General features: G+C 53.7%; 20 protein-coding genes and 1 riboswitch. Of the genes, 14 read left to right on the top strand and 6 right to left on the bottom strand.

Annotated features, from left to right (window positions below; all coding sequences use genetic code 11):
• Positions 1 to 960: 960 nt before the first annotated feature.
• From hflX to pnuC, 6 genes are all read left to right on the top strand, one after another.
• On the top strand, positions 961 to 2208 hold the full coding sequence (hflX, locus tag WKK33_RS08580; protein WP_215760143.1) for a GTPase HflX: 1248 nt from the start codon (positions 961 to 963) through the stop codon (positions 2206 to 2208).
• Between the two features lie 30 nt (positions 2209 to 2238).
• Complete coding sequence (locus WKK33_RS08575; RefSeq protein WP_309438838.1) at positions 2239 to 4092, top strand: DUF4954 family protein; 1854 nt, start codon at positions 2239 to 2241, stop codon at positions 4090 to 4092.
• Between the two features lie 63 nt (positions 4093 to 4155).
• Positions 4156 to 7059, top strand: coding sequence for an insulinase family protein (locus WKK33_RS08570; protein ID WP_337933382.1), 2904 nt, complete (start codon positions 4156 to 4158; stop codon positions 7057 to 7059).
• A 109-nt stretch (positions 7060 to 7168) separates the two neighbouring features.
• A complete protein-coding gene (locus tag WKK33_RS08565) occupies positions 7169 to 8821 on the top strand; it encodes a fumarate hydratase (protein ID WP_215760140.1) in 1653 nt (550 codons plus the stop codon).
• Positions 8822 to 9618: 797 nt separating this feature from the next.
• A riboswitch (TPP riboswitch) is annotated at positions 9619 to 9718 on the top strand.
• Positions 9719 to 9748: 30 nt separating this feature from the next.
• On the top strand, positions 9749 to 12130 hold the full coding sequence (locus WKK33_RS08560; RefSeq protein WP_337933380.1) for a TonB-dependent receptor: 2382 nt from the start codon (positions 9749 to 9751) through the stop codon (positions 12128 to 12130).
• Positions 12130 to 12723 (top strand): nicotinamide riboside transporter PnuC, encoded by a 594-nt coding sequence (gene pnuC, locus WKK33_RS08555; protein ID WP_337933378.1) that lies wholly within the window; start codon positions 12130 to 12132, stop codon positions 12721 to 12723. Before WKK33_RS08560 ends, pnuC begins: the two co-directional genes overlap by 1 nt.
• Before the next feature lie 93 nt (positions 12724 to 12816).
• Here pnuC and WKK33_RS08550 read toward each other — a convergent pair whose 3' ends face one another.
• From WKK33_RS08550 to WKK33_RS08535, 4 genes are all read right to left on the bottom strand, one after another.
• Positions 12817 to 15234, bottom strand: a complete 2418-nt coding sequence (locus WKK33_RS08550) for an alpha-L-arabinofuranosidase C-terminal domain-containing protein (protein ID WP_337933376.1) — start codon at positions 15232 to 15234, stop codon at positions 12817 to 12819.
• 654 nt (positions 15235 to 15888) lie between these two features.
• Positions 15889 to 17298 carry a chromosomal replication initiator protein DnaA gene (dnaA, locus tag WKK33_RS08545; protein ID WP_337933375.1) on the bottom strand — a complete coding sequence of 470 codons (1410 nt, stop codon included), beginning with the start codon at positions 17296 to 17298 and terminating at the stop codon, positions 15889 to 15891.
• 384 nt (positions 17299 to 17682) lie between these two features.
• Entirely contained in the window at positions 17683 to 18606 is a 924-nt protein-coding gene (locus tag WKK33_RS08540; protein ID WP_287768162.1) for an MlaD family protein, read from the bottom strand.
• A gap of 32 nt (positions 18607 to 18638) precedes the next feature.
• Positions 18639 to 19883 carry an N-acetylmuramoyl-L-alanine amidase gene (locus tag WKK33_RS08535; RefSeq protein WP_337933373.1) on the bottom strand — a complete coding sequence of 415 codons (1245 nt, stop codon included), beginning with the start codon at positions 19881 to 19883 and terminating at the stop codon, positions 18639 to 18641.
• Between the two features lie 663 nt (positions 19884 to 20546).
• On the opposite strand from WKK33_RS08535, the gene nagB reads away from it, so the two are divergent.
• The 6 genes from nagB (at position 20547) to WKK33_RS08505 (ending at position 33944) form a co-directional block, all read left to right on the top strand.
• Positions 20547 to 21338 carry a glucosamine-6-phosphate deaminase gene (gene nagB, locus WKK33_RS08530; protein ID WP_215760358.1) on the top strand — a complete coding sequence of 264 codons (792 nt, stop codon included), beginning with the start codon at positions 20547 to 20549 and terminating at the stop codon, positions 21336 to 21338.
• A gap of 40 nt (positions 21339 to 21378) precedes the next feature.
• Positions 21379 to 23379, top strand: coding sequence for a glycoside hydrolase family 97 catalytic domain-containing protein (locus tag WKK33_RS08525; protein WP_337933370.1), 2001 nt, complete (start codon positions 21379 to 21381; stop codon positions 23377 to 23379).
• Between the two features lie 116 nt (positions 23380 to 23495).
• Positions 23496 to 26219 carry a 3'-5' exonuclease gene (locus tag WKK33_RS08520; protein WP_337933368.1) on the top strand — a complete coding sequence of 908 codons (2724 nt, stop codon included), beginning with the start codon at positions 23496 to 23498 and terminating at the stop codon, positions 26217 to 26219.
• Between the two features lie 157 nt (positions 26220 to 26376).
• Positions 26377 to 31923, top strand: coding sequence for an alpha-2-macroglobulin family protein (locus WKK33_RS08515; protein ID WP_337933366.1), 5547 nt, complete (start codon positions 26377 to 26379; stop codon positions 31921 to 31923).
• A gap of 11 nt (positions 31924 to 31934) precedes the next feature.
• Positions 31935 to 33002 (top strand): DUF1573 domain-containing protein, encoded by a 1068-nt coding sequence (locus tag WKK33_RS08510; RefSeq protein WP_337933364.1) that lies wholly within the window; start codon positions 31935 to 31937, stop codon positions 33000 to 33002.
• A gap of 24 nt (positions 33003 to 33026) precedes the next feature.
• Positions 33027 to 33944 carry a 4-hydroxy-3-methylbut-2-enyl diphosphate reductase gene (locus WKK33_RS08505; protein ID WP_337636550.1) on the top strand — a complete coding sequence of 306 codons (918 nt, stop codon included), beginning with the start codon at positions 33027 to 33029 and terminating at the stop codon, positions 33942 to 33944.
• Positions 33945 to 34016: 72 nt separating this feature from the next.
• Here WKK33_RS08505 and WKK33_RS08500 read toward each other — a convergent pair whose 3' ends face one another.
• The gene (locus WKK33_RS08500; protein WP_337569137.1) at positions 34017 to 34310 is read right to left on the bottom strand and encodes a hypothetical protein; all 294 of its coding nucleotides are present in this window, start codon (positions 34308 to 34310) and stop codon (positions 34017 to 34019) included.
• 232 nt (positions 34311 to 34542) lie between these two features.
• Between WKK33_RS08500 and clpB the strand changes: the two genes are divergently transcribed.
• Together clpB and WKK33_RS08490 are read left to right on the top strand one after the other, a co-directional pair.
• Complete coding sequence (gene clpB / locus WKK33_RS08495; protein WP_337933361.1) at positions 34543 to 37131, top strand: ATP-dependent chaperone ClpB; 2589 nt, start codon at positions 34543 to 34545, stop codon at positions 37129 to 37131.
• Between the two features lie 184 nt (positions 37132 to 37315).
• Entirely contained in the window at positions 37316 to 39295 is a 1980-nt protein-coding gene (locus WKK33_RS08490) for an oligopeptide transporter, OPT family (protein WP_337933359.1), read from the top strand.
• Between the two features lie 747 nt (positions 39296 to 40042).
• Here WKK33_RS08490 and cmk read toward each other — a convergent pair.
• Entirely contained in the window at positions 40043 to 40732 is a 690-nt protein-coding gene (gene cmk / locus WKK33_RS08485) for a (d)CMP kinase (RefSeq protein WP_337933357.1), read from the bottom strand.
• Between the last annotated feature and the right edge of the window lie 35 nt (positions 40733 to 40767).

Below are 40767 nucleotides of genomic sequence, written 5' to 3'. Positions count from 1 at the left end.
TAAACACTTGCGAGTTTTTTTGCAATTAACAAGTCGGCATATTTCGGATGGTTACAATTTGGTTAAAAAGTTGTGTCGGGATTTTGCGTGCTCTAAGAGCAGCAAACGCCGTTTGTGAGAGATTGCGGCGCCTGATCTAAGAGCAGCGCTCGCCGTTAGGCATCTTTCGGGTTGCGAAAGACCATGTTTCGTAATAAGAAAGAGCATCTTTCGAAGCAAGGTTAGGCATGTTTCGAGGTGCGAAAGATGCCTAACCGCAAGACGTAATGTGGAATTTGAAAGACGGAAAGTTGAAATATGAATGTAATGGATTGAATATCAGACGATTGTGTAAATGTGCTGAGAATCGCGTATTTGCGGCCAACGATGCGTCAGTTTCAAATAAATGTGTAGATTTGGGTGTAGTTTGTTGGTTAAATTCCGTTCCCTTTTGTGGCTCGCAATGCTATCGGCGGTTTGGCTATTAGTGTTTGCCAAACTTGGGGAGATTGGAAGGTCATGCTCCAAGAACAATCATGGCGTATCGAATGGGCTCTTGTGGAAAACAGTTGTTGATGATTTTCCCAACCGACTTTCGTCTTGTATGAAACCCTGTAATAACACGAAACGCCCAGACTCCCGTCTGAGCGTTACGTATTTTCAATTGCCTAAATAGTTAGTTGTGTGTAGTTGTCATTTTTGAAATCGGCTCCCTAAAAACAATTTTTACGGTTACAAAGATAGCGAATATATATTTCACGGCAATAATAAGTGTCTAAAATTCACGTAAAAATCTACGCAAACGTTTACGGAGTGATTTCGTGTGGGCGGGATCGTGGTTTCCTGCGAAGCCCCAAATGGGTCCCTGATGGCGGGGAGGACAAATGGCTTTTTAGCTTGCCAAACACAAAAAAGCGACGGCCAAAATAGTCATTACCAATCTTTTTCTGTATCTTTGCACTTATAAATAATGTATCAAGCATGAAGGAATTCGTAATATCTGAAGTCAAGGCTGAGACCGCCATTCTTGTGGGACTGATAACTCCCCAGCAAGACGAAGCCAAGACCAAGGAATACCTCGACGAGCTGGAGTTTCTGGCCGACACGGCAGGAGCTGTCACCGTGAAGCGCTACACCCAGCGGGTGGGCGGTCCCAGCAGCATCACGTATGTGGGAAAAGGCAAGCTCGAGGAAATAAGAGCCTATATCAAGGCAGAGGAAGAGGAAGACCGAGAGATCGGTATGGTCATCTTCGACGATGAGCTCACGGCCAAGCAGATGCGCAATATTGAGCAGGCCTTGCAGGTGAAAATTCTCGACCGCACGTCGCTTATCCTCGACATCTTCGCCATGCGCGCCCAGACGGCCAACGCCAAGACGCAGGTGGAACTGGCCCAATATCGCTATATGTTGCCCCGGCTGCAACGCCTTTGGACCCACTTGGAGCGCCAGGGCGGTGGCTCAGGATCGGGCGGCGGTAAGGGATCGGTGGGACTGCGCGGACCGGGTGAGACGCAGCTCGAGATGGACCGACGCATCATCCTCAATCGCATGAGCCTGCTGAAGAAGCGACTGGAGGAAATCGACAAGCAGAAAGTGACGCAACGCAAGAATCGAGGCCGCCTCATTCGTGTGGCTCTCGTGGGATATACCAACGTGGGAAAATCCACCATCATGAACCTGCTGGCCAAGAGCGAGGTGTTTGCCGAGAACAAATTGTTCGCAACGCTCGACACCACCGTGCGCAAGGTGGTGGTCGAAAACCTGCCTTTCCTATTGGCCGACACCGTGGGATTCATTCGCAAACTGCCCACCGACCTGGTCGATTCGTTCAAGTCGACCCTCGATGAGGTGCGTGAGGCCGACCTGTTGCTTCATGTGGTCGACATCTCCCATCCCGATTTTGAGGAACAGGTGGAGGTGGTCAACCAAACGCTCAAGGACCTTGGATGCGCCGAAACGCCCACGATGATCGTGTTCAACAAGATCGACAATTACCATTGGACCGACAAGGACCCCGACGACTTGACGCCTCCCACACGCGAGAACATCACCCTCGATGAGCTGAAACGCACGTGGATGGCGCGCCTCAACGACAACTGCATCTTCATATCGGCACGAGAGAAGGAGAACGTGGACGAGTTTCGCGACACCCTTTACCGAAAGGTGCGTGAGCTCCACGTGCAGAAATACCCCTACAACGATTTCCTCTACCCTGTGGAGGACTGACGATTGGATAACTAACAAATCATCAACAACATGGACTACAGAAAACTCACCGACGAGGAGATCAATGTGCTCGAAGATCACAACTGCTGGGCAGAAGACTGGAGCAGGGTTAGTGTGGCCGACGACTTCAGGCCAAACTACATGCATCGCGTGATGCTTTATGGCGACGTGCGCATCGGAGCGTTCGAAAAGAACGTGGAGGTCTCCAAGGGATTTTGCAAACACTCGGGCATCAGCAACGCTACGTTGCGCAATGTCACAGTAGGCGACAACTGCCTCATTGAGAACGTGGGCAACTACATCAACAATTACAACATTGGCGACGACTGCTACATCTCCAACGTGTCGACCATCGAAACGACGGAGGGAGCAACCTATGGTGAGGGAAATCTGATATCTGTGTTGAACGAGGTGGGCGATGGAAACCTCATCCTCTTTAAGCATCTCAACAGTCAGTTTGCCGCTTTCATGGTGAAACATTTCCAAGACAAGGAGTTGAAAGACTGCATTCGCCGGCTCATCCGCGAGGAAATCGAAGCCACAAGCACTGACTGTGGCACCCTCGGAACGGGCGTGAAGATCGTCAATACGAAGGAAATAACCAACACGAACATCTGCGACGATTGTGAGGTGAACGGTGCGGCGCGCCTCAGCGACTGCACCATCCTGAGCTCGCCCGAGGCCAATGTGTATATCGGAACGGGTGTGATCTGCGAGAATTCCATCATCAGCCATGGATCGAGCATCATCAATTCGGTGAAGATGCAAGACTGCTTTGTGGGCGAGGCCTGCAAAATCAGCAACGGGTTCACCGCTTCGGCCAGTGTGTTCTTTGCCAATAGTTACATGAGCAACGGTGAGGCCTGCGCGGCGTTCTGCGGTCCGTTCTCGGCCAGTCACCACAAGAGCTCGCTGCTCATCGGTGGAATGTTCAGCTTTTACAACGCTGGCTCAGCCACCAACTTCTCCAACCACGCTTACAAGATGGGCCCCATGCACTGGGGAGTGCTTGAGCGCGGAACGAAGACGGCGAGTGGCGCGTACCTCCTGATGCCTGCCACGATCGGCACGTTCAGCGTTTGCTTCGGCAAGCTGATGCACCATCCCGACACGCGCAACCTGCCTTTCTCGTACCTCATCGCCTATGGCGACATCATGTACCTGTCGCCAGGACGCAACATCACCACCGTGGGCCTCTATCGCGACATACGCAAGTGGCCCAAGCGCGACATGAGACCGAAGGGGTCGCAAAAGAGTATCGTCAACTTCGATTGGCTTTCGCCCTTCAGCGTGGGTGAGATTGTCAAGGGTAAGAAGATCCTCGAGAACCTGCGTGAGTCCTCGGGCTACGATGTGTCGAGCTACAACTTCCACGACTATGTCATCAATGGCTCGTCGCTCCATAAGGGCATCAAATACTACGATATTGCCCTGCGCATCTACATGGGAGCCGTGCTCAAGCGCGTGTTGAAGGTCGATCCGGAGCTCAACCCTCCCACAACCACCATCGGGCAGGGCGATTGGACGGATCTTTCCGGCCTGCTGCTTCCCGTGTCGGAGGAGCAACGTCTCATTGACGACATCAAGAACGGAACGCTCGACACCATCGACCAAGTGACCGCTCGATTTGAGGAGATCAACGACAACTACCGCCGCTACCAGTGGGCGTGGACCTATCGGTTGATCCTCGACTACTATCAGTTGGATGCGCTCACGCTCGACGATGCGGCGCGCATCAAGCAAGACTACATCACCGCGCGCAGAGCGTGGATCGCCGAGATACGAAAGGATGCCGAGAAGGAGTATCGCATGGGCGACGTGGAGAAGGAAGTGCTCGACAATTTCATCAACAACCTCGACCATGAGGTGGACTTTGAGAATTAGGAACATCGCGAGACGTTCACGTATCTCAAACTATTCGTCGATTATTTAAACAATATTGATTATATGAAACTAAGAAGTTTTCTTGCCGCAGTGGCATTACTGTTCACCACGTCAGCCGTGGCCCAGCAGTACAAGTATGCCACAGTGCCGGGCGATCCGATGCAAACCCGCATCTATACGCTCGACAATGGGCTCAAGGTGTATCTCTCTGTGAACAAGGAGAAACCCCGTTTGCAAACTTACATCGCCGTGCGAACCGGTTCGCGCAACGATCCAGCGGAGACCACGGGCTTGGCCCACTACCTGGAGCACCTGATGTTTAAGGGCTCCACCCACTTCGGAAGCAGCGACGTGGTGGCCGAGGCGCCATTGCTCGACTCCATCCAAAACCGATTCGAGGCTTATCGTCGCCTCACCGACAAGGCTGCTCGCAAGAAGGCTTACCACGAGATCGACTCCATCTCACAACTCGCAGCCAAGTACAACATCCCCAATGAGTATGATAAGCTCATGGCTTCCATTGGTGCGGAAGGTACCAACGCCTACACTTCAAACGATGTTACTTGCTACGTGGAGGACATTCCTTCCAACGAGATCGACACCTGGGCGAAGATCGAAAGCGACCGTTTCAAGAACATGGTTATCCGTGGATTCCACACCGAGCTGGAAGCTGTGTATGAGGAATTCAACATAGGTCTGGCTAAGGATAACAACAAGGAGTGGAACGCTTTGGCAGCAAAGCTCTTCCCAGGTCACCCATACGGCACACAGACCACTATCGGTACGCAGGAGCATCTCAAGAATCCTTCTATCCTGAACATCAAGAATTACTACAACCGTTACTATGTTCCCAACAACGTGGCCATCTGTATGGCGGGCGATTTCGACCCCGATAAGGTAGTGGCCATTATCGACAAGTACTTTGGCGATTGGAAGAAGAACGACCAACTTAGCCGTCCCGAGTATGCGCCGGTGCGTGATCTGACAGCTCCTGTCGACACCACCGTTGTGGGATTGGAGGCCGAAAACCTCATGATGGGTTGGAAAGCGCAGGGAGCAGCCAGCTACCAAGCCGACACGCTCGACGTCATTACTAACATGCTCTCTAACGGCAAGGCCGGTATTTTCGACCTCAACCTCAACGCTCCGATGAAGGTTCAGGCCGCCCAGGCTGGCTACATGGGCATGGCCGACTATGGACAGTTCATCCTCATAGGCATGCCTAAGCAGGGCCAAAGCCTGGAGGAGGTCCGTAAGTTGATGCTTGCCGAAATCGACAAGCTCAAGAAGGGCCAGTTTGCCGATAACCTGTTGCCCGCTGTGGTCAACAACATGAAGCTCGATTATTACCGTTCTCTGCAAGACAATAGTTCGCGCGCCGACAAGTTTGTGGATGCTTTCATCAACGGAAAGAAGTGGAGCGATGAGGTGAACCGCCTCGACCGCATTTCCAAGATGACACGCCAGCAGATCGTCGACTTTGCCAATCGCTTCTTCCTCGACAACTACGTGACGGTGTTTAAGCGTCAGGGCAACGACACTACCATCCACAAGATAGAGAAGCCGAGCATCACGCCGATTCCCACCAACAACGACAAGCGCAGCCAGTTCCTGCAGGAGGTGGTCAACCTCAAGGCCGATCCCATTCAGCCGAGTTTCGTAGACTACAAGAAAGACCTCACGAAAGCCGTTACGAAGAAGGGCGTAGAGGTGCTCTATAAGCAAAACACCGAGGATGAGCTCTTCACCTTGGCGTTCCACTATCCGTTCGGAACGAAGAGCGACAACCGCTATGAGATTGCCGCTGGCTACCTCGATTATGTGGGCACCGCTAAGTTGTCGAACCAGAAACTCAACCAGCTGTTCTACGATCTGGCTTGCAGTTACAAAGTAAATGTCGGCGGCGACGCCATCGATATTGTCCTCACGGGTCTCAATAGCTCTATGCCCAAGGCTCTGCGACTGTTGGAGACTGTGCTCAATGAGGCCAAGGCCAACAAGGCCACATGGAACCAGTTTGTGGAACTGCTCCTGAAGTCGCGTGCCGATGCCAAGAGCAACCAGGGCGCCAACTTCTCAGCGCTGCGTTATTATGGCATGTATGGAAAGTACAATGCCTACACCAACCAGATGAGCGAGAAGGAATTGCGTGCCGCCAACCCACAGACGCTGCTCAATTTGCTGCGCGACCTGAAGACGAAGAAGCACACCTTATTATATTATGGCCCCACCAAGGAGGCCGACCTCGACGCTCTGGTGAGCAAGGTTCACCTCACACCGAAGACCCTTGCGCCTGCTCCCGCAGCCAAGGAGTACACAGCGCTTCGCACAACCGACAACGAAGTGTGGATTGCTCCCTATGACGCCAAGAACATTTACCTCATGATGCTCCATAACGAAGGCGCCAAATGGAATGCCGACAAGGCTGCCATCGAGGCTCTCTTCAACGAGTATTTTGGTGGCGGTATGAATGCTATCGTCTTCCAGGAGCTGCGCGAGGCTCGCGGCTTGGCTTACTCGGCTTCGGCCAGCTACAGCCGTCCCGCACGTCCGCAGGACGACGAGATGTTCTTCACTTACATCATTACCCAGAACGATAAGATGATGGACTGCGTGAACGAGTTCCTCAACCTGCTCAACAAAACACCTGAGCGTGAGGCCAATTTCAAACTCGCCCAGCAGGCATTGATTAAGAGCTTGGCTACAGCGCGCACCACGAAGTTTGGCGTTCTCGCCAGTTATCTTCGTGCCCAAAAGATGGGTCTCGACTACGATCTGAACCAAAAGATCTACGAGACGTTGCCCAAGCTGCAGCTGAAGGACGTGATGAACTTCGCGAAGGAGAACATTGCCAATAAGAATTACCGTTACCTCATTCTTGGTGATGAGAAGAACCTCGACATGAAGGCGCTCGAGAAGATTGCCACTGTGAAGCGTTTCACCACCAATGAGATTTTTGGAGAATAACTAATCCGCGTGGGTTTCGCAGACGCATCCGGCCCGTTTGGGTGGTTGGGAACGGTTTGTGAACCCCACGCAAACAAAACATTACACACAAAAACTATTTAAATCGACTATGGCTAAACCAGTAGATTTTAAGTATGCTCCTATGTTCCAGAAGGGCAAGGACGACACTGAGTATCGTTTGCTGACCAAAGAGGGTGTCAGCACGGCTGAGTTTGAGGGCAAGACCATTGTCAAGGTATCTCGCGAGGCCTTGACTTTGCTGGCCCAACAGGCATTCCACGACTGCGAGTTTATGCTTCGCCGCAAGCACAATGAGCAGGTGGCTAAGATTCTCACCGACCCTGAGGCTTCTGAGAACGACAAGTATGTGGCTCTGCAGTTCCTTCGTAACGCCGACTCGGCAGCCAAGGGCGTGTTGCCTTTCTGCCAGGACACCGGCACCGCCATCATCCATGGTGAGAAGGGCCAGCAGATCTGGACGGGCTTCGACGACGCAGAGGCTCTCTCGCTCGGAGTGTACAACACCTATACGCAGGACAACTTGCGCTATTCGCAGAACGCACCGCTCACCATGTATGAAGAGGTGAACACCAAGTGCAACCTGCCCGCACAGATCGACATTGAGGCTGAGGAGGGCGATGAGTATCGCTTCATCATGGTGGCCAAGGGTGGCGGTTCTGCCAACAAGACCTATTTCTACCCCATGACCAAGGCCACCATCCAGAACGAGGGCACGCTGCTTCCCTTCCTGGTGGAGAAGATCAAGAGCCTGGGAACGGCTGCTTGTCCTCCTTATCACATCTGCTTCGTCATTGGTGGTACATCGGCCGAGAAGAACCTGCTCACCGTGAAGTTGGGTTCCATCAAGTATTACGACAACCTGCCTACCACGGGCGACGAGACGGGTCGCGCCTTCCGCGACATCGACCTTGAGGCGAAACTGCTTGAGGAGGCTCACAAGATTGGCCTCGGCGCACAGTTTGGCGGCAAGTATCTGGCCCACGACATCCGCGTCATCCGCTTGCCTCGCCACGGCGCAAGCTGCCCCATCGGCCTCGGCGTGAGTTGCTCGGCCGATCGTAACATCAAGGGTATCATCAACAAGGATGGTGTTTGGTTGGAGAAGATGGATGCCAACCCCAGCGAACTTATCCCTGAGGAGTATCGCAAGGCAGGCGAAGGTAGCGAGGGCATTGTTATCGACCTTGACAAGGGCATCGACGCTGTGCGCGCTGAGCTGACTAAGTATCCCGTTTCTACTCGCGTGAGCCTCAATGGCACCATCATTGTGGCCCGCGACATTGCACACGCCAAGCTGAAGGCTCGTCTCGACGCTGGCGAGGATCTGCCTCAGTATTTCAAGGATCATCCCATCCTCTACGCTGGTCCGGCAAAGACTCCGGAGGGCTATCCTTGCGGTTCTATGGGCCCAACAACGGCCAACCGTATGGATCCCTATGTGGATGAGTTCCAGGATCATGGTGGCTCGTTGGTGATGATTGCCAAGGGCAACCGCACCCAGGTGGTTACCGACGCTTGCCAGAAGCACGGCGGTTTCTACCTTGGAACCATTGGTGGCATTGCTGCCGTTCTTTCGCAGGAGTGCATCACAAGCATCGATTGCGTGGAGTATCCTGAGCTCGGCATGGAGGCCATTTGGAAGATTACGGTGAAGAACTTCCCCGCTTTCATCCTGGTGGACGACAAGGGTCACGACTTCTTCAAGGAGTTGAAGCCGTGGGCTCCCTGCAAGTCTTGCTAACAGATTGATTGGTAAGTTTCTTGCGTTAGCAGGAAACTAATGATAGGCCGCGCCTCGCTTGTCGTCCGACAAGAGTGGCGCGGCCGTTTCGTTTCAGTTTATTGCGGCAACAATGGCCTATGCTTGTTGTTTGCGGACGGTTGTTCCCTGATGGTGGTGGCATGCGATGGGTTTGTGGAAGGACCGTTGGGCCACGAGTAGGGTGGGGCGTTTACCCATGATTATTGTCAGGTTGTTTGGTTAGAAAGTTGTGTCGGGATTTTGCTTGAAATAGAGAACGAAATATGCGTTTTTGTGGAATCGAAAGGCAAAAAACGAGCCATGTGGTTGCGGTTAGGCATGTATCGAGTTGCGATCGACCATGTTTCGAGAGTCGATCGGGGGTCTTTCGCAGTACGATTGGGCATGTTCCGCACCTCGATTAGGCATGTTTTGTGGCATTTGATGTGGATAGAGAATTGTTGATTGAATGGTTTTGGTGATAAGGTGTTGACTTTCAATGGATTGCATAAAATGCTGAGAATCGCGTATATGCGACCAAGGGCAAGTGTGCTTGGGAAAAATAGTGTAGATGGGTGTATAGGTTGTTGCGGTTTTTCTTTCCCTGATATGCTTGTCGTTCGATGATGGAAGTTTCTTCTGTTGAGTCGCAAGATCTATCGCTATCTCCCGTCAGCCACTTGCGGATGTTTTGTTTTGCCGTCGTTTTGGTCCAGTTGGGTGTTGGTAGCGTTAAACCTTTGTTTTCGTTTGGTTGTCTGCCGAAATCATCGTAATTTTGCATGTGGATGGTAAACAGCCATCTAAAGGGGTGCCCAGTCGATTGGCTGGTGCTGAGAACATACCCATGAACCTGATCCGGATAATGCCGGCGTAGGTAAAAGGATTTCCCTTTCATATTATTATTTTTTTTAATTCATTGTATCAATGAAACATTTGATTAGTGGAACACCGCTGGTTTTGGCCTTGGCAGGAGCGATTCCCGCGCAGGCTCAAGCACAGTCGGTTGGCGACTCGCTGAAGCAGGCCACCCTGCAAGAGGTGGTTGTCAAAGGAGTGCGTGCACAGCACGATGCACCGTTTGCAGTGGCAAACATTGGAAAAAAGGAACTTAACACATTTAGCAAGACAGGTCGCGAGTTGCCATTCCTCTTTGCCAACACCCCTGGTGTGCTGGCGTGGGGCGAGAATGGCCTCGGAACGGGTACAGTCTACATGCGCGTTCGTGGCGCTGCGGGTAGCCGCATTAACGTAACGCTCGATGGTGTGGCGCTCAATTCGCCTGAGGATCAAACGGTATTCTGGGCCAACATGAACTCTTACGGTTCGCTTCTTGGCTCGGCTCAGATACAGCGCGGTATTGGAACATCTACCAATGGCGACGGTGCCTTTGGCGGAACCATCTCATTGGCTACGGCCGCTCCAAGTCTCAAGCCGACGTTGGAGTTGACTGGTTCGTATGGAACCTACAACACTTATAACACAGGTCTCAACTTCTCTACAGGCCTGCTCTTCAACCACCTCATCTTCGATGGTGCCTTCCATCACACTGGAACCGACGGATTCGTGCATGGCACGGATGGCAACAGCGGTTCGTTCTACGGCGGCTTGACATGGTTGGGCGACAATTTCCAGATTCGTTATAAGAACATTGGCAACTACGAGCACACGGGCCAGGCGTGGAGCGGCGTAACAGCTGGCAACGACGATGCCTCGCTCATGGACCAGGGCATTGGCACTTATAAGGATATGTACGAGCATGGCTTGGGCCGTTTCAACTCGTTGTATGAGGGAATGGTGTTTGATGAGGACAACTGGATGTTCCCGCAGGACGAAGCCGGCAACTTCCAGACCTTCCGCTATAAGCTGGCCGACGGTTCCTATTGGAACAAGACCACCGATAACTTTACCCAGGACCATAACATCCTGAGCTTCACTTGGCAGCCCTCGGCCCATTGGACCCACAATGCCGCCTTGCATTACACCTACGGCTATGGCTATTACAAGGAGTTCCGTTACAACAACAAGTTCGCCAAGTTTGGCATGTACGCCAAAGACGCCAATGGCAACTTTGTGGAGCGCCACGACTTCATCCGTCGCAAAGGCCTCACGCAGCATACTTATGGTGTGGTGTACAACGTCAACTACAAGGACGAGCTTTGGGACATTGTGGGAGGCGTGAACCTGCAACAGTTCCGCGGCAACCACTTTGGTTACGTGGATGTTGTGCCTACAGGAGTGGCAATCGCCAACATCGTGAAGCCCTATGCCTCCAACCAATACTACGATTCCGACGCTCATAAGTTCGACTACTCGGCTTTCGTGAAGGCCACCGAGCACCTCACCTCTTGGTGGGATGCGTTCCTCGACTTGCAGTATCGCCATGTTCACTATAAGACAACGGGTGTTAACGACAAGTTCTACAAGAATGCCGATGGCACTTACTATAACCACGCCCTCGACATTCACGAGGACTACAACTTCTTCAACCCCAAGGCCGGATTCGTTTTCCACTTGGGCGGTCATCGCGCCTATATCTCTGTGGCCTATGCCGGTCGTGAGCCCGAGCGCAACAACTTCACCGACAACGGCTCCTATCCCGCTCCCAAGACCGAGCATCTCACCGATACCGAGCTGGGCTATGAGTACAATGGTGGCAACTGGCATGCCGGCGTGAACCTCTACTACATGGACTATAAGGATCAGCTGGTGCAGACCGGTCAGCAGAGCGATATTGGCGAGAACCTCACAACCAATATCGACAAGAGCTATCGCATGGGTGCCGAGATTACGGCCGACTGGAGCCCGCTTTCTTGGTTGACCGTGGCCGGTAATGCAGCCGTTTCGCAGAACCGTATCAAGGACTTCACCGAGTATGTGGATGATTGGGGCGCAGCTTCGCACTATCGCACCATCCATTACGACAAGTCGACCCTGGCCTTCTCACCGTCGGTGATCCTCAATGGCTTCGCCAACTTCCACTATCGTGGGTTCGAGGCTGTTTGGCACACCAATTTCGTAAGCCGCCAGTATCTTGACAACAGTGAGAACAAGCAGCGCTCGCTTCCCTGCTTCTCGCAGAGCGACCTCAACCTGAGCTATACCTTGCCTATGAAGAAGGTGATGAAGGAGGTGGTGTTCGGCCTCAGCATGAACAATCTCTTCGATCGCCATTATGCCGCAAGCGGTTGGGTATATTCTGCATATAAGAAGGCCACCGACAAGGACGACGATCCCCGTTATTACCAGATCGGTTTTGTGCCTATGGCAGGCTTTACCATGATGGGTAACATTACGTTGCGATTCTAATGCAAGACTATTTCGTTGCCCATTGGCTCGACATCACCACCACCATCCTCGGATTGGCCTACATTCTTTTGGAGTATAAGGCCAGCCTGTGGCTTTGGCTCGTAGGCTTTGTGATGCAGGTTATGGACATTGTGCTCTATTACCAAAAGGGACTCTATGCCGATTGTGGCATGGAGTTCTATTACATTGCCATGACCGTTTATGGTGTGTGGGTGTGGAAGTTTGGCAAGAAACGCAACCAAGCGCCTAAGGAAGCGCTTCCGGTTACCCACTTCAAGAAGAGTTTGGTGTTGCCGTGGGCGGTGGCCACGTTGGCCATTTGGGCCATCTTGTGGTATTGGCTCACGTTGGTGGGCTCCACGGTTCCCGTGGCCGACGCCTTCACCACAGCCCTCAGCTTTGTGGGTGTGTGGGCTCTGGCGCGCAAATACCTCGAGCAATGGCTCATTTGGATTGTGGTGGATGTGGTTACTTGCGTGCTTTATTTCTACAAGGATATTCCTTTCAAGGCTTCGCTTTATGGCCTATACGTTATCATTGCGGTATTGGGTTACCTCAAATGGAAGCGTAGCATGAAAGCGGTTTCTTCCTAACGCCAATGGGCCGACGCCACAAAAGGAATGAAAATAATAAGGGGCGTGTCACAATTCGTGGCACGCCCCTTTGCGGTTATTTAACCATGATGCTTATTTGATGCGAACAATGTTGAGCGAGTTGGCGGGGATGTCGAGTGTCACACCGTCGGCGTCGGGACTCACTTGCTCCTCGGTCGGAACGACGTTGGTGAGCTGCTCGATGGTGTTCTCGGATGTGCCCTTCTCGCCAGTGAGGCGTATCACGCGACCCTTCGAACTCTTATGGTTCTTCAGGTTGATGCGTGCGGTGGTGGCTTCGGTGCTGGTGTTCACCAGTTTCACGATATACTCGCCTGAGGCTTCGTCGTATGTGGCGCTTGAGAAGAAGTTGGCAAAGGTGCTGGGCTTCAACTTTGCGGCGAAGATCTGCTTGCCGTCGATGCTTGTGTAGACGCTATCGCCTTTTACGTGGAGCTCCACGTCATACCAGCGACCTTCCTCTACACGGCCGGGAGTCATGGCAATCTGTGCCTTGCTGCCGTCGATGACCTGCTCGATGGCGTGCTGCCCGTTACCCCATCCGCCAAGATTCAACCAGCAATAGTTGTCCTCATCCACATAGTTGAATACAACGAGGAAGCCTTCGTGGCCCTTGTCCTTGCGGGCACGAACCTTGTATGTGTACTCGTCGGAGGTGAACAGCTTGTTGTTGAGCAGTACCGTTCCTTCCTCCCAAGAGGTCTGTTTCACGACGTTGCCTTCCTTCTTCCATGTGCCTTTCACCTCGGCCTTGGCCACCGGTTGGCTTGTGGCGCCTTCCTCCAGGGTGAGTGCCTTCTCCTCGAAGCTGGCGTTGGTTCCCCATGTGCCTACACCTACGGCGCAGGTTGCTGGTTTTACCTTGATGTCGTCGGGGTTCACCTTGTAGGGGTTGCTCTGCGTAACAGCCATGATACGTGTTCCCACGTTGTTGGCCATCATGCGCTGCACGTAGTAGGAAGGTGTGCCCAATGCGCGCGTTGCGTTGAACTGAATCATGTCGGGACGCCATCTCGTCTCATTGACGTTGGCGAAGATAGGTGCGTAACTTGCCATCTTCACGATGTCGGAGTTGTTCTCCATACCCATCATATATACGGCTTCGCCCAAGGCGGCGTTGAGGTTTCCAACGTTTCCGAAGCCTTGAGTCACGGCGTACTCACCCACATAGATGTCTGGACCCTGACGGTTGTAGGTGTCGTATTTGCGGAAATTGTCGGCAAACCAGTTCGGGGTGCGGTAATAGTGCTCGTCGAGGAGCTCCACCTTCTCGTCAGAATCCCATGTGGGATCGTCGGTTCCCCATGAGGCCACGTTGCCTATGATGTGCATGTTGGGGTATTTGGCCAGCACGGCGTCGCGGAAGAGCTGGAAGCGCTTGTAGTAGTTGTCGCTTTGCTCGCGGGGGTTAGGCTGGTTGTTCTCGTTGCCAATCTCCAGATATTCGATGTTGAACGGAGTGGGATGTCCGTTCTTTGCGCGCAGCGCACCATACTTTGAGGTCACAGGACCGTTGGCATACTCCAATGCGTTGAGCGTCTCGTCGATCCAAGGCTGGATGGAATCGACGGGTGTGAAGCCACCATGCCAGATGCCTACGTTCACCACATAGAGCGGCTTAGATCCGAGATCCTCGGCCAGTTGCAGGTATTCGTGGAAACCGATGCCATCGGTTGTGCGATAGCCCCAGTTCACGTTCCAGTGGCCTGGGCGCTCTTCGATGGGACCTATGGTGCGCTCCCAACGGAAGGCGTTGTCGGGACTTTGCTGTCCTTCCACAAAGCAACCACCAGGGAAGCGGAAGAATTTGGGGTGGAGGTCGTACAGCATCGACGCCAATTCGGGGCGCATGCCGTTCTCGCGGTTATTGAATGTAGGTGGCATAAGGCTCACCACGTCGAACGCGAGCTTGCCTTTGCCAGTGGCAGCAAACCACAACAAAGCCTTAGGATGGTTGGTTTTGCTGGTCAGAGTGGCCTCGTATTTGGTCCATTTGTTGCTAAATTGCTTGCCTTCAAACTCGGTTGAGGCGAACACCTTGGTTCCACAACCGCAGCTCAGGTAAGCCTTCAGTTTGCCTTTGAGCTTTCCCTTGGCCCAGAACGACAACTTATAGGTGCGTCCTTGCACAGCTGGAATGCCCCAATAGCCTTCGTTGTTGAAACCGTCGCCGTCGCCGTTGAATGTCACTTCGAGCGCTTTTCCTTGCACCTTGTTGAGCAATCCTTTGCTGATAAGCTGCAAAGAGGCATTTCCTTTGGCCTTCCAATGCTCGGGGGCCTTGTTGTTGTCTTCAAAGCTGCGGTTGCGAACGAGCTCGGCGTAGAGACCTCCGTCGGCGGCATGGTTGATGTCTTCATAGAAGATACCATACAGCATGGGAGAGACCGCCTTGCCTTTCTGCGCGGCATCCACGTCGACCGTTACCTGCGCTGATGCGCCCAGGCTGCTCAGAAGCAGCGTGGACAGAGCAATAGTTCTTACTTTCATGTCTTCGATTTTTGATAGATAGAGTTGTTTCTAAACAGTTATTTAGTTGTCGTTGGCAAAAGTACACTTTATAATTCATATTTTTACGTTAATTACAAAGATTAACAAAAATAAGCCGTTCCTTTGCTATTGGAGGATGATGAATAGCCTGTTCATCCTTCATTTGTGATTTTTTTCAGGACAACAACTTGCTTATTGGAGCCGCATCGTTCCGTTGTTGATGGATGAGGACTCGATGACCTCCCTTCGTTGCTTTACCCATCCTTGCCCCATAAATCTGTCGTTAGACCGAAATAGGAATGCTTCAAGGGTGTTATGGCATCTTTTCAACGCTTGTAAGCGTTTCTTTCTGCATTTTTGTTCCGTTCGTGTTTCGCCTTGGTTCGCTATGCCCCCAAAGCCCCTAACGCATCCATCTCGAAACAAACACGAACAAAAAATATAATCTAATGACTGTTATGGTTAAATAGTTGCATACGAAGAATCCAGCGTTTCACGATGGTGGAACGCTAGATTCTTTGCTTTTGCATGATTGTTCTCTTTGCGCTCGTGTGCTGGAACGTGCGTGTTTTTATGCGGATAACGCTTTTGCGTTGGTTCGGCGTTAGTCTTCTTCCCTTGGAATTGCCGGCTTGCAATTGTTTGTTGAAAGCCTTATCCTTTCAGTTTGAAGGAGTTTTCGATGCTTGACACCTCAGCCGAGAACATCTTGTCGGTTACCAGGCGTTTCTCCACTTGTGTGCAACTGTGTATCACGGTGGAGTGGTCGCGGTTGCCAACGAGCTTTCCGATGCGGCTGGCAGGCATCTTTGTGTATTTCTGAGCCAGGTACATCGACACCTGACGAGCCAGCACATAGTCGCGCTTTCGGCTCTTGGAGTTGACCTGTTCGGGCGTTACGTTGTAATGGGTGCACACCTTATCGAGTATGTCGTCGATGGTAAGCGGATGGTCGTCGATCTTAACCGCTCTCTTGATGACGCGTTCGGCCAGTCGCATGTCGATCTCGCTGTTGTAAACAATGGAGTAGGCCATGAGCGAGTTGATGACCCCTTGCAGGTCGCGCACGCTGCCATTGGCTGTCTCAGAGATGAGTTGGATGACGTCGCGCGGTATGCGCAGTCCGTCGCGTCGTATCTTATTTTCCAGGATATCGATGCAAAGCTGCGTGTTAGGTTTCTCCAATTCGGCGATGAGACCACACGAGAAGCGCGTGAGCAAACGGTCGGGCATGCCCTTGAGGTCCACAGGAGGTCGGTCGCTTGCGAGGATGATACGCTTTCCGTTTCTGAAAAGGTGGTTGAAAATGTGGAAGAACGTCTCCTGGGTCTTTGTTGCGCTCACCCATTCCTGTATGTCATCTACGATGAGCATGTCGATGGTTTGGTAGAAAGCGATGAAGTCGTTTACCGCGTTTTGCAGCACCGCGTTGGTGTATTGCACCTGGAAGAGACGCGCGCTAACGTATAGCACGCGCTTCTGCGGATAGATTTGTGTGGTCTTTACGCCAATGGCGTTGATGAGATGCGTCTTTCCGCAACCCGACGGTCCATAGATGAACATGGGGTTGAACTGCATGGTGTTGGGGTGTTCGGCAATGGACATGCCTACGGAGCGCGGCAGTTTGTTGCTGTCTCCCTCAATATAATTGTTGAAAGTGAGGTGCGGATTCAGTTGCGAATCGATCTGCTGAGGCTGTGCCGCATCGAGTATTGATGGGCTTTGGTTACCTTTTGTCCGTGGCTTCTGCTGCTGTTCGACGTCGGTCGGGTCAGCCTCAATGTCTTGTGAGAGGTTGTGCTCCTTGTCGGTCACCACACGATACTTCAGTCCGATACCCTGTCCGAAGCATCGGTGCAGCACCTTGCTCAGCAAGTCGACAAAGTTCTCCTCCAGGTACTCGTACACAAAGGGGCTGGGTACCTGTACGAGTATCATCTTCTGAGCTTCATCAAACTGCTCGAAGACGATAGGCTTGAACCATGTATTGTATATTTGCTCGGTGACGTTCTTGCGTATGAGCGCAAGCGATTGGTCCCAACGAGCATCAGAACTTGGCTTCATGTGGACAGATTATTGTGAATTGTTACCTCAGTAGACGTTTCCGCTCTTTTAAGGGAATGCAAATTTAATAAAGATTTTCCGAATTTCCAAATGTCTTGTTTTTTGATTTTTGGCTATTCGTCGCGTAACTCCCTATTTATCCGATAGTTAAGCGTTTTTGTCCGAAAAGTGGTGGGGTGGGGTGCGCTTTGTGGTTTAACTTGCTGACTATTAGATCGATACGAGATTGTTTGGCTATTCTTCGAGTTTTCGTGAAACAATTATTTTCGTTTCCTAATCATCCCTTTATGACCGAGTTATGACGCGCATGGGCATCCGTGAAACATCCTCTTCGTATTTTTTTCGATTTTGTTTGTCCCACGAATGTCCTTGCATTGTTTTCGCCTATTTGTCCTTTTTGCCAAACAGCGAGAAGTGTACGTAGCGCTTGGGGTGCGCCTTGAGGTTGGTGAGCAACGAGTCGGCGCTTATCATGGTAGCGTTGAGGTTGTTGTAGAGCGCCGGGTCGTTCATGAGCAGTCCGAGTGTTCCCTGCTTGCTGTTGAGCTTTTCGGTGATTTGCTGCACGTTGGCCAGCGTGTTGTTCACCTGCTGCATGGTACCCGCCACATCCACAGCCGCGAGGTTTGCGGTCAGTGTCGAGGTGTTGTCGAGCGTGGTGCCCGCCTTGGCGAGTGCTGCGTCGGCCTTGTTCATGATGCCCGGCATGCGGCCGTTGACCGTTGCCATGAGCGTGTTGAGGTCGCGTGTGGTGGTGGTGAGGTTCTGCGTGATGTCGCGCACGTTGTGGAGCGATTGCGCCAAAGCCGGGTCGGCCATGAGCGCGTTGACGCTGGTGAGGATGCTATCCATCTTTGGCAGCATCTTCTCGATGGTTGGCACGAGGGCGGCCACCTTTCCCATCATTCCATTGTTGATGGCGCCGGTCAGCGTGTCGCCTGGCATGACGCGCTCCCTGGGGTTGTTGGCGAGCAGCAGGTTCATCTTCACATTGCCCATGAGGTCGCTGATGATTTCGGCCGATGAGCCCTTGGGGATGCGCAGGCTGTTGTTCACGCTGAAGCGCACCACCACGCCATTGTTGCCATCGTAGTCGTAGCTGATGTCCTTTACCACGCCCACCTGATAGCCGTCGGCGTAGATGGGGTTGGATGCGGAGAGCCCGCTGATATCCTTAAACTTTATATAATAGGTGTCATCATTCGAGAAGATGGACATGCCTTTCAGGAAGTTGAGTCCGAAGAACAATAGGATGATGCCAGTGACTGCCACGAGGGCAATCTTGATTTCCTTGGTGAATGACTTCATAATCGTGCGTGTTGGGTTTAAATGGGGGCAGGTTATCTGCCTGCCTGTCTGTTTTTCTTAAATTCGCGAATGCCCTCGTTCACATTCATTTTCTTGCCGTTCTTAAAGGCGATGATGAACGCTTCGGGGAACTTATCCAGTATCTGCTTTCGCAGACGGTAGATCTCGTTGTAGTCGTTGCTTGCTCCGTAGGTGTACTTCTTGTAGTTGCCTTCCTCGTAGACGTCGCAACCCGTAAGGCCCTTGAACTGACTGTCGCCGGCCTTGAGCACCCCGTTGCTCACGAGAATCTGAATCTTGAACACCGGCCGATCCTCGTTTGCCGCCTTGGGGGGAGCTGCAGGCGCTTCCTTGCGTGTGGTTGTCGCCTTCTGTCGAGGTGCCGCCTGCTCCTTCTTCTCTGCGGGCTTTGCCTCGGGCTCGGGCACCCTGATGGGCTCAGCGGGTGGTGTTCGGCGGCCCTCGGCCCCTACGCGATAGGGCACGTCGATCGAGTTGTCGTATTTCTCCTTGTATCGGATGAATGCGTTATAGAATCCCATGGGATACTTGGTGTGTCCATCCTCCGTGTTCATGTAGTTCTCCTCGTCGGGTGTCGATATGAACCCCAGTTCCAACAGGATGGCCGGCATCTTTGTCAGTCGGAGCACCGCCAGGTTGTTTTGGTGCGAACCGCCGTTCTGTCGCCCCGTGGCCTTGCACACCTCCTGCTGCATGAGTCGTGAGAGATACACGCTTCGCTCACGGTTTTGGTCGGCGATGATCTCGCCCATGATGTCGAGCTCGGGTGCGTTGCCGTTGAGGTTGGCATACACCGTCTTGTAATTGCTCTCCAGGAAGATCACCGAGTTCTCGCGCTTGGCTACGTCGGCGTTCATTTTCAGGCCCTTGTCGCCCGTTGTCTCGCCACGTCCGAGCGTGTAGCTTTGGAATCCACGTGCCGTGTGTATGCCGTCGAGGGCGTTGATGTGGATAGATATGAAGAGGTCGGCGTTGTTGCGGTTGGCTATCTCGGCCCTCTCGTGCAGGGTGAGGTATGTGTCGGTGGTACGGGTGTAGATGACCTTCACGTCGGGGCATTTGGCCTCCACGAGTCGTCCAAAGGCCAGTGCATACTTCAGCGTAAGGTTCTTCTCCTCCGAGATGGCGCCAGGAGCTCCATGGTCTTTGCCGCCATGGCCAGCGTCGATGACGAGTGTGAACCGCTTGTTGGCCGCCTGAAGCGTCAGGGCCAACAGCAGAAACAGGAAAAAGGAGATAAGCCTACGTTTCTTCATATCTAAGCACAATATTTTGCAAAAATAAGCATTTTGCAGGAGAAAACCTATTTAGTGCGCCGCGTTTTATCATTTATTAAGTAATGTGCGCATGCAAAAATGGCCGCAAAACGGTGCTTATGGAGCTGTAAATGTCAATCATTATTTACCCAATCTATATACTTGGCAGGTGGGTGAAATAGAAGCGGAAAACGCGAAAAAGCGCTTTGGAATTGGCGTTTCTGCCCTTTGCCGACGGCTCGTGTGAGAGCAGCTGTTGCGAAAGATGCCTAACCGAACTGCCTTTTGGCATGTTTCGTGCCTCGTTTAGGCATGTATTGAGCTGCGTTTAGGCATGTTTCGTGCCTCGTTTAGGCATGTTTTGTAGTGCGGAAAGTGGGATGTGGAGAGATGGGAAAAGACTTGCGTAGATAACTCGTTGGGTGTTAGGTTGTTACGAAAAACGTCTGAGAATCGCGTATTTTCGACCAAACATCCGCTCGCTGATTTTAACGGCCTTCTCGTGAGTGCATTTGTTGTGATTATTGGTAAAAGAAGGTGGCTTGCCTCATGAGGCGGCTGCAAGAAGAAGGATGGCATTTTTCTTCCGAATAGTGAGGCTTTTCCAAAGAAAATTACTACTTTTGCATATTGCAATCAATCTTAATTTAAACCAATCAGATTATGAGACTAATTATTGAACAGGATTACGCCCGCCTCTCACAGTGGGCAGCCAACCATGTAGTGGAGCGTATCAACCAGTTTCAACCCACAGCCGAGCGTCCTTTCGTGCTCGGTTTGCCCACAGGCAGCTCGCCCGAGGGCATGTACGCCGCTTTGGTGAAAGCCAATAAGGAGGGTCGCGTTAGCTTCCGCAACGTCATCACCTTCAACATGGATGAGTATGTAGGTCTGCCCGAGAGCCACCCCGAGAGCTACCATAGCTTCATGGCTCGCAACCTCTTCGACCATATCGACATTCCCCGTGAGAACGTGAACATCCTCAACGGCAACGCCGAGGATTTGGAGGCCGAGTGCGCTCGCTATGAGGAGAAGATCAAGGCAGTGGGCGGCATCCACCTCTTCATCGGTGGCATCGGCCCCGACGGTCACATCGCCTTCAATGAGCCTTTCTCAAGCCTCACCAGCCGCACCCGCGTGAAGACGCTGACCACCGACACCATCATCGCCAACTCTCGTTTCTTCGACAACGATGTCAACAAGGTGCCTAAGCACGCCCTGACCGTTGGTGTGGGTACCGTTATGGCGGCCCAAGAGGTGATGATCCTGTGCAATGGACACCATAAGTCGCGCGCCCTGCAGGCAGCTGTCGAGGGCCCCGTCACACAGGCTTGGACCATCTCGGCCCTGCAGCAACACGCCCATAGCGTTATCGTGGCCGACGAGGCCGCTACCGAGGAGCTGAAGGTGGGCACCTACCGCTACTTCAAGGATATCGAGAAGGACAACCTGTAAGCACTTGTTTGCTTTTTAACCAACACATCACATATTTATAATGAAAAGAACTTTGATGCTTTCAGCGTTGGCCCTGCTCGCCGCGCTGCCTATGGCGGCTAAAGAGAGCAAGGTTAGCTCGCCTGATGGCAAGCTCGTTGTGACTGTCAACGACGACGGCGGTCGCGCCAACTACACCGTGACCTATGCTGGCCAGACCATCCTGCGCACCTCGCGCCTCGGCCTGCGCACCAACATGGGCGATTTCACGAAGGGGCTGACGCTGACCGACGCCAAGCAAGCCCAGGTGGACAAACGTTACACCATGACGCGCACCAAGGCATCGGAGGCCCACTATGTGGCCAACCAAGCCGTGCTGACGTTCGCCAACGAAAAGAAGTTGCAGATGGTGGTTACGCTCAACGTGTCGGACAACGATGTGGCTTATCGCTACACCCTGCCGCGCCCAAAGAGCAACAACCCCAAGCAAGCCATGGTCTACGAGGAAGTGTCATCGTTCAATTTCCCTGAGTCGACCACCACGTTCATCTCCCCGCAGATACAACCCATGACGGGTTGGGAAACCACCAAACCCAGTTACGAGGAGGTGTTTACGTCCGACGCACCCATGACCCAACCGTCGCAGTATGGCGTGGGTTACACGTTCCCCTGCCTCTTCCACATTGGTGGCGCCGCCAAAAAGCAGGCGTCGGCCGAAGGCGAGGCATGGGCGTTGGTGTCGGAGACCGGTGTGACAGGCGACTATTGTGGCTCGCGCCTCTCCGAGTACAAGGCTGGCGAGGGCTATACCATCGCCTATCCGCAGGAGGGTGAGAACAACGGGTGGGGCGCAGCCTATCCTGGCATCAGCCTGCCCGGCTCAACGCCATGGCGCACCATCACCGTCGGGCAGACGTTGAGGCCCATCGTTGAGACCACCATCCCCTACGACGTGGTTGATCCGCTCTATGAGCCCACCACCGACTACAAGGCCGGTCGCTACACCTGGAGCTGGCTCATCTGGCAAGATGGCAGCATCAACTACGACGATCAGGTGCAGTTTATCGACCTGGCGGCCAAGATGGGGTACGAATATGTGCTTGTCGACAACTGGTGGGACACCAACATCGGCTACGAGCGCATGGAGAAGCTCAGTCGTTACGCCCAAGGCAAGGGAGTGAGCCTTATGCTGTGGTTCAACTCCAACGGCTTTGAGAACAACGCCCCGCAGGGCCCGCTCAACATCATGAACCGTCCTATCGCCCGCAAGAAAGCCATGGCGTGGATGCAGAAGATTGGTGTGAAGGGCATCAAGGTCGATTTCTTCGCTGGCGACAAGCAGCACACCATGCAGCTCTATGAGGACATCCTCAGCGACGCCAACGACTACGGCCTGCAGGTAATCTTCCACGGTTGCACATTGCCGCGCGGCTGGGAGCGACTCTATCCCAACTATGTGGGTTCTGAGGCCGCTCTGGCTTCTGAGAATGTGTTCTTCACCGAGGAGGCCGCTCGTCGCGAGGGCTACGACATGGCCATGCATCCCTTCGGACGCAATGCCGTGGGTAGCTTCGACTGGGGTGGCGTTATCATGAACCGCATGCTCAGCAAGGACAACAAGAGTCGCCACCAACGCTTCACGTCCGACATCTTCGAGATGGCCACCGCCATCACCAACCAGTGCTCGGTCAATTGCGTGGAGGTTACCCCCAACGTGGTCGACGAGTTGCCCGACTTGGAGAAGGCGTTCCTCAAGGAGCTTCCCACCACATGGGAGGAGACACGTTTTGTCGACGGTTATCCCACGAAGTACGCCGTTGTGGCACGCCGCCATGCCGACAAATGGCTGGTGGGCGGCATCAACGGAACCGACAATCCGATGACGCTGACCCTCAACCTGCCCATGCTGGCAGGCCAGACGATCGACTACTATGTGGACGCCAAGCTGAAGAAAGGCCAGCGTTGGCCCGACCCCGAGTTGCGCACACTTAAGGTGGGCAAGGACGGAAAGGCCAAGGTAACGCTGCAAGCCAAGGGTGGAATCATCCTGAAGCAGAAGTAAGCAGCCGTCTTCATACGAGCAGGCGGACAGCCATGGTGTTGCCATGATTGTCCGCCTGCCTTCTTTTTATAAACAGCCCATGCGATGATGGGCCCCATTCAGTAAACCCCAAGCACATGAACCACACTACGCAACACACCTGGCAACCCGACGAGAGCCAACAGAAGGTCATCGGAATGGTGGGAGGACGGCACCTCGTTTTGGCCCCTCCGGGATGTGGCAAGACCCAGATATTGGCCGAGCGCGTGCGCCACGCCCATGCCCAGGGCATGGACTACGACGCCATGCTCTGCCTCACCTTCACCAACCGAGCCGCCCGCGGCATGCGCGAACGCATACAGCGGAACATCGACGACGCAGGAATCGAGCAGATCTTTGTGGGCAACGTGCACCGCTTCTGCTCCCATTTCCTCTTCGAGAACCGTGTGGTGCCGGCAGAGAGCGCCATCATCGACGAGGACACCGTGGTGAGCATCCTCGCCAATTACTTGCAGGAGGACGAGGGTAAGGTGCAGGCCAATTTTAACCGAAGGCGCGCCTATAGCGAGATTATGTTCTTCTCCCATCTCATGGAGGAGATAAAGATGGGCCTGCCACGCGAGCTGCGGCAACACCCCGACTGCGCCACACCCACCGATGTGCAGGTGATGCGCGCCCTTTGTCGGGCCGTGGGCAAGGAGTTTACGGCCGATCAAATGGTGGACATCTACGAACACAACGATTATTATGTCGACGTGGCGCGCTCGGCGGCCTTCGATGCCGGCCTTCGGCAGGTGGCCGACCGCACCTTGTTCAAGATGAAATACGCCCACGCCTACACGGCTTACAAGCAACAATACAACTTGCTCGACTTCGAGGATTTGCTCATCAAGACCTACGCCACACTTCGCGGCGGCACCCCCTGCAAGCGCTATCCTTGGATCCAGGTCGACGAGGTGCAAGACCTCAACCGCCTGCAGCTCGCCATCATCGACGCGTTGTGGGCGGGAAATGGTGCCGATACCGCCCCCTCGCAGGCCCATACCCTCATGTTCCTGGGCGATGAGCAACAAGCCATCTTCTCGTTCATGGGAGCCAAGTTGGCCACACTTGAGGCCATCAAGCGACAATGTAAGGGATCGGTTCATCATCTCCATGTCAACCATCGCTCGCCCAAGTATCTCGTCGACATGCTCAATCGGTTTGCAGCCGATCAGTTAGCTGCCGACCCCGACCTATTGCCCCGACCCGACAACGACGATAAGGCCCAGCCGGGCGACATGCAGATACGCGACAGTCGCGACATCGACGACGAGCTGCAGGATGTGGCTCGCTATGTGAAAACGCTGGCGCAGCAGGCGCCAGACCGTGAGACCACAGCTGTTGTGGTCAACTCCAACAAGGACGCCGACCTGTTGAGCGAGACGCTCACCGCCTTGGACGTGAGCCATTTCAAGGTGTCGGGAACCGACATCTTCGCCTTGCCGCAGGTGAAATGGTTGTTGGCCCACCTGAGCGTTTTGTCGAACGAGCTCAACCACATCGCCTGGTCGCAACTCCTAACTGGCCTGCGTGTCTGCGAGAGCGAGGCCTCCGCGCGTGGCTGGCTTCGCAAAATGAGGGATCTCGCCATCAGCCCAGCCGATTTTCTTCGCCCCAACGACGACACCTACCTGCAGGAATTCCTCAGTCTTTATGAGCGAGACGACATCGTGGTGTTCGACACCGAGACCACCGGACTCAACGTCTTTGAGGACGACATCGTGCAGATTGCCGCCGAAAAGATACGGCAGGGCAGGAGCGTGGCCAAGTTCTCTGTGTATATTGAGACCGATCGCACCATTCCCGCCATGCTCGGCGACATTGCCAATCCCATCATCGAGGAGCGCCGACACCATCAGATCCATTCCCATGCCGACGCCCTCCGTATGTTTCTCAACTTCGTGGGCGACGGGCAGGTGGCCCTGATGGGCCACAACGCCGAGTACGATTACCGCATCATGGACTACAACTTGCGCCGTTATCTGCCCGAGGTCGATTGGCGGCGCCGATGCCCGCGGTGCTTCGATACGCTGAAACTCATGCGCCTGTTGCGCCCCGACCTCAAGGCTTATAAGTTGAAACATCTGTTGGCAGAGCTCCATTTGGAGGGCGATAACTCGCATCTGGCCGACGACGACGTGAACGCCACCGTGTCGCTCGTGGGCTATTGCTATGCGCATGGCCGCGAATGGCTCGATGGCCAGCGTGCCTATCTGGCTTCGCCGAGCGTTCGCCAGCGCGTCGATCGCTTGCGCCGCGCCTACCAATCGTTCTACGATGAGGCTCGCCAAAGGCTCTACGAGCGCCTGCCCGAAGGTGATGAGCCAGCCCTTGTGGGTGAGATGAAGCGCATGGCGGATTTGCTCAAGGAGAAAGGATGGTGGAAGGACGTTCCCAAGATCGACTATGTGTACCGATTCTTGGCGGGCGACATCATCGACCCTGCGAGTGAACCTTCGCTCAAGGAACAGTTGGACCATCACGTCATGGAGCTCAGCACGTTCAAGGAAGCCGACCTTTGCAGTTCGACGGCCATCGACGACCGCGTCTTCGTGTCGACCATCCACAAGGCCAAGGGGTTGGAGTTCAATAATGTGGTGGTGTTCGATGTGGTCGACGGACGCATTCCCAACTTTTACAATCAGGGCAAGCCCGACCTCATGGCCGAGGACGCCCGCAAGCTCTACGTGGCCATGTCGAGAGCCAAAAAACGATTGGTGGTGTGGTGGAGCCGCATGCGTCCGCAGGCTTATAGCGGTCCCGAACAACGGTTGTCGCGCTTTATGGACGGCGTGAGAGCATTCTTCGACAACGCATGAAACGGCTGGGGGTGCCACCATGGATTGAATGTCAAATATTCATTAAATAGAAAGAATATGTTGTAAGGAGCCGTAAAATTTTCATAATAATCAACAAGCAATTTGACAAAGTACGCTAAATTCGTTATCTTTGCAAATGTACTATTATAGGGAAGATATGAAAAAGGTAATTGGCATCATCATAGTCATGCTCATGCCGGTCATGGTCATGGCGGAGACATACCCTGTGTTGTGGAAGAAAGTGATGGAGGCGCGTTCGAAAGACTTGCCCCGCACCCAGATGGAATGGCTCGACAAAATCATCGACAAGGCCCAAGCGGGCGCCGACTACGGACAGATGCTCAAGGCCCAACTGTGGAAAGCCGCTGCGCAGACACAGATTGCCCCCGACTCGGCCGAGGTGGAGATTGAGCGGATCGAGGAGAATGCCGATGCGGCCAAGGACCCTGCCATGAAGGCGGTGTATGCCACCGTGCTCGGAAAGCTCTATGAGCAGCGCGCCAACGGTAAGGACGAGAGCCAAGCCAAGAGCAAACAGTGGTTTGCGGTGGCCATGGCGCAGCCGGAGATGTTGGCCCAGCAAAAGTGTGCTGAGTATGCGCCGGCGGTGGTGTCGGGCGTCGACAGCAAGATCTTCTACGACGACCTGCTGCATGTGGTGGGTATGGAGGCCCGCGCCTTCAAGGCGCTTCACGATTATTATGCTGCCAAAGGCAACCGTGCGGCGGCTTGCATCTGCGCCACTCTCGACCTCAAGCAAAACGGGGTTATCGACACGTGGCAGGTGCGTAAGTCGAAATACCTGCAGGCGGTCGACTCGCTTCTTCATGTCTATGGCGACTTGCGCGAGGCGGGCGAGTTGGCCATCGAGCATTATCAGTTTGTCGCCAACGCTTCGGACGTAACGGTCGACGACCAGGTAAACTACATCAACTACGCCCTGAGCAAGTGGGGCGATTGGCCCAGGATGAATGTCTTGCGCAACGCCATGAGCGAATTGCGCCAGCCCTCTTTCAACATCAATATTGGCGATGTTAGTTTCCTGCCCCAACAGGAGCGCCTTGTTCGCATCAATTTCATTCGTAACATCAATACGCTCACGGTAAATATCTATCGTGTGAACGTTGAGGGCGACTGCTCGCTCAATCCCAACGAGCCGGCCGACTGGGCGGTGTTGCAGAAAAAACTCGTTCCCGGAGCCGTGCAGACGCTGGTGAAACGCTATGTGGGGCAGCCTGCCTGGAAGGAGAACACCGATTCGCTCATCATCGGGGGACTGCCCGTTGGCATGTATGTCATGGAGGCTACCACCGACAATGGCAACGTGAAGGCGCAGCGTGCCCTGTTGCATGTGAGCGACGTCTATGTCATGTGCCAGGGGCTTCCCGATAATCAGCAGCGGTTTGTGGTGGTCAACGCCACCACCGGTGAGGCCATCGCGGGGGCTCATCTGCGACTGAAGACGCAAACCTATTATGACAACGAGAAGGAGCAAACGGTTTGTCTCACCACCGATAAGAATGGCGAGGCGTATCATAAGTTCAAAAAACGTGCGCCCAACAAGATATACGCTTATACCGACAACGACAAGGCCGGCGTGGAAATCGATGTCCATACCAACTACAGTTTCTACGACAACGACAGTCGTGAGGAGAGCGTTCGCCTATACACCGATCGTGCTGTCTACCGTCCCGGACAGATGGTGCGTGTGGCGGCCATTGCGTATCTCACCGACGGCAAGGCCGTGAAGACGACACCGTTGGCCGACAAGCAACTTGAACTGTCGCTCTTCGACGCCAATGGCAAGGAGGTTTCTAAGAAAACGGTGACAACCGACAGCTATGGAACGGCGTCGGCCGATTTCACCCTTCCGCAGGCGGGACTCACGGGTGCGTTCTCTGTGAGGAACAGAGGAATGGGATACGTGAGGTTTAATGTGGAGGAATACAAGCTTCCCACGTATGAGGTGACGTTCGATTCCTACAAGGAAGCCTACCAGCCTGGCGACACGGTGCAAATGCGTGGATGGGCCAAGACCTATTCGGGAGTGCCGGTGCAGGGCGCGAAGGTAAGCTATAAGGTGTGCCGCGAGCCTGCCTTGTGGTGGCTTAGGCGTTCCGATTGTCCATCCGAGGAGCTGCGGGTCGATACCGTGGTGACGGCCGACGATGGCTCGTTTGTGTTGAAAATGCCGATGGTTTACCCTGAGGATGTAGACCTCAATCATGCTGTTTACTATCATGTTGTGGCCTATGCCAAGGTGACCGATAACGCGGGCGAGACCCATGAGGAGCAAGCCACGTTGGCGTTGAGCAATCGTTCGGCTGTGCTGAAGGTGGATTTGCCCAGCAAAACGTTGCGCGATAGCCTCAAGACGTTTACCGTCAGTCGTACCAACCTTGCCCAGGAATCCATCGAGGGCGACGTTAGGTATTGCTTCGATGGGCGCGCTTGGAAGACGGCTGAGGCCAACAAGCCCATTGACTTGGACGAAAAGCTGGCTTCGGGAAGACATCAGCTGGAGGTGATTTGCGGTCAGGACACCGTGAGGAAGAGTGTTGTGGTCTTTACGTATAGCGATAAGAAGCCTGTTGTTCAGACGCACGACTGGTTCTATCTGTCGGAAATGCAGTTTCCTAACGACGGTTCGCCTGTCTATCTGCAAGTGGGAACGTCCGACAAGAACACGCATGTCTATTACTCAGTCTTCGCCGGAAACAAGATGCTGGCCAAGGGAGTGAGCAAGTTGAGTGATGAGGTCGTTACGCGTAAGCTCTATTATAAGGAGGAGTATGGCGACGGAGTGGTCATCACCATGGCATGGGTGAAGAATGGAAAGATGTATAAGCATGAGGTGAACATCTGCCGGCCTACGCCCGATAACAAGTTGAAGCTGACGTGGAAGACCTTCCGCGACAAGTTGACGCCTGGCCAAAGGGAACAGTGGACGTTGCATATCGACTCGCCTGAGGGCAAGCCGGCCATGGCGCAACTGTTGGCTACGATGTACGACAAGAGCCTCGACGACGTTTCAAAGCTCCATTGGAGGTTTACCATTGATTACGGTGCATCGCTTCCCCATGCGCCTTGGCGCGGCGGATCGCAGTTTGCCGATGGTCTCTATGGCTTCGAAAGATACAATGCGCTCAATGTGCGCAGTCTCGATTTTTCCCATTTCGATGGTGAGATGTTCAACTTCGCCAATCCTTACACCTTTAATTATAAACAGTCCATGGTGCTGATGGCGCGCCAGGAAAGTGCCTCGGCCGACCGGATGGCGAAAGGGACGATGCTGAGAGAGGTCGCTGTTTCGAAAAAGAAGGTCAATGCCAATATGCAAGTAACCGATTCGGAGCTCTCGGAACCGATAGCGGGACTTGGTCTCTCGAAGGACGAAGAGGGTAGCGATGAATCCGCTTCCCCAGTGACAAAGGTGCGTGAGAACTTCAATGAGACGGCCTTCTTCTATCCCGCCCTGACCACCGACGGCAATGGAAATGTGAACATCGCCTTTACGTTGCCTGAGAGTGTAACCACTTGGAAGTTCATGGCCCTGGCGCATGATGAGGCTTTCAATTATGGCCAGATTACCGCAGAAGCCGTCGCCAAGAAGGTGGTGATGGTGCAGCCCAATATGCCTCGCTTCGTTCGGCAGGGCGACGAGTCGGTCGTGGTGTGCCGAATCGCTAACACTTCGGAGAAGGATGTGAGGGGAAAAGCTCGTTTGCAAATCGTCGATCCAGAAACCAACAAGATGCTGGAGGAGTTGTCGGCCCCCTTCGAGGTGAAGGCCGGACAAACCACTACGGCTGAGTTTACGGTTGATGGCGACCGCTTGGCCGAGTTGGGACGTGGCGCAACGCTCTTCGTTGTCCGCACTTTGGCCGAGGGACAAGGATTTAGCGATGGTGAGCAGCGGTACCTTCCGTTACTGCCCAACCAAGAGTTTGTGACCACAACGCTGCCGTTCACACAAGTGGGAGCTGGCGTTAAGACGCTCGATATCAGTAAGATGTTCCCGTCAAACGACAAGCGCAACCGTTTGACCGTGGAGTATACCAACAATCCCGCATGGCTGATGATTCAAGCATTGCCCACGGTGGCCAACCCCACAGAGCGCAATGCCGTGTCGCTTGCGGCAGCGATCTATGCCAATTCGCTGGCCCGCCAACTGATGGTTGCTAATCCTTCCATCGGCCAAACGGTCAAGCTATGGCAGAAGGAGCAAGGAACCGAGACGTCGTTGGCCAGCAATCTGCAAAAGAACAGTGAGCTGAAGACCATGCTTCTCAGTGAGACGCCATGGGTGTCAGATGCCAACCGTGAGACGGAACAGAAGCAACAGCTCATCAATTACTTGGATGAGTCGGCCATAGACTACCGCTTGAAGACTTTCGCCGATAAGTTATCCCAGTTGCAGAACCCCGACGGCAGTTTCAGTTGGTGGCCTAACATGCCCGGAAACAAGTATATGACGATGGAGGTTACTACCATTTTGGCGCGTCTCAACACGCTGACGGGTCAGCAAGAGAACAGACGATTGCTTTCCGAAGCCTTTAAATACTTGGATAGGCGGATAGCCGACGAGGTGAAAACGATGAAGAAAGAGGCTCAGAAAAAGCATCCGCAGGTGCTCGATCCCTCAGAGTTCGCATGCAATTATTTGTATGCCAGTGCGTTGGCGGGCCGCAAGCCGTCGGCCGATATGCGCTATTTGTTGAACCTTTTGGAGAAGAAAACAACCAAGTTGACGATCTATGGCAAGGCTCGTTCGGCCGTTATCCTTGCACAATATGGCTTTTCCACACGAGCCAAGGAATACCTTCAGAGCCTCAATGAGTATGCCGTTTACAAGGAAGAGATGGGGCGCTATTACGACACACACCGCGCTTACTATTCGTGGAGAGACTATCGCATCCCTACGCAGGTGGCTGCCATTGAGGCCATGAAACGCCTCACGCCTCAGGATACGAAGACTATCGAGGCCATGCAACGCTGGCTTTTGCAAGAAAAACGCACCCAATCGTGGGACACGCCGGCCAATGCCGTTGATGCCGTTTATGCGTTCCTCGCTACCCAAGGGGGGAAGGCCGATATAGATAAGCTCGCCACCCAGCAGTTGGCCACGATGAGGGTTGATGGCAAAACGGTGGAACTGCCGCGTGCTACGGCCGGTTTGGGCTATGTGAAGACCATGGTCGACGCCACGTCGCCAACGACCTTCGCCATTGAGAAGACGTCTGCCGGCACCTCGTGGGGCGCCCTTTATGCCCAGTATTGGCAGAAGGCGAGCGAGGTGGAGGCGCAGTCGTCGGGCTTGAAGGTCAAGCGCGAGGTTGTCGTGAATGGCCAAGTGGCTAACGATAAGTCGCTGAATTTGCGTGTTGGCGACAAGGTAAAGGTGCGCATCACCATCGTGGCCGATCGCGATTACGACTTTGTGCAAGTGCAAGACAAGCGCGCCGCATGCCTCGAGCCTGCCGTTCAACTGAGCGGTTACCGCTGGGGCTATTACTGTGCGCCCCAAGATAATGTGACTAATTATTACTTTGACCTCATGGCCAAGGGCGAACATGTTGTTGAGACCGACTATTACGTTGATCGACAGGGCAGCTACGCCTCGGGCGTTTGCACCGTACAGTGTGCTTATAGTCCTGAGTTTGCAGGCCGTGAGGGCGCTAAATGTTTCACCATAATTCGCTGATTCCAGTCAGAATGAACAAAAAACAAATCATCTCGGCTATCCTCTTGCTTACCGCCATGGGCGTAAGCGCTCAGGATATCGCCATCGAAAACAAGAACATTGATTGCGGACAGGTGGTCTTTAAGCATCCCGTGACCGCCGAATACGTCATGAAGAACAATGGCGCGTCGCCGCTTACCATCAGTGATGTGCGCACCAGTTGTGGTTGCACCACGGTGAGTTATCCCAAGGAGGCGATAGCTCCCGGACAATCGTTTACCATCAGTGCGGTCTACGATGCCAAGACCATGGGCCATTTCAACAAGCGTATTGGTATTTATAGCAACGCTTCCAGTGGTCCGTTGATGCTCTCCATCAAGGGTGTTGTGGTAGAGGAGAAAGATCAACCCGACTTGAATTATCCATATTTGTTGGGCGACCTTCATGTGGATAGGACCGATCTTGAATTTGATGATGTGAACCGCGGAGACGAACCCGTACAGGTTATCAACATCAAGAACACCACCGACCAGGTGGTTGAGCCCGTGCTCATGCACTTGCCCAATTACCTCAGGGCTGAGGTTCGTCCCTCGAAGATAGCGCCAGGCCGTACGGGCAAGGCGTTGGTGCAGTTGGATTCGCGTGTCTTGCGCGACCTGGGCTTGACGCAAACGTCCGTGTATCTCGGTATGTTCATGGGTGACAAGGTGGCGCCCGATAAGGAAATCACCGTGTCGGCCGTGCTCCTTCCCGACTTCGACAACATGACCTCGTTGCAGAAGGCGCGTGCTCCTAAGTTGCGCTTGTCGTCGGGTAGTGTTGAGTTGGGTGGCTTTTCGGGCAAAAAATCGAAAAAGGGCAAGGTGACCCTCGTCAACGAAGGCAAGACGCCCCTTGAGATTCGCTCCTTGCAGATGTTCACCGCTGGCTTGCAGGTGTCGTTGGGCAATAAGACGATCGCTCCGGGTCAGAAGGTCGACCTGAAGGTGACGGCCATTGCCAGCATACTGGATAAGGTGAAGGGCAAGCCCCGCGTGCTGCTGATCACCAACGATCCTGAGAACACGAAGGTCATCATCAATGTCAACGTTACTAAGTAACCCCAAAACGGAAAGCGCATGACGATGGATACAAACCGCGTAGAAGGCACGGCAGGCCGCAACGAACATGGTGCGGTCGAGTGCCCTGTGATAGAAATAGACAATGGCAGCGGCTTCTGCTTTGGCGTGACGACAGCCATACGCAAGGCCGAGGAGGAGCTGGCGATGGGCAAGACCCTCTATTGCTTAGGCGACATAGTGCACAATAGCATGGAGGTGGCGCGCCTTCATGCCCATGGCCTTGTCACCATCGACCATGGCCAACTGGCCCAGTTGCAAGGCGTAAAGGTGCTGCTGCGAGCCCATGGCGAACCGCCAGAGACCTACGAAACCGCCCGAAAGAACCACATAGAGATCATCGACGCCACATGTCCCGTGGTGCTGGCCCTGCAACGACGCATCAAACAACAGTTTGACAGCAACCCCCATGCGCAGATTGTGATCTTTGGAAAGAACGGTCATGCCGAGGTGTTGGGCTTGGTGGGGCAGACCCATTCGGAAGCTATCGTGGTGGAATGTGTGGATGATGTGAAGCGCCTCGATTTTGAACGCGACATCTATCTTTACTCGCAGACCACCAAGAGCCTCGACGAGTTTCATCGCATCATCGACTATATACAGCAGCATATCTCGCCTTCGGCTACCTTCCGAAGCTTCGACACCATCTGCCGACAGGTGGCTAACCGCATGCCCAACATAGCCGATTTTGCCTCTCGCCACGACCTCATTCTGTTTGTCAGTGGCCGAAAGAGCAGCAACGGAAAGGTGCTTTTCAACGAATGCAAGAGTGTTAATGCCAATAGTCACCAGATAGAGCGTGCCGAGGAGATCGACATGGAGTGGGTGCGAGGCGTAAAGACCATTGGCGTTTGTGGTGCCACGAGCACCCCCAAGTGGCTGATGGAAGAATGCAGAGACCACATCCTCGACCGTCTGAAATAACGACGGTTTTGGGATGTGGCCCCTATTGATTGCTAATGGCTATCTTATCGTTGTGCGGTAGGATAGCCATTATCATTTTCCTACTAACGACACCATCTGTCCGTCTTGATGTACCAGACCTTTCTTGCGAGCCAGACCCGACAGGAAGAGTGACTCCTTGGGCGAGCAGTGGAAGTGCACACGCAATGCTTTCAGAAAGTCTTTGCGTAGCATCTGTCCGTCCTGTTTGCCGCTAAGTATTTCCTGCACGGCTGCTCCCAGGTGTTCGATGTGGAAACGACGGTGCTTGTTGTGTACGTACTCGAAGATAACGACAGCTGCGCAAATGGCTACTGCAAGGAGAATTAATAATGCGTAGTTGCTCATAATGAAAGGTTTTTAGTTGTTTACGTGACAAAGATATATAAAAGGCGCGACATATGCAAATAATTGTTCTTAAAAACTGTTATTTGATTATTATTTGTTTGCTTTGTTGTTTTATGCCAATTTGGCATTCGTTGTGACGATTTGTCGTCTTGCTGGGTTTGGAATGGCTTTTGAGGGAGTAGGTGCAGAACATTGAAAGGAATAAAAACAAGAAAGAAAGGAAGGTAATAATATGACATTCGACAAGTTTACAATCAAAGCGCAAGAAGTGGTGCAAGAGGCCGTCAACACCGCCCAGCAAGGCCGACAGCAAGCTGTTGAGCCCACCCACTTGTTGCAAGGAGTGTTGCAAAAAGGTCGCGACGTTTCCAATTTCATCTTTCAGAAGTTGGGCGTCAATGCCATGCAGGTTGAAAAACTGGTGCAACAGGAACTCCAACATTTGCCCCATGTGGAAGGCGGACAGCCTTATTTCTCCAACGATACCAATAAGCTGTTGCAGCGTGCCGAGGACGACGCGCGCAAGTTGGGCGATGAGTTTGTTTCCGTAGAGCCCATTCTTGTGGCCCTCGTGCAGGTCGAGTCCACCGCCAGTCGCATCCTTAAGGACGCTGGTTGCAACGAGCCCGACATGCTGGCCGCCATCAAGGAACTTCGCCAAGGGCAGAACGTGCAGAGCGCCAGTGGCGATGAGAACTACCAAGCCCTCAGCAAATATGCCACCGACCTCATTGGTGCAGCCCGCCAAGGCAAGCTCGACCCGGTAATTGGCCGCGACGATGAGATTCGCCGTGTGCTGCAAATCCTCTCTCGTCGTACCAAGAACAACCCAATTCTCATTGGTGAGCCGGGTACGGGTAAGACCGCCATTGTGGAAGGTTTGGCTGAGCGCATTGTGCGAGGCGACGTGCCCGAGAACCTGAAGAACAAACAACTCTACTCGCTCGACATGGGCGCCCTTGTTGCAGGAGCCAAGTATAAGGGCGAGTTTGAGGAGCGTTTGAAGAGCGTCATTAAAGAGGTGACCCATGCCAACGGCAACATCATTCTCTTCATCGATGAGATCCACACCCTTGTGGGAGCCGGTGGAGGCGAAGGAGCCATGGATGCCGCCAACATCTTGAAGCCAGCCCTTGCTCGTGGTGAGTTGCGTGCCATTGGTGCCACGACCCTCAACGAGTATCAGAAATACTTCGAGAAGGACAAGGCTCTGGAGCGTAGGTTCCAGACGGTGATGGTGAACGAGCCCGATGAGGTCGACGCCATTTCCATCCTCCGTGGTCTGAAGGAGCGCTACGAGAACCACCACAAGGTGCGTATTCAGGACGATGCCTGTATCGCCGCCGTGAAACTCTCTGAGCGTTACATCTCCGACCGTTTCTTGCCCGACAAGGCCATTGACCTGATGGATGAGGCTGCCGCCAAGCTTCGCATGGAGCGCGACTCTGTGCCCGAGGAGCTCGACGAGATCACCCGTCACCTCAAGCAGCTCGAGATTGAGCGTGAGGCCATCAAGCGCGAGAACGACGAGGACAAGATCAAGCAGCTCGATAAGGAGATTGCCGACCTGAAGGACAAGGAACATCAGTTCCGCGCCAAATGGGAGGCAGAGAAAGGCTTGGTCAACAAGATTCAGCAGGACAAGCTGCAGATGGAGAACCTGAAGTTTGAAGCCGACAAGGCCGAGCGCGAAGGCGACTATGGCCGTGTGGCAGAGATACGCTATGGCAAGCTCAAGCAGCTCCAAAACGACATCGACAACATCCAACAGCAGTTGAAAGCCGCCCAGGGTGCTGAGACAATGGTGCGCGAGGAGGTCACCGCCGACGATATAGCTGAGGTGGTGAGCCGCTGGACGGGCATCCCCGTAATGCGGATGATGCAGAGCGAGCGTGAGAAACTGCTCCATCTGGAGGCCGAGCTCCACAAGCGTGTCATTGGTCAGGATGAGGCCATACAGGCTGTCAGCGACGCCGTTCGCCGCAGTCGTGCTGGTCTGCAAGACCCGAAGAAGCCTATCGCCTCGTTCATCTTCCTCGGTACGACGGGTACTGGTAAGACCGAGTTGGCCAAGGCTTTGGCCGAGTATCTGTTCAATGACGAGAACATGATGACCCGTATCGACATGAGCGAGTACCAAGAGAAGTTCAGTGTGTCAAGGCTCATCGGTGCGCCTCCGGGATACGTTGGTTACGACGAGGGTGGCCAGCTCACCGAGGCTGTGCGGCGCAAGCCTTACAGCGTGGTGCTTTTCGATGAGATCGAGAAGGCCCATCCCGATGTGTTCAACATCCTCTTGCAGGTGCTCGACGATGGTCGCCTTACCGACAACAAGGGTCGCACGGTGAACTTTAAGAACACCATCATCATCATGACCTCGAACCTCGGCAGCCAATACATTCAGGAGCGTTTTGCCGCCCTCAACGACAGCAACCACGACCAGGTGGTCAACGAGACGCGTCAGCATGTGATGGAGATGTTGAAGAAGACCATCCGTCCGGAGTTTCTCAACCGTATCGACGACATCATCATGTTCCTGCCGCTCACCAAGGAGCAGATAGCCAGTGTGGTGACGTTGCAGATGAACCGCGTGAAGGCAATGCTCGTACCGCAGGGCTTCGACCTCAAGTGGACTCCCGCTGCCATCAGTTGGCTGGCCAACGTGGGCTACGATCCCGAGTTTGGCGCTCGTCCCGTGAAGCGTGCCATCCAGGACAACGTGCTCAACGAGTTGAGTAAGCGAATCCTGGCCGAGCAAGTGGTTCGTGAGAAACCTATCACGGTCGATGCAGCCAATGGTCAACTCACCTTTAGCAACTAATTCTGTTAGGGTGGGAGGTAACACTCCCGTCATGTAATAATTATCGACGCCCGATGTGCATAACGCATGTCGGGCGTTCTTTTTTTGTTGCAATTCGTAACAAAAAGGCGAAACTTCCACGCCATTCGTTGGTTTTTCACTAACTTTGTACGGAAATCAATTCACAGCAATAAATCTATCAGAAATGGACAAAGAAAAAGAAAAAGGGGCAGTAGTGTTGCCCGAAAACGCGTTTCGCGAGTTGAAGGACGGCGAGACCTACGAACCTCTTATGAGTCCCAACAAGACTTACCGTGAGGTCACTCCCTGGTCGGTTACCTGGGGTTTGGTCATGGTGGTACTGTTCTCGGCTGCCGCCGCTTACCTTGGCCTGAAGGTGGGACAGGTGTTTGAGGCCGCCATTCCCATTGCCATCATCGCCATTGGTCTCTCTACGGCCACACACCGCAAGAATGCGCTGGGCGAGAACGTCATTATCCAGAGCATCGGAGCTTGCTCGGGCGCTGTTGTTGCTGGCGGCATCTTTGTTATGCCCGCCATCTACATGCTCGACCTGCAGGCCGACTTTATCAAGATTTTCATCGCCGCCGCATTGGGTGGCATCCTGGGCATTCTCTTCCTCATTCCTTTCCGTAAGTATTTTGTGAAGGATATGCATGGAAAATATCCCTTCCCAGAGGCCACAGCCACCACGCAGGTGCTCGTGTCGGGTGGTGAGGGAGGCTCACAGGCCAAGCCGTTGCTCGTAGCAGGTTTGGTGGGTGGTGCCTACGACTTCATCGTTGCCACCTTTGGTTGGTGGAACGAGAATGTCACCTCACGCATGATAGGTCTCGGTCAGGACCTGGCCGACAATGCCAAGTTGGTGGTGAAGGTGAACACCGGAGCCGCTGTGCTGGGCTTGGGCTACATCATTGGCCTGCGCTATGCCGCTATCATCTGCGCCGGTTCGGTGTTTGTGTGGTGGATCATCGTGCCGCTCATGGCCGTCATCTTCCCCAACACGGTGCTCAACCAGTGGGATCCCACCATTACCACCACCGTAGGCGACATGAGTCCTGAGGCCATCTTCACCAGTTATGCGCGTAGCATGGGCATCGGTGCCATCGCCATGGCCGGCATCATCGGCATCGTGAAGAGCTGGGGCATCATTCGCAGCGCCGTATCGCTGGCCGCCCATGAGATGAAGGGCAAGAGCCCCGACTCGGCTGAGGTGCAACGCACGCAGCGCGACATCTCGTTTAAGATTATCGCCATTGGCAGCGTGCTGACCCTGCTGATCATCTATGCCTTCTTCTTCTTTGGGGTAATGAATCTCAACCTTCTGCACGCCACGGTTGCCGTGTTGGTGGTAGCCATCATCGCTTTCCTCTTTACCACGGTGGCCGCCAACGCCATTGCCATTGTGGGTAGCAATCCTGTGTCGGGCATGACGCTTATGACCCTCATCCTGGCCTCGGTGGTCATGGTGGCCGTAGGTCTGAAGGGTAGCGCTGGCATGCTGGCCGCTCTGCTCATGGGTGGTGTGGTGTGTACTGCCCTGTCGATGGCCGGTTCGTTTATCACCGACCTGAAGATTGGCTACTGGTTGGGTACCACACCCAAGAAACAGGAAGGTTGGAAATTCCTCGGAACCATCGTGTCGGCTGCCACAGTGGCTGGTGTGATGATTCTGCTCAACGAGACCTATGGCTTCAAGGGCGACGCCCTGGCCGCTCCGCAGGCCCACGCCATGGCTGCCGTTATCGCTCCGTTGATGAGCGGTCAGGGAGCGCCTTGGCTGCTCTATGGTATCGGTGCCGTGATTGCGTTGGTGCTCGATCGTTGCAAGGTGTCGGCATTGGCCTTTGCCCTGGGTATGTTCATCCCCATCCAGCTCAACCTGCCGTTGCTTATCGGTGGCGCCGTCAACTGGTTTGTGGGTAGCCGCTCTAAGAGCGCCGAGGAGAATAAGGCACGTGTGGACAAGGGCACTCTTATAGCAAGCGGATTCATTGCTGGTGGAGCGCTGATGGGCGTGGTGTCGGCCCTGATGAAGTTTGGTGGCATCGAATGCTCGGTTGCCGACGCTTGGTGGCAGAACCCCATGTCGGAGGCCGTCTCCCTGTTGGCTTATGTCATGCTGATTGCCTACTTCGTGAAGGCTACACGTACGAAGAAGTAACCTTGGTAGGTATGGGCGGCCGATGCGTGTTGTGACATGCGCCGGTCGCTTATGCCACATTTATAAATATCAACAACAAATCCGCAACGCCCGTATGCTGGACGTTGCGGATTTGTTGTTGTTATAACGTGATGCTTAGCTCCCCGTTCTCACGTGGTTGCAAAAGAAGTGCGGGGGTGTTCGTGTGTATGCGAAATATGTCGACAAGCATCTCCCTTTTTTAACACTTATTCGTCAGCAAGTGTGAGATTGGTTGTAAATACGCGATTCTTGACGTGTTTTGTAACTATCAGGTATTCAACTACTTATCATCAAAGTGTATTTTGCGCTATTTCTTGTCCAGCCTCCCGTCTTGCGAAACATGCCTAACCGCATTGCGAAACATGCCCGATCGTGCCTCGAAACATACGCAACCGAGGTGCGAAACATGCCTTTACGCAACTCGATACATGCCCAACCGCAACCGCATGGCTCGTTTTTGGGGCTTCCATCTCGTAAAAACGGCCGTTTCATTCTCTATTTCACGCAAAATTCTGACACAACTTTTTACCCAAAATTTCAAACAACCTTTGCTGCGTTACCATGAGCCATTCAATCTCACCGAATGGTGATGTTATTTTTAACCCAAATCGGTCTAATGACTGCTTTGGGTTAAAAGCAAATCCGCAACGCCCACGTTGTAGGCATTGCGGATTCGGTATGCTATGGCCCGCGCTCATGAAGGCGGATTGGTCGATGTCGGGATGATTACTTAGTGGCCTGCTCAAACCGCTGCATGAGCCATGCGTTTTGCTCCTCGATGGTCATGTGCGAGTTGTCGAGCTCCAAGGCGTCGTCGGCCTTGCGCAAGGGCGACACCTCACGATGCGTGTCGATATAGTCGCGCTCCTGCACGTTCTTCAGGATGTCGTCGTAGTTGGCCTCGGCACCCTTTGCCTTCAACTCGTCGTAGCGACGTTGCGCACGCACCTCGGCCGATGCCGTTACGAAGATCTTCAGTTCGGCCTCAGGGAAGACCGTTGTGCCGATGTCGCGTCCGTCCATCACGATGCCCTTGTCGCCGCCCATGCGCTGCTGCTGCGCCACGAGCGCCTCACGCACAAACGGGATGGCAGCAATCGGACTGACGTGCGAGCTCACCTCCATGCCGCGGATGTCGTTTTCCACACACATACCGTTGAGGTACGTGTCGGGGCGCCCCGTCTCCGTGTTGAGCTTAAACGAGATGTTCACCTCGGGCATGAGTTTTTCCAGTAGGTCGGCCTTCACCGATCCGTCCTCGTTGAAGAGGTGGTGGTTCAGGGCGAAGAGCGTCACCGAACGGTACATGGCGCCCGTGTCTACATAGACGTAGCCTATGCGTCGGGCCAAGTCTTTGGCCATTGTGCTTTTTCCGCAAGAGGAAAAGCCATCAATAGCTATCACAATTTTCTTCATATTGTTCTAAGTCGTTGATTTACAATTGTTTTTAT

Source organism: Hallella sp., assembly GCF_037460745.1.
In the GTDB taxonomy this organism is placed as follows: Bacteria; Bacteroidota; Bacteroidia; order Bacteroidales; family Bacteroidaceae; genus Prevotella; species Prevotella faecis.
This window is presented reverse-complemented; position numbering and strand designations above follow the sequence as displayed.

Bases quoted from the DNA above. Each gene is read 5' to 3' on its own strand.
- hflX (WP_215760143.1), top strand. From the start codon at position 961: ATGAAGGAATTCGTAATATCTGAAGTCAAGGCTGAGACCGCCATTCTT.
- WKK33_RS08575 (WP_309438838.1), top strand. From the start codon at position 2,239: ATGGACTACAGAAAACTCACCGACGAGGAGATCAATGTGCTCGAAGAT.
- WKK33_RS08570 (WP_337933382.1), top strand. From the start codon at position 4,156: ATGAAACTAAGAAGTTTTCTTGCCGCAGTGGCATTACTGTTCACCACG.
- WKK33_RS08565 (WP_215760140.1), top strand. From the start codon at position 7,169: ATGGCTAAACCAGTAGATTTTAAGTATGCTCCTATGTTCCAGAAGGGC.
- WKK33_RS08560 (WP_337933380.1), top strand. From the start codon at position 9,749: ATGAAACATTTGATTAGTGGAACACCGCTGGTTTTGGCCTTGGCAGGA.
- pnuC (WP_337933378.1), top strand. From the start codon at position 12,130: ATGCAAGACTATTTCGTTGCCCATTGGCTCGACATCACCACCACCATC.
- WKK33_RS08550 (WP_337933376.1), bottom strand. From the start codon at position 15,234: ATGAAAGTAAGAACTATTGCTCTGTCCACGCTGCTTCTGAGCAGCCTG.
- dnaA (WP_337933375.1), bottom strand. From the start codon at position 17,298: ATGAAGCCAAGTTCTGATGCTCGTTGGGACCAATCGCTTGCGCTCATA.
- WKK33_RS08540 (WP_287768162.1), bottom strand. From the start codon at position 18,606: ATGAAGTCATTCACCAAGGAAATCAAGATTGCCCTCGTGGCAGTCACT.
- WKK33_RS08535 (WP_337933373.1), bottom strand. From the start codon at position 19,883: ATGAAGAAACGTAGGCTTATCTCCTTTTTCCTGTTTCTGCTGTTGGCC.
- nagB (WP_215760358.1), top strand. From the start codon at position 20,547: ATGAGACTAATTATTGAACAGGATTACGCCCGCCTCTCACAGTGGGCA.
- WKK33_RS08525 (WP_337933370.1), top strand. From the start codon at position 21,379: ATGAAAAGAACTTTGATGCTTTCAGCGTTGGCCCTGCTCGCCGCGCTG.
- WKK33_RS08520 (WP_337933368.1), top strand. From the start codon at position 23,496: ATGAACCACACTACGCAACACACCTGGCAACCCGACGAGAGCCAACAG.
- WKK33_RS08515 (WP_337933366.1), top strand. From the start codon at position 26,377: ATGAAAAAGGTAATTGGCATCATCATAGTCATGCTCATGCCGGTCATG.
- WKK33_RS08510 (WP_337933364.1), top strand. From the start codon at position 31,935: ATGAACAAAAAACAAATCATCTCGGCTATCCTCTTGCTTACCGCCATG.
- WKK33_RS08505 (WP_337636550.1), top strand. From the start codon at position 33,027: ATGGATACAAACCGCGTAGAAGGCACGGCAGGCCGCAACGAACATGGT.
- WKK33_RS08500 (WP_337569137.1), bottom strand. From the start codon at position 34,310: ATGAGCAACTACGCATTATTAATTCTCCTTGCAGTAGCCATTTGCGCA.
- clpB (WP_337933361.1), top strand. From the start codon at position 34,543: ATGACATTCGACAAGTTTACAATCAAAGCGCAAGAAGTGGTGCAAGAG.
- WKK33_RS08490 (WP_337933359.1), top strand. From the start codon at position 37,316: ATGGACAAAGAAAAAGAAAAAGGGGCAGTAGTGTTGCCCGAAAACGCG.
- cmk (WP_337933357.1), bottom strand. From the start codon at position 40,732: ATGAAGAAAATTGTGATAGCTATTGATGGCTTTTCCTCTTGCGGAAAA.